This is a genomic window from Nitrincola nitratireducens (genome assembly GCF_000585235.1).
Taxonomy (GTDB): Bacteria; Pseudomonadota; Gammaproteobacteria; order Pseudomonadales; family Balneatricaceae; genus Nitrincola; species Nitrincola alkalisediminis.
In genome coordinates, this window is record NZ_AONB01000013.1 from 57672 (window position 1) to 113729 (window position 56058).

General features: G+C 48.3%; 58 protein-coding genes, 1 other RNA gene and 3 pseudogenes (2 of these 62 running past the window's edge). 34 read left to right on the top strand and 28 right to left on the bottom strand.

Annotation, left to right across the window (positions count from 1 at the left end):
• The 3 genes and pseudogenes from D791_RS11680 to D791_RS11685 form a co-directional block, all read left to right on the top strand.
• Positions 1-35: pseudogene (locus D791_RS11680) on the top strand (TIGR02444 family protein); it begins 459 nt to the left of the window's first position.
• Between the two features lie 84 nt (positions 36-119).
• A complete protein-coding gene (locus D791_RS20995; RefSeq protein ID WP_237748623.1) occupies positions 120-329 on the top strand; it encodes an FKBP-type peptidyl-prolyl cis-trans isomerase N-terminal domain-containing protein in 210 nt (69 codons plus the stop codon).
• Positions 329-811, top strand: a complete 483-nt coding sequence (locus tag D791_RS11685; protein WP_237748624.1) for an FKBP-type peptidyl-prolyl cis-trans isomerase — start codon at positions 329-331, stop codon at positions 809-811. The genes D791_RS20995 and D791_RS11685 overlap by 1 nt, the downstream gene beginning before the upstream one ends.
• A gap of 44 nt (positions 812-855) precedes the next feature.
• Here the strand turns inward: D791_RS11685 and D791_RS11690 are convergent, their stop codons facing one another.
• A complete protein-coding gene (locus D791_RS11690) occupies positions 856-1833 on the bottom strand; it encodes a WD40 repeat domain-containing protein (protein ID WP_036511828.1) in 978 nt (325 codons plus the stop codon).
• A complete protein-coding gene (locus D791_RS11695) occupies positions 1830-2303 on the bottom strand; it encodes an Rsd/AlgQ family anti-sigma factor (RefSeq protein WP_036511830.1) in 474 nt (157 codons plus the stop codon). Before D791_RS11695 ends, D791_RS11690 begins: the two co-directional genes overlap by 4 nt.
• A 184-nt stretch (positions 2304-2487) precedes the next feature.
• Here D791_RS11695 and D791_RS11700 point away from each other — a divergent pair, with 184 nt between their 5' ends.
• On the top strand, positions 2488-2874 hold the full coding sequence (locus D791_RS11700) for a flagellar basal body-associated FliL family protein (RefSeq protein ID WP_036511832.1): 387 nt from the start codon (positions 2488-2490) through the stop codon (positions 2872-2874).
• Between the two features lie 31 nt (positions 2875-2905).
• Here the strand turns inward: D791_RS11700 and gshA are convergent, their stop codons facing one another.
• From gshA to D791_RS21010, 4 genes are all read right to left on the bottom strand, one after another.
• The gene (gene gshA, locus D791_RS11705; protein ID WP_051514471.1) at positions 2906-4474 is read right to left on the bottom strand and encodes a glutamate--cysteine ligase; all 1569 of its coding nucleotides are present in this window, start codon (positions 4472-4474) and stop codon (positions 2906-2908) included.
• 88 nt (positions 4475-4562) lie between these two features.
• Complete coding sequence (locus D791_RS21000) at positions 4563-5000, bottom strand: S1 RNA-binding domain-containing protein (protein WP_237748629.1); 438 nt, start codon at positions 4998-5000, stop codon at positions 4563-4565.
• Positions 5001-5044: 44 nt separating this feature from the next.
• Positions 5045-5908: a helix-hairpin-helix domain-containing protein gene (locus D791_RS21005; protein ID WP_051514473.1), complete on the bottom strand. Its 864-nt coding sequence runs from the start codon at positions 5906-5908 to the stop codon at positions 5045-5047.
• Positions 5909-5913: 5 nt separating this feature from the next.
• A complete protein-coding gene (locus tag D791_RS21010; RefSeq protein WP_051514474.1) occupies positions 5914-6708 on the bottom strand; it encodes a Tex-like N-terminal domain-containing protein in 795 nt (264 codons plus the stop codon).
• A gap of 173 nt (positions 6709-6881) precedes the next feature.
• Between D791_RS21010 and D791_RS11715 the strand changes: the two genes are divergently transcribed.
• Entirely contained in the window at positions 6882-9167 is a 2286-nt protein-coding gene (locus tag D791_RS11715) for an ATP-binding protein (RefSeq protein WP_051514475.1), read from the top strand.
• A 12-nt stretch (positions 9168-9179) separates the two neighbouring features.
• On the top strand, positions 9180-10541 hold the full coding sequence (locus D791_RS11720; protein ID WP_089503632.1) for a sigma-54-dependent transcriptional regulator: 1362 nt from the start codon (positions 9180-9182) through the stop codon (positions 10539-10541).
• A gap of 26 nt (positions 10542-10567) precedes the next feature.
• Here D791_RS11720 and D791_RS11725 read toward each other — a convergent pair whose 3' ends face one another.
• The gene (locus D791_RS11725; RefSeq protein WP_036511834.1) at positions 10568-12163 is read right to left on the bottom strand and encodes a methyl-accepting chemotaxis protein; all 1596 of its coding nucleotides are present in this window, start codon (positions 12161-12163) and stop codon (positions 10568-10570) included.
• 405 nt (positions 12164-12568) lie between these two features.
• On the opposite strand from D791_RS11725, the gene D791_RS20405 reads away from it, so the two are divergent.
• The 4 genes from D791_RS20405 (at position 12569) to D791_RS11745 (ending at position 16316) form a co-directional block, all read left to right on the top strand.
• Positions 12569-13018, top strand: coding sequence for a hypothetical protein (locus D791_RS20405; protein WP_036511836.1), 450 nt, complete (start codon positions 12569-12571; stop codon positions 13016-13018).
• Positions 12994-14775 (top strand): TRAP transporter permease, encoded by a 1782-nt coding sequence (locus D791_RS11735; protein WP_202806866.1) that lies wholly within the window; start codon positions 12994-12996, stop codon positions 14773-14775. Before D791_RS20405 ends, D791_RS11735 begins: the two co-directional genes overlap by 25 nt.
• A gap of 11 nt (positions 14776-14786) precedes the next feature.
• A complete protein-coding gene (locus D791_RS11740) occupies positions 14787-15239 on the top strand; it encodes a universal stress protein (protein ID WP_036511839.1) in 453 nt (150 codons plus the stop codon).
• Between the two features lie 75 nt (positions 15240-15314).
• On the top strand, positions 15315-16316 hold the full coding sequence (locus tag D791_RS11745; RefSeq protein WP_202806867.1) for a TAXI family TRAP transporter solute-binding subunit: 1002 nt from the start codon (positions 15315-15317) through the stop codon (positions 16314-16316).
• Between the two features lie 72 nt (positions 16317-16388).
• Here D791_RS11745 and ilvA read toward each other — a convergent pair whose 3' ends face one another.
• Entirely contained in the window at positions 16389-17906 is a 1518-nt protein-coding gene (ilvA, locus tag D791_RS11750; protein ID WP_036511841.1) for a threonine ammonia-lyase, biosynthetic, read from the bottom strand.
• A gap of 131 nt (positions 17907-18037) precedes the next feature.
• Here ilvA and rpiA point away from each other — a divergent pair, with 131 nt between their 5' ends.
• On the top strand, positions 18038-18715 hold the full coding sequence (rpiA, locus tag D791_RS11755; RefSeq protein WP_036511843.1) for a ribose-5-phosphate isomerase RpiA: 678 nt from the start codon (positions 18038-18040) through the stop codon (positions 18713-18715).
• 34 nt (positions 18716-18749) lie between these two features.
• Here rpiA and D791_RS11760 read toward each other — a convergent pair whose 3' ends face one another.
• From D791_RS11760 to D791_RS11775, 4 genes are all read right to left on the bottom strand, one after another.
• Positions 18750-19169, bottom strand: coding sequence for an FtsX-like permease family protein (locus D791_RS11760; RefSeq protein WP_036511845.1), 420 nt, complete (start codon positions 19167-19169; stop codon positions 18750-18752).
• A gap of 232 nt (positions 19170-19401) precedes the next feature.
• Positions 19402-20757 carry an ABC transporter permease gene (locus tag D791_RS11765; protein WP_036511847.1) on the bottom strand — a complete coding sequence of 452 codons (1356 nt, stop codon included), beginning with the start codon at positions 20755-20757 and terminating at the stop codon, positions 19402-19404.
• On the bottom strand, positions 20721-21215 hold the full coding sequence (locus D791_RS11770) for a hypothetical protein (protein WP_036511849.1): 495 nt from the start codon (positions 21213-21215) through the stop codon (positions 20721-20723). The genes D791_RS11765 and D791_RS11770 overlap by 37 nt, the downstream gene beginning before the upstream one ends.
• A complete protein-coding gene (locus tag D791_RS11775) occupies positions 21212-21907 on the bottom strand; it encodes an ABC transporter ATP-binding protein (RefSeq protein ID WP_036511851.1) in 696 nt (231 codons plus the stop codon). The genes D791_RS11770 and D791_RS11775 overlap by 4 nt, the downstream gene beginning before the upstream one ends.
• On the opposite strand from D791_RS11775, the gene D791_RS11780 reads away from it, so the two are divergent.
• On the top strand, positions 21906-22511 hold the full coding sequence (locus tag D791_RS11780) for an arylesterase (RefSeq protein ID WP_036511853.1): 606 nt from the start codon (positions 21906-21908) through the stop codon (positions 22509-22511). The genes D791_RS11775 and D791_RS11780 overlap by 2 nt on opposite strands.
• Before the next feature lie 27 nt (positions 22512-22538).
• Positions 22539-23063, top strand: a complete 525-nt coding sequence (locus tag D791_RS11785) for a hypothetical protein (protein WP_036511855.1) — start codon at positions 22539-22541, stop codon at positions 23061-23063.
• 116 nt (positions 23064-23179) lie between these two features.
• Here the strand turns inward: D791_RS11785 and D791_RS11790 are convergent.
• Positions 23180-23760, bottom strand: a pseudogene (locus D791_RS11790) (Fe-Mn family superoxide dismutase).
• Between the two features lie 203 nt (positions 23761-23963).
• Complete coding sequence (gene cysQ, locus D791_RS11795; RefSeq protein ID WP_036511857.1) at positions 23964-24785, bottom strand: 3'(2'),5'-bisphosphate nucleotidase CysQ; 822 nt, start codon at positions 24783-24785, stop codon at positions 23964-23966.
• A gap of 26 nt (positions 24786-24811) precedes the next feature.
• Here cysQ and D791_RS11800 point away from each other — a divergent pair, with 26 nt between their 5' ends.
• From D791_RS11800 to hslR, 3 genes are read left to right on the top strand one after another with little or no spacing between them, the layout of a single operon-like run.
• On the top strand, positions 24812-25390 hold the full coding sequence (locus D791_RS11800; protein WP_337588640.1) for an HAD family hydrolase: 579 nt from the start codon (positions 24812-24814) through the stop codon (positions 25388-25390).
• Positions 25387-25554 (top strand): HAD family hydrolase, encoded by a 168-nt coding sequence (locus D791_RS21790; protein WP_337588641.1) that lies wholly within the window; start codon positions 25387-25389, stop codon positions 25552-25554. The genes D791_RS11800 and D791_RS21790 overlap by 4 nt, the downstream gene beginning before the upstream one ends.
• A complete protein-coding gene (gene hslR / locus D791_RS11805) occupies positions 25538-25936 on the top strand; it encodes a ribosome-associated heat shock protein Hsp15 (RefSeq protein WP_036511859.1) in 399 nt (132 codons plus the stop codon). The genes D791_RS21790 and hslR overlap by 17 nt, the downstream gene beginning before the upstream one ends.
• Here hslR and D791_RS11810 read toward each other — a convergent pair.
• On the bottom strand, positions 25933-26733 hold the full coding sequence (locus D791_RS11810) for a phosphatase PAP2 family protein (protein ID WP_157682346.1): 801 nt from the start codon (positions 26731-26733) through the stop codon (positions 25933-25935). The genes hslR and D791_RS11810 overlap by 4 nt on opposite strands.
• Positions 26734-26833: 100 nt before the next feature.
• On the opposite strand from D791_RS11810, the gene hslO reads away from it, so the two are divergent.
• Both hslO and D791_RS11820 read left to right on the top strand, forming a co-directional pair.
• Entirely contained in the window at positions 26834-27718 is an 885-nt protein-coding gene (gene hslO, locus D791_RS11815) for an Hsp33 family molecular chaperone HslO (RefSeq protein WP_036511863.1), read from the top strand.
• Between the two features lie 244 nt (positions 27719-27962).
• Positions 27963-29510, top strand: coding sequence for a phosphoenolpyruvate carboxykinase (locus tag D791_RS11820; protein ID WP_036511865.1), 1548 nt, complete (start codon positions 27963-27965; stop codon positions 29508-29510).
• Between the two features lie 113 nt (positions 29511-29623).
• On the opposite strand, the gene D791_RS21795 is transcribed toward D791_RS11820, so the two are convergent.
• Both D791_RS21795 and ppx read right to left on the bottom strand, forming a co-directional pair.
• Positions 29624-30163 (bottom strand): hypothetical protein, encoded by a 540-nt coding sequence (locus D791_RS21795; protein WP_337588642.1) that lies wholly within the window; start codon positions 30161-30163, stop codon positions 29624-29626.
• A complete protein-coding gene (ppx, locus tag D791_RS11825) occupies positions 30144-31142 on the bottom strand; it encodes an exopolyphosphatase (protein ID WP_337588643.1) in 999 nt (332 codons plus the stop codon). The genes D791_RS21795 and ppx overlap by 20 nt, the downstream gene beginning before the upstream one ends.
• Before the next feature lie 202 nt (positions 31143-31344).
• Between ppx and trxA the strand changes: the two genes are divergently transcribed.
• The 4 genes from trxA to D791_RS11845 all read left to right on the top strand — a co-directional run bounded on the left by trxA (position 31345) and on the right by D791_RS11845 (position 35481).
• Entirely contained in the window at positions 31345-31671 is a 327-nt protein-coding gene (trxA, locus tag D791_RS11830; RefSeq protein WP_036511867.1) for a thioredoxin TrxA, read from the top strand.
• A gap of 229 nt (positions 31672-31900) precedes the next feature.
• Complete coding sequence (rho, locus tag D791_RS11835) at positions 31901-33160, top strand: transcription termination factor Rho (RefSeq protein WP_036511869.1); 1260 nt, start codon at positions 31901-31903, stop codon at positions 33158-33160.
• A 93-nt stretch (positions 33161-33253) separates the two neighbouring features.
• The gene (ubiD, locus tag D791_RS11840; RefSeq protein WP_036511872.1) at positions 33254-34744 is read left to right on the top strand and encodes a 4-hydroxy-3-polyprenylbenzoate decarboxylase; all 1491 of its coding nucleotides are present in this window, start codon (positions 33254-33256) and stop codon (positions 34742-34744) included.
• The gene (locus D791_RS11845) at positions 34741-35481 is read left to right on the top strand and encodes an NAD(P)H-flavin reductase (RefSeq protein WP_036511874.1); all 741 of its coding nucleotides are present in this window, start codon (positions 34741-34743) and stop codon (positions 35479-35481) included. Before ubiD ends, D791_RS11845 begins: the two co-directional genes overlap by 4 nt.
• 69 nt (positions 35482-35550) lie before the next feature.
• Here D791_RS11845 and D791_RS11850 read toward each other — a convergent pair whose 3' ends face one another.
• The 4 genes from D791_RS11850 to hemC are packed head-to-tail and all read right to left on the bottom strand — an operon-like array spanning position 35551 to position 39812.
• On the bottom strand, positions 35551-36798 hold the full coding sequence (locus D791_RS11850) for a heme biosynthesis HemY N-terminal domain-containing protein (protein WP_036511876.1): 1248 nt from the start codon (positions 36796-36798) through the stop codon (positions 35551-35553).
• Positions 36798-38084: a uroporphyrinogen-III C-methyltransferase gene (locus tag D791_RS11855; RefSeq protein ID WP_036511877.1), complete on the bottom strand. Its 1287-nt coding sequence runs from the start codon at positions 38082-38084 to the stop codon at positions 36798-36800. Before D791_RS11855 ends, D791_RS11850 begins: the two co-directional genes overlap by 1 nt.
• A complete protein-coding gene (locus D791_RS11860) occupies positions 38081-38896 on the bottom strand; it encodes a uroporphyrinogen-III synthase (protein ID WP_051514480.1) in 816 nt (271 codons plus the stop codon). Before D791_RS11860 ends, D791_RS11855 begins: the two co-directional genes overlap by 4 nt.
• The gene (gene hemC, locus D791_RS11865; RefSeq protein WP_202806869.1) at positions 38880-39812 is read right to left on the bottom strand and encodes a hydroxymethylbilane synthase; all 933 of its coding nucleotides are present in this window, start codon (positions 39810-39812) and stop codon (positions 38880-38882) included. The genes D791_RS11860 and hemC overlap by 17 nt, the downstream gene beginning before the upstream one ends.
• A 147-nt stretch (positions 39813-39959) precedes the next feature.
• On the opposite strand from hemC, the gene argH reads away from it, so the two are divergent.
• Both argH and D791_RS11875 read left to right on the top strand, forming a co-directional pair.
• Positions 39960-41360 (top strand): argininosuccinate lyase, encoded by a 1401-nt coding sequence (gene argH / locus D791_RS11870; RefSeq protein ID WP_036511879.1) that lies wholly within the window; start codon positions 39960-39962, stop codon positions 41358-41360.
• A 62-nt stretch (positions 41361-41422) separates the two neighbouring features.
• Positions 41423-42331: an AEC family transporter gene (locus D791_RS11875; RefSeq protein WP_036511882.1), complete on the top strand. Its 909-nt coding sequence runs from the start codon at positions 41423-41425 to the stop codon at positions 42329-42331.
• 334 nt (positions 42332-42665) lie between these two features.
• On the opposite strand, the pseudogene D791_RS11880 reads toward D791_RS11875, so the two are convergent.
• The 4 genes and pseudogenes from D791_RS11880 to D791_RS11890 all read right to left on the bottom strand — a co-directional run bounded on the left by D791_RS11880 (position 42666) and on the right by D791_RS11890 (position 43987).
• A pseudogene (locus D791_RS11880) lies at positions 42666-43260 on the bottom strand (5-formyltetrahydrofolate cyclo-ligase).
• Between the two features lie 10 nt (positions 43261-43270).
• Positions 43271-43451: non-coding RNA, 6S RNA (gene ssrS, locus D791_RS19725), on the bottom strand.
• 36 nt (positions 43452-43487) lie between these two features.
• Positions 43488-43781, bottom strand: a complete 294-nt coding sequence (locus D791_RS11885; RefSeq protein WP_036511884.1) for a cell division protein ZapA — start codon at positions 43779-43781, stop codon at positions 43488-43490.
• Complete coding sequence (locus D791_RS11890) at positions 43778-43987, bottom strand: TIGR02449 family protein (RefSeq protein ID WP_036511886.1); 210 nt, start codon at positions 43985-43987, stop codon at positions 43778-43780. Before D791_RS11890 ends, D791_RS11885 begins: the two co-directional genes overlap by 4 nt.
• A gap of 137 nt (positions 43988-44124) precedes the next feature.
• Here D791_RS11890 and D791_RS11895 point away from each other — a divergent pair, with 137 nt between their 5' ends.
• Genes D791_RS11895 through D791_RS21475 form a run of 5 tightly spaced genes read left to right on the top strand, consistent with a single transcriptional unit; the run spans position 44125 to position 48566 of the window.
• Complete coding sequence (locus D791_RS11895) at positions 44125-44712, top strand: UPF0149 family protein (protein ID WP_036511888.1); 588 nt, start codon at positions 44125-44127, stop codon at positions 44710-44712.
• Positions 44713-44723: 11 nt separating this feature from the next.
• Positions 44724-46022 (top strand): Xaa-Pro aminopeptidase, encoded by a 1299-nt coding sequence (gene pepP, locus D791_RS11900; RefSeq protein WP_337588644.1) that lies wholly within the window; start codon positions 44724-44726, stop codon positions 46020-46022.
• A gap of 29 nt (positions 46023-46051) precedes the next feature.
• Positions 46052-47293: a 2-octaprenyl-6-methoxyphenyl hydroxylase gene (ubiH, locus tag D791_RS11905; protein WP_036511890.1), complete on the top strand. Its 1242-nt coding sequence runs from the start codon at positions 46052-46054 to the stop codon at positions 47291-47293.
• A gap of 11 nt (positions 47294-47304) precedes the next feature.
• Positions 47305-48201: an FAD-dependent monooxygenase gene (locus tag D791_RS11910; protein ID WP_272944839.1), complete on the top strand. Its 897-nt coding sequence runs from the start codon at positions 47305-47307 to the stop codon at positions 48199-48201.
• A gap of 29 nt (positions 48202-48230) precedes the next feature.
• Entirely contained in the window at positions 48231-48566 is a 336-nt protein-coding gene (locus tag D791_RS21475) for a Rossmann-fold NAD(P)-binding domain-containing protein (protein ID WP_272944840.1), read from the top strand.
• A gap of 149 nt (positions 48567-48715) precedes the next feature.
• Here the strand turns inward: D791_RS21475 and D791_RS11915 are convergent, their stop codons facing one another.
• Both D791_RS11915 and D791_RS11920 read right to left on the bottom strand, forming a co-directional pair.
• Entirely contained in the window at positions 48716-50005 is a 1290-nt protein-coding gene (locus D791_RS11915) for a type II toxin-antitoxin system HipA family toxin (RefSeq protein WP_036511892.1), read from the bottom strand.
• Complete coding sequence (locus D791_RS11920; protein WP_036511894.1) at positions 49995-50285, bottom strand: helix-turn-helix domain-containing protein; 291 nt, start codon at positions 50283-50285, stop codon at positions 49995-49997. The genes D791_RS11915 and D791_RS11920 overlap by 11 nt, the downstream gene beginning before the upstream one ends.
• Before the next feature lie 259 nt (positions 50286-50544).
• Here D791_RS11920 and gcvT point away from each other — a divergent pair, with 259 nt between their 5' ends.
• The 3 genes from gcvT (at position 50545) to D791_RS11935 (ending at position 53322) form a co-directional block, all read left to right on the top strand.
• The gene (gcvT, locus tag D791_RS11925; protein WP_036511896.1) at positions 50545-51648 is read left to right on the top strand and encodes a glycine cleavage system aminomethyltransferase GcvT; all 1104 of its coding nucleotides are present in this window, start codon (positions 50545-50547) and stop codon (positions 51646-51648) included.
• Positions 51649-51665: 17 nt separating this feature from the next.
• Positions 51666-52058, top strand: a complete 393-nt coding sequence (gene gcvH / locus D791_RS11930; protein WP_036511898.1) for a glycine cleavage system protein GcvH — start codon at positions 51666-51668, stop codon at positions 52056-52058.
• A 67-nt stretch (positions 52059-52125) separates the two neighbouring features.
• Positions 52126-53322 carry a class I SAM-dependent rRNA methyltransferase gene (locus tag D791_RS11935; RefSeq protein ID WP_036511900.1) on the top strand — a complete coding sequence of 399 codons (1197 nt, stop codon included), beginning with the start codon at positions 52126-52128 and terminating at the stop codon, positions 53320-53322.
• On the opposite strand, the gene D791_RS11940 is transcribed toward D791_RS11935, so the two are convergent.
• Entirely contained in the window at positions 53319-53972 is a 654-nt protein-coding gene (locus D791_RS11940; RefSeq protein WP_036511902.1) for a histidinol-phosphatase, read from the bottom strand. The two genes, D791_RS11935 and D791_RS11940, sit on opposite strands and share 4 nt — an antisense overlap.
• 258 nt (positions 53973-54230) lie before the next feature.
• Between D791_RS11940 and D791_RS11945 the strand changes: the two genes are divergently transcribed.
• Together D791_RS11945 and ptsP are read left to right on the top strand one after the other, a co-directional pair.
• Complete coding sequence (locus D791_RS11945; RefSeq protein WP_036511904.1) at positions 54231-54719, top strand: RNA pyrophosphohydrolase; 489 nt, start codon at positions 54231-54233, stop codon at positions 54717-54719.
• A gap of 23 nt (positions 54720-54742) precedes the next feature.
• Positions 54743-56058, top strand: the 5' portion of a protein-coding gene (ptsP, locus tag D791_RS11950; protein ID WP_237748627.1) for a phosphoenolpyruvate--protein phosphotransferase. Its footprint extends 970 nt past the window's final position; the window shows 1316 of its 2286 coding nt (coding positions 1-1316); the start codon lies at positions 54743-54745; the stop codon falls past the right edge of the window.

The following is a 56058-nucleotide window of genomic DNA, read 5'->3' on the forward strand; positions in this document are numbered from 1 at the left end:
TCAGGGAGGCTATAAAAAATAAGCCTGATGATTGAGTATCGAGTGAACTTTGTGGTTGTAAAGTTCACTAACTGGGTACGAATTGATTAATAAAGATGGAATCATCTAAGGAACGTTTCATGAAAACGCTTACACTGGCCGTTGCACTTACGGGCACTCTCTTGTCAGCCGCTGTCGTTCAAGCTCAGACACTGACATCTGAAAATGAAAAATTAAGCTATGGCCTAGGATTAATTCTAGGTGAGAATTTGCTTCAGGACTTCGATCAGTTGGATGTAGATGCCTTTCGTCGGGGCGTAGAAACCGTGTATAGCAAGGTGAGCCCTTAATGACGCCTCAGGAAGTTGGAGAGGTGATGCAGGCTTACCAAGAGCGACGTATGGAAGAACAACGTGCTATGTTTAATCGTTTGTCTGAAGAAAACCTGAAAAAAGGCGAAGAGTACTTGGCTGAAAATGGCAAGCGTTCGGGTGTAGTGACCACCGACTCTGGTTTGCAATACGAAGCCATAGAGGCCGGAAAAGGTGCGTCTCCAAGTGCAACGGACACGGTCAAAGTGCATTATCGTGGTGAGTTGATCAATGGTGCAGAGTTCGATAGCTCGTACGCACGTGGTGAGCCTGTATCCTTCCCTCTAAATGGTGTGATTCCAGGTTGGACAGAAGGCTTGCAGCTAATGCAGCCAGGTGGAAAAGCGCGCTTGGTGATTCCGGCTAAGTTGGCGTACGGTCCAGGTGGAATGGGCAACGCAATTGGCCCGAATGAAACACTGATTTTTGAAGTTGAGCTGCTTGAAGTCAATCCTGAGTAACAGATGATCATGCCAGCGCAGTTGCCATTCAGCAGCTGTGCTGGTTATCTTAAAATGTTGATGATCCCATTGCTGCCAACTGCAATGTAGGTTGAGTCAGCATCAAAGGCAACATCGTATATACCTGTGCTTACCGGGCCATAAACGTCGCGCTTCTGAATTTGCCAATGCCTTAGTTGTCTGCCATCCCTCGTATCCCATAAAAAGACGCTGCCAGAGGCTGTCCCCGTTAATAAGCGATCACCATTGTCTGAGAAACGCGCAGCAAGGTGCGTCAACCGCCGTTTAAAAAAGGTCTCATTGCCACTGATAGAGCCGATTAAGCTACCATTGCGCGTATCCCAGAGAACGGCTTGGCTGAGTGCGCCTGAGCTGAAGGCAAGTTGTGCATTGGGGGATAGGGCGACACTGTCGACGATATTGTCGAGTAAAATCTCAGATACGAGGTCCCCTGTTTCCAGATCCCAGAATCGAGCTCTATAGTCATCGGCACCAGTGAGTGCAAAACGACCATCGGCACTGAGTGCAACACTGCGCACTCGAGCGGGGTGTCGGAGTGTTTGCCGAATACCGCCTTGTTTGACATCAAAGAAAACGGCTTGATGATTTGCAAGGCCTAAGAGTGCAAAGTCACCATTAGGTGACACCGCTAAATCAAGAATTTCGCCAGGAGCACTCCAAAACCAGATGGGTTCCCCTGTTGACACCTGCCATAAGACAAGATCCATGGTGGTTGCGGTCACGGCATACTCACCTTCAGGTGAAAAGCCTGCGGCGATAAGGTCACTAAAACCCCCGGCCTGATGGTTCCAGTCGTATAGTCGTTCAGCCTGACGAATATCCCAAAGGCTTCCACCGTGATCAGATGAGCCAACGATGGCATAGCGCCCAGAATTAGAGAGACTGGCACTCATCGCTCCCTGAGCGGTGGCATCAAACCAACGCTCGGGTCCCGTTGTGCTATCGCATGCACTTAGCGTACATACGAAGCTGGCGGCCAATAGCAGTCGACTCAGCCTCATGCTTCGGCTGCTTGCTCTTTGTGAGACGTGTGAAGCACCGCGATCATTTGATCTTCAATTTCAAACCGCTCTTCTAACGCCTCACCGAGGGTCGAAAGTGAATTGAGAAACTCACGTAGCTCGCTGAGTGTGGGCTCTGTGAAGCCGTTGTTTTGATCATTGAAGTCAAGCGCCATATCCGTTGAGCGCTGAATTAGGCAGAGAAGTTTTTGGCCTTTTTCAACACTGCCATCATGAAACTCATCACCTTCACGCAGAAGCTGTTCATAGACTTCAAAGTGGCCTGATGACAAGTAGTCAATTAACTGGGAGCAGAAAAGACTGATGTAGTTATTGAGGGGCTCACCTACAGGTTGGTCAGGGAGTTTGATAAACGTGCTGATCAGCGCTTGTCTTTGTTCCAGCCAGTGGTCAATAATTCGGCTAACACCGCCCCAGCGCTCCTTGGCATTGCGACATTTTTCAAGCATTTTAGTGATCTCCTGCTGACAAGAAGGTGTACTGGGTTTATTTACGTTATTATGATTCACATAATACACCTTTAAGTGAATTATCATAATACTACTGCCAGAGATTGGAAGCGACAACTGGTCAGCGAATCATAGAGCAGGCAAGATGCTTGGCGTACATGAATAGAGCGAGGAAAAGAATCGTATGAAATTAAGACTATTATTAGGTTTAGCGCTTATTCTTTGCGTAGGGCAGGCGCAAGCGCAAGAGTATCCTGGCTATGTTGAGCTTAAGCCGTTTACAACGAATTTTGGCCAGGTTCAGTCAGGTCCGCTGAGATTCGTGAAAGCAGAGGTCACTTTGCAAGTCGCTGAAAATGGTTCACGTTTAGATGTTGATAAACATCTTCCGCATATTCGCAATGAGTTGGTCTTCCTGTTTTTGGAGCAGGGCGAACGAGATTTGTCGACGATTGAATCTCAGTCATTGTTAGCGCAGAAAGCACTGAACAGCGTGCAGCGCCTTTTGATTGAAGAAACAGGTGCCCCACAAATCAGTGACCTGTTTTTCACCAGCCTAGTGGCTCAGTAGAGCGCACTAGGCGAGCGAATGAAGCAGTGAGCTAGTTGCGGGCGTGGTAATCCGCCAAGAAAGTGTCGAAATCCACTGCTGTATTGGCTTCAATAGAGGCCTGTTCTTGCAACGAGGTTATGGCTTCATTGTCGAGTCGGGATTGAATAACGGCATCAAGGGGTGTTTGGCTTAATGTTGCTTTGTGCTTGAGACTGAGTTGAAACATCCAGTCGTGGTAGCTGAGCTTTGAGGCAGATAACTGCTCTAACACCTGTGCAGAGGGCGTCAAGCTCGGATCTTGGACAGAGCGTCGCTGCTGTTCAACAGCATGGCTGTGATAGCTAAACCCATTGGCTTCATCCATAACAGCGGCGGTCTTTGCAATTTTGTCCAGTAGTCTATCGGCCAAGGCTTCCCGCGGCACTTCCACGCCATCACTGAGTAAGGTCAAACCCGGTGCGCGGCCTTGTGTTACGATGCGCTGGTGGTTTTGAGCAATGCTTTCGCATTCGTCGGATGATAGCTCATCATTTTCACTGAGTAAGCAGGTCACGAGAAATGCATCCAAAAAGTAGGCTTGCTCTGTGCTGATGCCCATAGGAATGAGCGGATTGATGTCGGTGTTGCGCACTTCAATGTATTGAACGCCTTTTGTCATCAGAGCGTGTATCGGCTTTTCGCCAGACTCAGCAACACGCTTAGGGCGAATGTCGCTATAATATTCATTTTCGATTTGCAAAATGTTGGCATTAAGCTGTCGATACTGTCCATCAACTTTTACACCAATGGCCTCATAGGGTGCATGAGGGGTTCGAATCGCTTCGCGCAAGGAGTCGGTGTAGCTTTGCAGGTGGTTAAAGCAGATATTCAAGCTCGACTGGGCTTTGTTCGTATAGCCCAGATCACTCATGCGTAACGAGGTGGCATAGGGTAAATAGAGTGTGTCCTGTGTTAGCGTTTCCAGCTGGTGAGCTTTGCCCTTCAAAAAGCTTTGACTAAGGGCAGGTGATGCACCGAATAAATACAATAATAGCCAGCTGTGACGACGGAAATTACGAATGAGTTTAAAGTAGCTGGCCGAGCGAAAATCACTCATGCTGCCATCAAACTGACACATTTTTTGGTAGACGGGCCACAATTGCTCAGGAAGAGAGACGTTGTAATGAATCCCCGCAATGGTTTGCATCATTTTCCCGTAGCGATGCTGTAAGCCCAGCCGATAGATGTGTTTCATCTTACCGATGTTGGAATGACCATACTCGGCAACAGGAATCGAATCTTCAGAAGGAATGTAGCAAGGCATACTGCCACCCCAGATCACTTCATCGGCTAAAACACCGTAGCTGAAGCGGTGTAAATCCTCAAGATGACGAATCATCTCCTCAGGGTTGTGGAAGACGGGCGTGATAAACTCAAGCAGCGCTTCTGAGTAGTCCGTCGTAATCTCGCTGTGGGTCAGCGCAGAGCCAAGTCCTTTGGGATGAGGGGTCTGTGAAAGATGCCCATGCCCATCAAGACGCAGGCCCTCTTTCTCGATGCCATGTTGTAACTGTGTCAGAAGGTTGCCATGTCCGTTACTGACAAGCTGGTGCAGATGTTGCTCAAAGGTTGCAGACAAAACTCAGCTTCCTATTCAGTCAAAAATGAGGACTGCATTATAAACCAGTCATGCTGAAATGCAGTCCTGAAATCGACCTATGTGATATTTAATTTATACTTTTCATCGACAAAGCAATACGCTTTCTGTGGGTATCCACCTCTAAAACGCGCACTTGAACAATTTGCCCTGTTTGTACAACGCTATGTGGATCGCTTACAAAGCGGTCGGCCAATTGTGAAATATGCACCAGTCCATCTTGATGCACGCCAATATCGACGAACGCGCCAAAGGGGGTTACATTGGTAATGACCCCCTCCAGTCGCATCCCTTCTTGCAGGTCCTGAAGTGTTTGAACCCGTTGATCGTATCGGACGGACTGAAACTCGGGTCGTGGATCTCGGCCGGGCTTTTCGAGTTCTTTTAAAATGTCCGTCAGCGTAAACCGCGCAGTCGAGAGCTGATCAATTTGACGTTGAGTCAAGGTTTTTAGAACAGCCGGTTGATTTAACAGTTCAGGAACCGTCATGCCGACACAGCGCGCAATGTCTGCAACAAGGTCATAGGATTCGGGGTGAACGGCCGAATTGTCTAGAGCTCAGCGCCGTTACGAATGCGTAAGAATCCAGCGCACTGTTCAAAGGCCTTTGGTCCCAGCCTTGGCACTTTTAACAGTTGTTTTCGTTGCTCAAAGCGACCGGATGCATTTCGCCATGCCACGATATTGCTGGCTAGGGTCGAATTGAGACCTGCAACACGGCTAAGTAAGGCCTCAGAGGCCATGTTTAAATCGACACCGACATAGTTCACACAGTCTTCGACCACATCATCAAGTTTGCTGGCAAGGGCCTTCTGGTCGATGTCGTGTTGATACTGACCCACCCCAATCGACTGAGGGTCAATCTTAACCAATTCGGCAAGCGGGTCTTGCAAGCGCCGAGCAATGGAGACGGCACCGCGGATGCTCACGTCTAGGTCGGGAAACTCGGCGGCGGCCAAGGCAGATGCCGAGTAGACGGATGCACCTGCTTCGCTGACCAACACAGCGGTAGGTGCCGATTGTCCGATAAGTGTTTGCAGTTGGCTCACTAGGGTTTGCGTTTCTCGTGAGGCCGTTCCATTTCCGATCGCAATCAGTTCAACATCATGTTTCTTGATCAAGCGAGTCAGCGTGTCGAGCGCTTGTGCTTCCTTATGATGCGGGGCGTGGGGATAAATGGTGTCATACGCTAGGAGTTGGCCAGTGGCACTAACGACTGCGAGTTTTGTTCCTGTGCGAAGGCCTGGGTCTAAACCCAGTGTGGCTTTCGCGCCAGCGGGGGCTGCCAATAATAAATCTTTCAGGTTTTTGGCAAACACATCAATGGCAACGGCATCCGCACTTTCACGCATCTGCTTCACCAGCTCTGTTTCAAGTTGCGGTCTTAAGCGTTTACTCCATGCCTCTTCAATCACTTTCTTTAACCAAGGGTGACTATTTGCATACTGAACCTTGACGCTTGAGCCAAGGTGAAAAAGGGCGTGTCTAGCATGCCTTCAGGTAAATTAAGGGCGTATTTCAACACGCCTTCGTTATGGCCTCTAAGGATAGCCAAGGCCCGATGTGATGGGATTTTCGCAATGGCTTCTTCATACTCAAAGTAATCACGATATTTGCTATCGTCTTGCGCTTTCCCCTTAACGACTTGAACCTTAAGGATCCCCTTCTTCCAGAGCTGGAGTCTTAGGTGACCTAGGGCATCTGCTTGTTCTGTGAGCGTTTCCAATAGGATATGCTTGGTGCCCTCTAATACTCCATCAAGTGTATCGAAGGGGGGAACCTTCGTGATGAAGGAAGGCGCAACGCCTTTTGGATCGTCTTGATAATGCTGCAGAATGGTTTGGCTTAGAGGGGCTAAACCGGCTTCACGGGCTTCTTGTGCTTTGTTGCGCCGTTTTGGGCGAAAGGGAAGGTATAGATCTTCAAGTCTCGATTTGGTATCGGCGCTGAGCAGAGCGTCTTTGAGTTCGCGGGTCAGTAAGCCTTGTTCGCTGATCTGCTCGATAATAACCGTGCGCCGCTGATCCAAGTCACGTAAGTACAACAGGCGTTGGTGTAAGTCTCTCAGTTGGGTGTCATCGAGGCCGCCAGTCGCTTCTTTACGATAGCGGGCAATAAAGGGAATCGTGGCCCCTTGATCCAAAAGTGCGAGGGTGGCTGAGACTTGATGCTGTCCAATGTCTAGCTCTTTGGCCAATTTGAGTTCAATGTGCATGGGTATCCTTAGGTTGACGCAGACCTGTTCGTGACGTGTGATGGACGAAAAAGGCACTTTAAATTATGGGTAAATGTAAAGTGAAAGTTAGTGTTAAAGTATATAGACTAAAGTTGTGCTATTTTAAACGAACCATTAAAGCCATATACCCTTCGCTAATCAGGGCATGACACATGAATTCATCCTATCTAGCTGATAGTACCTCACAACGACTTGGACGTCGCTCCGTGATTGTGGTCGTTCTATTGGTTGTGTTTGCGCTGCTGATGGTTCAAACAGCGCACATCAGTCGCAGCCAAACGCTGGCCGAACTGGAGCGAAAAACGGAAGCGGATCTTAACCGCTATCTTTTGAGTGTCCAACAAAAGTTCGATCGATACAAGGATTTACCCAAGCTTCTGTCTGGCTACTCGGAGCTGGCCTCAATTCTTCCGCTTCCTATGAATGAGCAAGATAGATTGCGCATCAATTTTTATTTACAAGATGTGAATGCAACCATTGGGGCATCCGATACTTATTTAATGAATGCAGAGGGTGAAACGGTTGCATCGAGTAACTGGGCTTTAGACCGTTCATTCGTGGGGGGGAATTTCAGTTTTAGACCTTATTTTATCGATGCAATGAAAGGGCAGTCTGGCCGTTATTTTGCATTAGGCACGACGTCTCAACAGCGGGGGTATTTTTTTAGTTATCCGGTTTACGAGGCTGGACAAATTCAAGGTGTGGTCGTTGTGAAGATTGACCTAAATGATGTTGAGGATCATTGGAATGATCCCATGCAGGACATTTTGGTAACGGACAATGATGATGTGATTTTCATTTCGACACGCCCTGAATGGAAGTTTAGAACGCTGCGCCCCTTAGCGGCACATGAGCGTCGTCGTGTGGTTGAAAGCCTAAGATACGGCGCGCATGATTTGGACCCTTTGGACATTGTTCAAAGAGATACGCTGCCATCGGGCTCTCAGTTAATTACCCTGACGGATATTTTGGACAAAAATCGAGACGATCAAGAGGTTTTGACGTCGCGACAATACTTAAAAATGTCACGCTCCATGCCGGATGCGGATTTAAATGTCACAATTTTAGCGAGTTTAAAGCCGGTCGAGCAGCGCATGATCAGTGCCTTGACGCATGTGGCGTTTATTTATGTTGCGACAGTGTTGCTCGTTATGGTGCTCTTGGCGCGTTATCGTATTGTTCAGCAACGGGAAGATTTCCAGCTACGGGAGCACCGGGCACTAGAGGCCTCAGAAGCTAGAATCCGCGCGATTATCGACAACACCCATGCAGGTTTGATCACCTTAGATGAACAAGGGTTGATGCGGTATCTCAACCCCACGGCTGAGAAACTCTTTGGTATTAAAGCGGATGAAATCCGAGAGCACTATTTTAGCCAGCTGTTATCAGAGGCCGATCGATCCGTGTGTTGGCGACATATCATGAATGATGCACCCGACGCACCGGATGAGCTCACGATCGAAGCACAGGCCTATCATAAAGGCCGTGGTTGGTTCCCAATTGAGTTAACAATCGGTCGCATGGAAGTGGCGGGTGAGCGTCAATTTATGTTAACCATTCATGACATTACGGAGCGTAAGCTATATGAGCAACGTTTGCAGCAGGCCCGCGACGCCTTAGAATCTCGTGTTGAAGAGCGAACCTCGGATTTGCGTCAGATTAACATGCGATTACTGGATGAGATGTCTCAGCATCGTCATACCCAGAATGAATTAATTCAGACGGCAAAATTGGCGGTGCTTGGGCAAATGGCTGCAGGAATTAATCATGAGCTTAACCAACCTCTTACGGCTATTCGTCATTATGCTGACAATGCCAAGGCTTTTCTGGAGCGGGGCCGATTTGAAGTGGTATCCAGTAATCTGTCTGAGATTAGTGGCCTGACGGAGCGTATGGCAAAAATTATACATCCTTTAAAAGAGTTTTCACGCAAAAGCACGGGACAGAGTGAGGTTGTGTGTCTAAAAGCGGTTCGTGATGGGGCAATGTCCGTCATGTATGGGCAGCTCGAAAAAGAGGGGATCGAGGTAAGCTGGCCTTCAGGTCTTGAGGAGGTCTATGTAACGGCCGATAGTTTGAGGCTCGAGCAGGTGTTTGTAAACTTGTTAGCGAATGCTATTCAAGCGATGGAAGGTTATGAAAATCCGCGTATTGATGTTAGTTTAACCTCGTCTCAGTCCATGATAGATATAAGTTTTAGAGATTATGGGCCGGGTATCAACGATCCACAGCGGATCTTTGAGCCCTTTTATACAACAAAAACAGCTGGCCAAGGGCTGGGGTTAGGCTTATCCATTTCCCAACGTATTACTGAGTCCTTACAAGGAAGCCTGATAGCCAAAAATCATGCAGATGGAGGAGCTGTCTTCGTGATTAGTCTACCGATGGCCTCCATTCCGGGTCATATAGAGTGCCCCTCACCGTCAGAACGCGTATAGAGAAAATAACCTATGCAACCAATGAACAGCCCTGTATTACTGGTGGATGATGAAAAGCACGTTCGCCTTGCCGCGGGTCAGACTCTAGAACTGGAGGGCTATGATGTCTCTGCCTTAAGCCGAGGTGAGGACGCCTTAGCCCTGGTGGATGACAACTGGCCAGGCGTGATTATTACCGATATTAATATGCCGGGCATGGATGGTTTGGAGTTGATGCGTAAAGTTCATGCGAAAGACCCAACCTTACCCGTGATCTTGATTACCGGACATGGGGACATATCCATGGCCGTCAAAGCCATTCGAGAAGGCGCCTACGATTTTATTGAAAAGCCCTTTGCTTCTGAGTTGCTGCTGGATGTGGTCCGCAGGGCCTTGGATAAGCGGCATCTGACCCTTGAAAACCGTCATTTAAAAATGGAGCTGGAGGCGCAAAGTGCGCCAGGTCCAAGGGTGATTGGTAAGTCAGAAAAAATGCAACAGTTGCGACGTTTAGTGTCTGCAATCGCGGACACTTCAGCCGACATTCTAATTATGGCTGAAACGGGTTGTGGTAAAGACTTATTGGCTCGTTACATCCATGAGCACAGCTCACGTCAAGAAAAGAACTTAGTGGCGATTAACTGCGGAGCTGTGCCCGAAGCGCTCATAGAAAGTGAGTTGTTTGGGCATGAGGCAGGCGCATTCACCGATGCTCGATCTAGGCGTATTGGTAAGCTGGAGCATGCCAATGGTGGAACGCTTTTTCTGGATGAAATTGAAAGCATGCCGCTCTCTTTGCAAATCAAATTGCTGAGAGTGTTGGAGGATCGACAAATTGAGCGTTTAGGTTCGAATCAGGTGATTGATTTGGATTTGCGTGTTATTGCTGCCAGCAAGGCGGAATTGCGCCAATTGTGCGAACAAGGGCAATTTCGAGAAGATCTGTATTATCGATTAAATGTGCTGCGTGTCGATATTCCCCCCTTACGAGAGCGGCGAGAGGACATTCCTTTGCTCTTCCATCATTTCTCGCTGATTGCGTCAGCTCAGTACGGTCGAGAGGTGTTGCCCTTGTCTGCCGAGCGTATGCGCAGTTTGATGTTGCATGATTGGCCTGGCAATGTACGTGAGTTGCGAAATCTCGCTGAACGTTACGTGCTCTTGGGTGAAAGTTGTACATTTGATTTTGATAACCGGCCGATCACTGGAGCGCCCGTAGGACGAGCCATGACCTTACCGGAACAGGTGGAGTATTTCGAGAAAACCTTGATTCACACTGAGCTGTCACGCCATGCAGGCTCAATCAAAGATACGCTGGATAGCTTGGGATTGCCGCGCAAAACCCTGTACGACAAAATGCGTAAGTACGACCTAGACAAAAAAGATTACAAATAGCCTTCTTGTCTAGGTCGATGAGTCTCTTACAGCTTGAAGCGCGATAGCATCTGCTCCAGCTGTGTCGCAAGATCGGTCAGTTCACGTGAAACATCGTTTAGGAAGCGAGCATGCTCCGAGGTTTCGTCTGTACTGTGGTTTATGGCTTGAATGCTAGTATCAATTTGATTGGCAACGTCTGAGTTGGCATGAATAGCCTGAGCGACTTGATGGTTCATACTGTTTATGCGCTCAATTTCGGTGGCGATGGTGGCAAATGCACGGGTTGAGTTTTCAACCTGTGTGACACCCGAGTCTGCACTTTTTAGAGAGCTTTCCATCGCTTGAACGGCTTCTCTCGCGCCAGCTTGAAGCGTGGAGATGATAGTGTTGATTTCCTCCGTTGATGAGTGCGTCCGACTGGCCAGTGTTCGTACTTCATCTGCCACTACGGCAAACCCTCTGCCTTGCTCGCCCGCTCTAGCTGCTTCAATCGCCGCATTGAGCGCAAGCAGGTTGGTTTGCTCAGCAATTTTGCGAATCACTTCAAGGACGGTATCAACATTTTGACTTTGTTGGTCCAATTGGTGAATAACACGAGTGGCTTGTTCAATGTTCTGGCGTAAATGGGTAATAGAGTCGATCGCATCATCGGTAATGCGTCGACCGGACTCGCTTTCTTGTCTGGCAAGTTCGGAGGCCGCAACGGTTTCCTCTGCGCTTGACGCGACGCTCTCAGTCGAGTGGCTCATCTGAGTAATCGCGGCCATGACCGAGGATGTTTGCTCTTGTTGATGCATCACGGAGCCGCTGGTGCGCTGAGCGATATGATTAATTCGACTGCTAGAGCTTGAGAGTTTTGAGACGGTGTCACTCACATGTTGCAAACTGGCTTGAATATTGGAGAGGAGTGCGTTAGCTGCCATGGACATACGCCCAATCTCATCTTTTCCATCGACTGGAACTCGTAGGCTAAAATCATTATGTTCTTCAATCTGATGCAGTGTCTTCGCGAAACGATTGAGCGGTGAAATCACCACGCGGTTTAAGACATAGCTGATCATCAATATGCCTGCAATAAATAATGCAAGTTCAATCAGTGCAACATTAATCATGTTGCTTCGAATGGCTTGGTTCATTTGATCCAAGGAATAGGTTACACGAACCGCTCCCAAAACCGTATTTTCTGGATGCTGATGGCAGAGCATACAGTTGGTGCCTTTGTAATCCGGGATGGCTTTCATGGGGAGAATAACGGTTAAGCGGTGGCCGTTACCATCACGTGTTTCTTCAATAATTCGCTCGCCTTGCATGGCGCGCCGATCCAAGTCGTCCCGAACCACAGAGTCGCTAGAACCGGGGCCATAGATGCTGTTTAAGGCATCACTGCGAAGAATCCGAGCTTCAGTAATGGACTCATTGCTGAGTATTTTGTCTTGTAAGGCTTTACGATTGCCCATTGCGCCGCTGAGCATCAGAATATTGATGCTATCGAAGTAAGAGTCGGCCGTATCAATGGTGGTGGTTGTGGCAACTTGACTGACCAGCGACGATTCGCTGCGATAAATAACAGTGAGTGATGTGATGAGCACTATAAAAAATACGGCTAGGAGTGATAGGTTAACTCTTGTTTTAATAGACATCTTCAACCTCAGTGCTCAACAATAAAAAGAGTACAGTCTTGTTTTAATCAGAAAGCAAGTATAACAGGCATTTACAATAACGCACCTATTGTAAGTGTACTGATTCATAACGAAATAAATGTGTGGAAATCCGCCAATTTAATTTTTTATATGGATGGTTAGTCGCCAAACTCATTGAGTGTATGGACATGTATAATTTATACGGTGCATGTAAGTTTATGATATGTATTGATAAGTCTGATAAATGTTTGAGTTGGCATATATCCTGCTTATAGATTGCTCATGGTACATCGCGCAGTTATAAGCTTGGTAAACAGTAAATCTGGACTAAAGTTAATTACAACTGTGTCACCACAATAAACATAAGTTTTGACCGTGTTAACTCAACCCCAGAGGTTAAGAAAAATGTCTGATACTGATAAGTCGCTTGATGCACTCAGCCCAGAAGAGCGAGCCAAGCTAAAAGAGCTCATGGAGAAAGACGCCAAAACAGAGCGTCACCTAGGTGGGGTCTGGAAGTGGTTAGTCGCGGCGTTAGGCGCCATAATGGTTTTGATCTATTTCTATGGTGCGGGTTTCAAAGCCTTAAGCACACAATACCACTTAGGTGTGTATGTCCTGATTACCTTTGCGTTGGTGTTTTTGCTTTACCCCGCCGGATCACGCAGAATGGCTATCTCCTTATCGATTTTGACGGGTTTTCTCATATCGATATTAATTAACTCCTTCTTTGTATTTGAATCACCTTACGCACTGTATCAGCAAGTCATGATGTTTAAAGAGACTGCCGGATATGATGGATTGGGCGTTGCTATGCAGAAGAGTTTGGTTTGTTGGGCTGGATATTCTTATTAACCTTGCCTTTTGCGGCTTTATTGGTGCCACTGGATCAGTGGATGGCGAAGCGTTTTACCAGCACTCCAACGGCCAGCGATATTCTTCTCTGCTTAATGGTAACGGCGTCAGTCATGTACTGGATCAGCCAATTTGAGCAATTAAACTACCGTGCAGGTGCCGAACATGAGTTGGATTATCTCATCAGTATAGTGGGTTTGATTTTATCGCTTGAAGTTTGTAGACGCGTGTTAGGCTGGTCCATTACCTTAATCGGTATTGGTATGATTGCGTTTGGCTTATATGGCCCGTATTTGCCTGAGTTGTTTGCTCACCGTGGTTTTAGTATTGAACGTTTAGCAACCTCTTTGTTCTTGACGACCAACGGCGTGTTTGGTGTGATGGCGAGTGTTCTGGCGACCTACGTTATTCTATTTATTTTCTTTGGCGCGTTTTTGCAAAAATCAGGTGCTGGAAAGTTCTTTATTGAATTGCCTTTGGCCTTGGCGGGTCGTTCTGCGGGGGGGCCTGCAAAAGTAGCTGTTATGTCCTCAGCCTTATTTGGCTCAGTGTCCGGTAGTGCTATTGCGAATACCGTGTCCTCAGGAGCATTCACCATTCCAATGATGAAACGTGCAGGGTTTAAACCACATGTTGCCGGTGCAATTGAGCCTGCTGCGTCTATTGGAGGAATGTTCTTGCCTCCGATCATGGGTGCGGGTGGCTTCTTAATGGCGGAATTGACGGGGACGCCGTATTCCACCATCATGATTCTATCCATAGGGCCTGCGTTCATTTACTTCTTATCTATCTTTATGATGGTTCACTTTGAAGCTAAAAAACACAATTTGATTGGTACTCCGGGTGAAGTGTTACCGCACTGGAAGGAGGTTTTGAAGTCGGGATGGTACTTTGCACTGCCACTCGTGATCATTACCGTTCTACTGTTAAGTGGACGTTCTGCAGGCAATGCGGCATTCTGGGCGACCTTGTCCTGTATCGCTGTTAGCTGGATCAAAAAAGAGACGCGCATGGGCCCACGTGAGATTTGGGATGCTATCCAAATTGGTGCGCGCAATACGCTGATTGTAGGGGCTACTATGGGGGTTATTGGTGTGATCGTGGGTACGATCTCCTTGACCGGTATGGGCCTTAAATTCTCAGATCTCATCATTTCAATGGCTGGCGGTAATTTATTGTTGGCTCTAGTGCTAGTGGCGATTGCCTCCCTGGTCTTGGGCATGGGTGTGCCAGTGACGGCGGCATACTTGATCGTTGCTGTCCTTGCCGTACCGGCTTTGGGTGATTTGGGTGTAACTGTCATTGCGGCACATATGATTGTGTACTGGCTCTCACAAGACTCCAACATAACACCACCTGTGTGTGTGGCGGCATATGCTGGGGCGGCGATTGCGGGTTCAGATCCATGGAAAACCGGTTGGACCGCATTCAAGTTCGCAAAAATGCTGTACATCATGCCGCTGCTGTTTGCCTTCGTACCCGCAATGCTGCTAGATGGCTCGACCACTGACATTTTGATTGCGTACACATCGGCGGTGATGGGAACCATTGCGTTCTGTTCATTTGCCATCGGCTACGCGCGTCGTAAAACGACATTACTTGAGTGGATTATACTTGGAGTTGCAACCGTTGCACTCTACTGGCCAACGCTGATCTCTGATGCAATCGGTTTGGCCTTAGTTGCGGTCGTGTATTGGATGCAGCGTGATGTGACCAAACAAAGTGGCGTTGAAGCGCTTACCACTAAGCCTGAATAAAGGACACGATTATGGCGTTGTATACAAAAATACTGTTCGCGACCGATTTTTCTGAAGGCTCGTATAAGGCATGCCAACATGCGTTGGAGATTGCACACCTTTCGGGTGCTCAGCTCTATGTTTTGCATGTCATCACTGAGTTGACGGATAAGCGTCGCCGACGTTTACCTGCTGAAGTGGTCGAAATCTTTGCACGCGAGGTCGAGACACATGCGATTGCAGATATGAAAGACTTTTGTAAACAATACCTTTCATCTGAAAAGCTAAAAGGTATTGAGCTAGTTACCGATGTTGTCATCGGACGCAGTGAAGAAGAGATTTTACGTGTTGCAAATACCCAGTCAGTGGACCTCATTGTACTGGGCACAGCTGGGCGGACGGGTATCGAAAAAGTACTCGTTGGTTCAACGGCTGAGCGAGTGATACGTGAAGCGAAGGTTCCGGTGCTTACCGTTCGAATCTGAGCAAGATGAATTGTTTTGTGAAAGCAAAACGTGATACACCCATAAAAAATGATAAATACAAAAGAGGAAATCTTTATGTCAGCCATGTTTAATTTCAAAAAAACGGCTTCACTAGCGGCAGCAGCAGTTGCGGCTGTGTCCCTTACCTTTGCATCTATGGCCAGTGCTCAATCGGTTCAGCGTTTGGCGTTTTCCGGTGGTCCAGATGGCGGTACCTTCCAGTTTTTCTCTAATGGCATTTCAACACGTTTATCACGTGCAATTGACGGCGTTGACGTGTCGAATATGGCATCAGCGGGTTCCGTTGAGAACTTAAGACGTGTTAACTCACGTGACGCGGACTTTGGTATTGTCTACTCAGGCGATCTTTACTTAGGTTCAGAAGGTCAGCTGACGAACGATACCCGTCGTTACCGTAACGTTCAGGCGATCTCTTACATGTTTGGTGCGCCCGCGCACTTGATTGTACTGGATAGCGCTGGCATCACCGATGTAAGTCAGCTGGCTGGGAAAAATGTCGCAGTAGGACCTGCGGGTTCTGGAGCGGCAGCATCTGCACAGCGTTTCTTTGAAGGTGTTGGTCTGTGGGACAAAATCAGCCCTCAGTACATAGGTTACAACCAAGGTGCTTCTGCGTTGGGTGACCGTCAAATTGATGCGCTGTGGGTGTTTGCAGGCTTCCCGAATGCATCTGTTATCCAAGCGGCTACCAGCAATCGTGTAAAACTGTTGCAAGTGTATGAAGCGGCTGAGAAAGGAACATTGTTCAATGATCATCCTTACTATGCTCAGGTAACCATCCCAGCGGGAACTTACCCGAACGTAGACTACGATGTAGTGACCATTCAAGACTCAGCCTTGTGGGTTACTGGACGTCACATGTCTGAAGAGATGATTTACAACATGGTGTCTGAAGTTTACTCAGACAGCGGCCTGGAGTTCATGCGTTCTGTGTCTAGCGCTGCCTCTGCAATGACGGTTGAAAGTGCTCTAGACGGTATCGTCAACACTGTTCACCCTGGTGCAGCCAAGTTCTGGGAAGAAAAAGGTCATACCTTGAACGACGCTCAGAAGTAAGTTTTGTTTTAAGGTCTCATTTATTTAATCAGGCCTGTAAAAAACCCTCGCTTGCGAGGGTTTTTTTATGGTCTAGCCTAGAAAAAGTGTATAGGCGTCGTTGTCGGTTTCTTCCCAATAGGTGTAGCCAATTTCAGAAAGATAAGTGGCAACTAGGCTACGTTCTTCAGGAGGCACTTGCATGCCTGCAAGGACACGCCCGTAGGCCGCACCATGATTACGATAGTGAAACATTGAAATATTCCAACGCCCACCGAGTTTATTCAAAAATAGCATTAATGCACCGGGGCGCTCAGGAAACTCAAATCGGTAAATCACTTCGTTGGTCACACTCGCAGGTGCGTGGCCACCGACCATGTAACGAATATGAATTTTCGCCATTTCGTTATCCGTCAGGTCTGTCACTTCTAAATCATGCGCTTTGAGGGTATCGAGAAGCTCTTTGCGGCCATCATTGTCTGGCTTGATCTGAACACCCGCAAAAATGATGGCTTGATTATCATCACTGTAGCGGTAATTAAACTCGGTAATATTGCGCTTGCCGAGGGCTGTGCAAAACTGCTTGAAGCTGCCTGGGCGCTCAGGGATTTTTGCCGCGATAATCGCTTCACGTTTTTCACCCAACTCCGAGCGTTCAGCAATGTGTCGCAAACGATCAAAGTTAACATTCGCGCCCGAATCAATAGCGATCAGGGTTTGGCCGGAATTTTTTTCACGTTCAACGTATTTTTTGACGCCCGCAACGCCAAGCGCACCTGCAGGTTCGCATACAGAGCGAGTGTCATCGAATATATCTTTAACGGCGGCGCAGATTTCATCCGTTGTTACTGTGATGACTTCATCGACAAACTGCTTTGCTAATTCGAAGGTGTGCTCGCCAATTTGTGCGACCGCCACTCCGTCTGCAAAGAGACCGACTTGCGGTAGGATCACTCGCTCACCCGCTTCGAGCGCGGCTTTAAGGCAGGCCGCATCTTCGGGTTCGACGCCAATTACTTTAATGTCTGGGCGCAGGTATTTGATGTACACAGCGATACCCGCGATGAGGCCACCACCACCGACGGGCACAAATACGGCTTCGATAGGGCCGCTTTCCTGACGAAGGATCTCCATCGCAATTGTGCCTTGTCCGGCAATCACATCTGGGTCGTCGAAAGGTGGAATATAGGTGTAGCCTTTTTCACTGACAAGCCGTTTGGCGTGCGCTTGCGCTTCATCAAAGGTGTCTCCATGCAGGACAACACGCCCACCTCGAGCTTTTACACTGCTGACTTTTATCTCGGGTGTGGTTTTTGGCATGACAATGGTGGCTTTTACGCCCATTGCCTTTGCCGACATAGCTAGACCTTGTGCATGGTTTCCGGCTGAGGCCGTAATGACGCCTACCGCCTTTTCACTTTCGGTCAGCTGAGCCATACGGTTGTAGGCACCTCTGAGCTTGAAGGAAAACACGGGTTGCATGTCTTCACGCTTCAATAAAATTCGGTTGCCCAATCGGCTGGAAAGAGAGGGAGCGAGGTGGAGAGGGGTCTCGACTGCGACATCGTAAACCCGAGCTTCAAGAATTTTTTTGATATACCGGTGAGCCATAACGAACCAAGTTTGCCAAAGTGAATAAGAAAAGAGAACTGATGTTATCGGCTATAACCTCTAGCGTCTACAAGCATGGTAAGGTGTTGCGTATAATTAGCGATTATTCTGCCAACAATAGGTGAAAAGTGATGACACAGGATGAAATGAAAAAGGCTGTCGGCCAGGCGGCGGTTGACATGATTCGACCTCGTCTCGAAAAAGACATGATTATCGGTGTCGGTACGGGTTCAACGGCCAATTGTTTTATTGAGGCGTTGGCATCCTGTCGTGATCAGTTTGCAGGAGCGGTTGCTAGCTCGGAGGCAACCGCAGAGCGTTTACGTCAAGTTGGCATCGAGGTGTTTGATCTTAACAGTGCGGGATCCTTAGCGTTTTACATTGATGGCGCTGATGAGTTTGATGGTGCGCTCAACCTGATCAAAGGGGGAGGTGCTGCACTGACGCGTGAGAAGATAGTGGCGGCCGCTTCAAAAGAGTTTATTTGCATTGTCGATCAAAGTAAGCAAGTGGATGTGCTTGGGCGCTTTCCTTTACCGATAGAGGTCATTCCAATGGCGCGGTCTTATGTGGCACGTCAGTTGGCTGCACTGGATGGGCAGCCTGTGTATCGAGAAGGGTGTATCACCGATAATGGCAACATCATTTTAGATGTCCATCATTTGGAAATACTCGACCCTAAAGCCTTTGAGCGTTTCTTAAATAACATAGTAGGGGTGGTGACGAATGGCTTGTTTGCGAACCGTCCTGCTGATGTGGTGCTCATGTCGACACCCGCTGGTGTTGAAGAGCTGCGCGCACGTTCGTAATGTAAAAAGAGCCCCTGATGGGGCTCTCTCTACTCTAGTGGGCTCTTAATAAGCGGTAACATTGGTCAAGCGTGAGCCGTTTTCGCAGTAACGCGCCGCTTACGGTGAAAAATGCAAAGCTTGCCAAGGGTAATGTTAGCCAAAGGCCGAGATGCAATTGCGGTGCAATGTCCAGCAAATGAATGTAGAGCAAGGCAATAATGCCTTCGGCGATGATGGCCGCCATGAATCCACACAGTCCTCCGAGTAACATTAGCTCTAATAGGTCAAGCTGTTGGGTTTGCTTCGCATTTGCTCCAAGCGTCTGCAGTAAAGCGCCCTCATAGCGACGTTGCTCTAAGGCTTGCTGCAGGGTTAGCAACATGAGCATGGCGCCGCAAACGAGACTCAGCGCAAGAATCAGTGCCGAACTATCCCCTAAGCGCGTCAACCATTGATTGAGTTGCAGCAGCATTTGATCGATATCAATTAGGGTTAAGGATGGAAATGCTCGTACGAGTTGATTTGCCAGCTCTTGTTGCTCTTGCCCTAAACGAAAGCTCGTAATATAGGTCGCAGGAAATTGATTCAGAGTTGCTTCGTCAAAAATGACATAAAAATTAGGCTGGAAGGATGTCCACTCGACGCTTCGTAGGTTCGCAATTTGAGCTTCTACTTCTAATCCTGCTAAATCAAACCCTAAGACATCACCGAGCTTCAGCTAAAATTTGTGCCATTTCCTCCTCAACTGAGATCAGCGGGCCGGATGTCTCGCCTTGCCACCATTCTCCTTCGGTCATGATGTTGTGTGCAGGTGCCTGATTGCTCCAGCTCAAGTTCAACTCACGATTTAGCGTATTATGCTCAAGTTGTTCGGGCGTCATTTGGGCATGAATGGGTGCTCCGTTCAGGGTGGTGATGCGACCTCTGACCATCGGAAAAAACACGGCATTCACATTGGCGTCATCAAGAAAGCTCTGTAGCCCTTCGGTTTGCCAAGGCTGGATATTGACGACAAAGTAGTTGGGTGTGTCGTCAGGGATTTGCGCCTGCCAATCTTTTAGCAGGTCTGTACGGCTCACCCACACCACGCTCAGCAGTGTTAAAAGCAAAATCGCAACCGCAGACTGTAAACGGTGCCACTGACGTTGTTGGCGTAGGCGCATGACCAATAAACGCCCCAGCAACAGCCGTTTGGCCAGAGGTGTGGCAAGATGTTTCAAGCAGAATTGGGCGATGGTGCCCAGTACGGCTCCACCCAAGAGCAAGAAGGCCAATAAAATGAATGCCGCCATAGGTGCTTCTAGGAAGCTCAATAACACAACGAGCAGAAGCAGGGCACACATTACTTGTAATGCCAACCCGCGCCGTTCGGTTTTGATATCTTCATCTCTAAAGAGCGCACTGACTGAAACCTTTGATAGGCCCAAAATGGGCGGCAGTCCCAGTAGAACCAAGAGCGCTAGGCCAACACCCGCACCGGTAAAATAGCGCCAAAGAGCGGGAGCGGGCAGGGATTGAGGGAGGAGCTCATCTAGCCAGCGTGAAACCATGTGCTCCAGCGCGATCCCTGTAAACGAGCCCATAAGAGCAAGTACGGCCCAAGCCAATACCAGCTGCATCAAGTACAATACAACCATTGAGCGCTGTGTCATGCCGAGACTTAACAGCAAAGCGCAGCGAAGGTGCTGGCTTTGGCTAAAGCGCTTAAGGCTTAAGAATATGGTTAATGCCGACAGTAAAAGTGCAATCAATGACGTGAGTTTCAGATAGCTCAATGCGCTAGCCAAGGCATTGCCGCCTAAGGGTTGTTCATCCTGAAGTGAAAAAAGCCGCTCTTCATCACCGAGATTTTCCTTCAAAAACTGCGCAAAGGCAGTCACCTGTTCGCTTGATCCCGACAATAAAAGCCTGAATTCGGCTCGACTACCGGGTGCAAGAATCCCACTGGCTTCAAGATCCGCCTCATTGACCAGTATTTGAGGACTAAAGCTTCTGAATCCGCTGCCCCTGTCGGGAGAGCTGATCAGTTCAGCTTTGACGATGAGTTCGGTGTACCCCAATTCAATCCTGTCACCGAGCTAAGGCCCAGCTGTGACATCACTCTGGCTTCGACCCAGGCATGCCCTGGCTCAGGGATGTCGGTTACTTGGGAGGGGCGAGTTTGAATTTGGCCTCGTAAGGGATAGGGGGATTGCACGATCCGCACCGAACTCAGCATCATCTCGTCACCTGCACTGATCATGCTTGGAAACTGAATGACCGATGTGCTGGTTAGGCCTGCATCTGTGGCTTGCTGTAAGCGGAGAGTTTGAATGGGGCGTTGGCTGCTTAACACCATGTCTGCACCAAGGACGGACGCGCTCTCACGGAGTAAGCCGCGTTCGAGTCTGTCACCGAGGAGCGATAAAAGGGTTGTTAGGGTAATCGCGATCCACGTGGCAATGAGTAAGGCCCGCCACTCCGTTGTGCGCAGCTGGCCTTGCATCTGGCGTCTGAGTATGCGAACAGAAGCGCTCATAGCGACCTCTCAGTTAAGTGCCCATTATTAAGCGTGACGCAACGTTGGCAGCGTGAAGCAAGATCTGGATCGTGCGTAATCAGAATGAGCGTTGTTTGCTGTTCCGCGTTTAGTCTAAACAGTTGTTCAATGATTTGTTGGCCTGTTTCATCATCCAGGTTTCCGGTAGGTTCATCGGCAAAGAGTAATTGCGGCGATGTAACAAAGGCCCGGGCAATGGCAACGCGTTGTTGTTCACCGCCTGATAACTGAGCGGGGTAATGGTGAACGCGCTTTTCAAGACCGACTTCTTTTAACCACTGGAGTGCGTGTTGCTCGGCCTGTTTGTCTCCACGTATTTCCAGCGGCAGGCGTACATTGTCCAGCGCGCTTAATTCGGGTAGTAGATGGAAGGATTGAAAAATGAAGCTGATATATTGCGAGCGAAAGGCCGCTCTCTGTGCGTCATCCATCAAGGACAAATCGCGTCCTGCCAGTTTAATGTGTCCTGAGCTGGGTTGGTCAAGGCCTGCCAGTAAACTCAATAGCGTGGACTTACCGGCGCCGGATCGACCGATAATGGCTAAACTCTCACCGGGTTTGACTTGAAGCGAGAGTGCGGAGAAGAGTTCGAGCCGTTGCTCTTGTGCTGGAAAGGATTTTGCGACATTCTGAGCTTCAAGAATGAATCCATCAGGGGTAAGGAGTGTCATGCGTTATCTCATATCCATATTGCTATTAATCGGTTTGGTTAACACCGTACAGGCGAAAACCCTATTGGTCTTAGGTGACAGCTTGTCAGCTGCCTATGGTATTTCGCCGTCTGAAGGCTGGGTATCTCTTATGGCTGATCGATTGTCTCAAGAATCAGCCGACTATCAAGTTGTCAATGCGAGTGTGAGTGGCGAAACGACCAGTGGTGGCTTGAATCGTCTGCCATCTTTGCTCGCCACTCATACACCTCAGTGGGTGTTGATTGAGCTGGGTGCGAATGACGCATTAAGAGGAACCCCCATCTCTGTTATCCGTGAAAACTTATCCACTTTGATTGAGCTATCCTTAGCTGCCGATGCTCAAGTTCTGTTAATTGGTATACGCATCCCTTCTAACTATGGAGCGCGTTACGGCGACGCTTTTTTTGAGTTATTCACAGAAGTAGCAGACCATTATGAGGTTGATAGAGTTCCCTTTTTACTTGAAAATGTTGCACTTAATTGGGATCTCATGCAGTCTGATGGTCTTCATCCGAATGCACAGGCACAACCCGTGATACTCGACAATGTTTGGCCGTTTGTTGAGCGCCTGTTAGAAGATTAACGTAAAGTACCAATAGGATACACACCTATGAGATTAACGGCAGGGCTAGTTTGCCTGACGCTATTGTTTAGTTTGTCTGGTTGCACTGAGATTGCGAGACCTTCCACTGGCTCTTCGGCCGTTGTAGGTGAGTCGAGCAACATCGATTTTGGCGCTCAACAGCGGCTCTCTTCGCCAGAAATAACGGCACTCAATTGGTTTCCAAATTACCAGCAGCCTATTCTCCAATTCGAAATTTTGCTGGCGCGACAAACGCAATCGCAAGATCCAGAGCGGTTACAGACCCTTTTAAATCTAGCCTACTTATATGATGCGCAATTGTATGTGCTGTTTCATGAGCTCTTGGATTACTTGCCTGAACTGGCGCGCTCGCGTGAAATTAAAGAGCAGAATGAGTGGTTAGATCTGCGTGAAACACAAATGAGTGATGCTTTTGTGAAAAACCAAGGTGGGGATCTAGGCTCAATTCAAGCTTCGCAGGCGTTTATTGCCGATACGAGAAAGCGTATCGCGGTCATTGAGGAACGATTGTCGATTGTTAAAATTCGTTGATCCATCGCTCACCAGGAGGATGGCTTGCGTGATACATAAAAAAGACCGCTGAATGCGGTCTTTTCTGTAAAGTACGCGCGCTGAGGCGCAGAGCTTTTATACCCTGGTTGTGGATATTAAGCCGCTAGGTTCTGGTTTACAAATTCCCAGTTTACAAGTGCCCAGAAGCTTTTCAGGTAGTCAGGGCGTACATTGCGGTAATCGATGTAGTACGCATGCTCCCAAAGGTCGACCGTCAACAACGCTGTTTGGCCATTGGTCATCGGAGTGCCAGCATTGCTGGTGTTAACGATTTCTAAAGAGCCGTCAGCGTTCTTAACTAACCAAGTCCAGCTAGAGGCAAAGTTATTGACGGCTTTGTCATTGAACTCTTCTTGGAACTTCTCGAAAGAACCCCACTTGGCATTAATAGCATCGGCAATAGCACCTGTCGGAGCACCGCCAGCATTAGGTGCAAGGCAATGCCAGTAGAAAGTGTGGTTCCAAACTTGAGCGGCGTTGTTGAAAACAGGACCAGATGACGTTTTGATGATGTCTTCTAGCTCTTGCCTTCAAACTCAGTACCCGGGATCAGGCCATTCAGCTTAACAACGTAGGTGTTGTGGTGCTTACCGTGATGGTAATCCAAGGTTTCTGCAGAAATATGGGGTTCAAGTGCATTTTTCTCGTAAGGCAGTGCTGGCAGTTCAAAACTCATTATAATCACCTTTAATTTGACAGGAGTTGGTGTTTAACGTTACGAAAAGAATTACGCCTTCACGCAATCTGTACCATCATATCACCGAATTGACATTCTATAACGGCACAAAAAATGTGACTTTTTGTCTTTAATAGGAGTCAGCCCCTTCGATTAAACACGTATCAATCACTATATTGCGGCGCTTGCTTGAAAAACAAGGTTCAGTGGTTGAAAGATTCAGAATTAAGACGTTTTTCAAGGTTGAGAGATGTATCGCCCAATGCAATAAAGGCAGGGTTTTCCAGCGAGTCCTTGGTGTTGTAGCGCAAAGGCTCCAGTGTATTGGCATTGAGCAATACTCCACCTGCCTCAACCAAAATCGCCTGTGCTGCCGCTGTGTCCCACTCGCTAGTCGGTGTCATTCGGGGATATAAATCAGCCATCCCTGAGGCAATCAAGCAAAGTTTGAGAGAGCTCCCCATCGCGCTGGTGTTGACGTCGAAATCTTTTAATACTTGAGCGACGGCTTCAGCTTCTTTACGCCCATGGCGGCGGCTGGTGAGTAAATGAACGGTGTGTTCAATTGCACGAGTTTGAATGGGACTTGGCAATCCATTTTCTAAACACCAAGCTCCTAACTGGGTGCCTCCCCAGTAAAACGCTGATTTTGCAGGGGCATACACAATGCCTAAGATGGGGGTTTGTTGATCAATCAGCGCAAGGTTAACGGTAAACTCACCATTTCGTTGTAGAAACTCACGCGTACCGTCTAGTGGGTCAATCAACCAGTAGCGAGCCCAGCCTTGGCGTTCTGACCAATCAGGTATCTGTGCTTCTTCGCTCAAAATGGGAATGTCAGGGGTCAGCACACTCAGGCCTTGGGCCAGAATCCGCTCAGCGGCTAAGTCTGCGGCGGTCACAGGAGATTGATCCGCTTTTAACTGTGTGTCCCATTCATCTTGATGATACACCTCCATGATTGCGTCACCGGCGTTGCGAACCAATTCAAGTAATGACTCAATGGGCGGCAGGTTAGTGTGCATATGTGGCTCCTTTGGCGAATAGCTCGATGAGCTTCAAAAATCAAATTGATCAGTTCATACTGGAGATAGGTTTAATCAATAGGGTAAGTGTTTCACTGATGATATTGGATTGGCAAGCGATAGACACAGTTTTGTTGGATATGGACGGTACTTTGTTGGATCTCCATTTTGACTCCTATTTTTGGTTGGAGTTTTTGCCTACGCGCTATGCGCAAGTGCATGCGCTTGAGCCAAGTGAAGCAAAGCAATGGCTGCATGAGCGCATAAAGCAGGAGCAGGGGCGTCTCAGTTGGTATTGTTTGGATTATTGGACAGAAGAGTTGGGCTTGCCTGTTGCGGCGCTAAAGCATGAAGTGGCCGAAAAGATTGGCTTTCGTCCGAATGTGCCGAGTTTTTTAAAGGCGTTAAAAACATCACACAAACGCAGTGTGATTGTCACCAACGCGCACCCTGATAGCTTAAATTTAAAGTTAGAACGAACGGGGTTGGCCAGTATGGTCGATGCGGTGATTTCATCTCACGAGTTTAAGGTGCCGAAAGAAGATCAAGCATTTTGGCATGCGTTACAGGAGAGAGAGCCCTTCTCGCTTCGCGAACCCTGTTGATTGATGATAGTCTCCCTGTCCTTAACTCCGCTGCTCGCTATGGTGTCGGCTACTTGCTGAGTATCGCTCAACCCGATAGTCAACTGCCTGCGCGCAGTGTTGATCGCTTTAATGCAATTCATGATTTTGAAGAGGTGATGCCAACGAATGACCCAACATTATGATTCTAGCCAATCAAAAGTGCGATTAGATAAGTGGCTCTGGGCCGCTCGATTTTATAAAACGCGTGCATTGGCCAAGCAAATGATTGAAGGCGGTAAAGTGCATTATGATGGACAGCGTGCAAAAAGTAGCAAAATGGTTGAGATAGGCGCAGAGCTGACCCTCCGATTAGGTTTTGATGAAAAAACCATAGTTGTCGTGAGTCTTGCCGACCAGAGGAGAGGAGCCGAGGAGGCTCAGCGCTTGTATCGTGAAACTCAAGAAAGTATTGAAAAACGAGAGATTGCAGCAGAGCAACGCAAAACCTACGGCAGCGCTCCCGAGCATCGACCGGATAAAAAAAGTCGTCGGGAGTTGCTGCGTATTAAGGGGAGCTGGGATTAGTCCCGGCCTCGACTGGCATCAAAAAAAGCCAGTTTTCCGACTAGTGGAATTCGGCTGACTAGGTGAAACAAAGGTTGAAGGTGCTTGGCAAGGCTGTTCGTACACTTGTGAAGCAGGGGGGTGTAGAAGCCCCAAGCAAGGATAGGCAGTGCGATGACTAAGCCGCCAACGAGAATGTCACTGAGCCAGTGCGCGCCTCCGACCAGTCTTGGAAAAATCATCAGTGTTGCAATTATAGCCGCCACATACGCCATCAAGTGACGAGCGCTCATGAGTAGGTAACCGGCCCAGAGTAACAAAATGGTTGCGTGGTCTCCGGGGAAACTGCGAGATGAGGCATCTTTAGCGGGGATGCCGGGGAATAGCTCAGTCAGTAAATAGGCAGGCTCTAGTACTCTAGAGGGGCTAGGTCCTGTTAGATCCATCGCTTTCGCAAATTCGTAGAAAAAATAGCGTAATGGAAGCAGTAAGAAGAGCAATACCACAAAGCCGATAAAGGCTTTTTGGAGCTCTGCACGAGGAATGCCCAGTTTAGGGAAAATGAGAAAGCACAGCATCACGACCGCCAATGCGAGGTCTTTGTAGCGTGTGTTTGCCCAAGCCCAGAGCCAAGCCCAAGTTCCGCCGCTCTCAAGGGATGAATTTAATGCAAAGAAAACCTGCTCATCCGCGGCTCTCCAGGCAAAAAAGCCCGCTGGCCACACAAAACTGAGCAGGAGCGCTAACGCAATTGCATGAAAGATAATCAGTGGGCGTAGCTGCCATTGATCTGAAAAAAAAGGTTTTGAGCTTGTCATACGAATGAATAGACCCATTATGTTAAAATATTTCTTTATGGTAACAGCGCAAGTGCGCCGGCTCCACTCTTAGAGTTAGCCGTTAAGGTGGAAATTGTGAATGAGCTCACCGGATAAAATTCAACGAATACTGTTTGACGATTTAGATGTGCGAGGTGTGGTGACAGGGCTGCAGGAAAGCTATCAGTCGGTATTGAGTCGTAACAGCTACCCAGCAAGCATCCAAACACTGTTAGGCGAAATGATGGCGGCCGTTACGCTATTAAGCTCGACGTTAAAGTTTGAGGGACGACTGATTTTGCAAGCGCAAGGCACGGGTGCCGTGCGTATGTTAATGGCGGAATGCACACACCATCAGCAGGTAAGAGCTGTTGCCAGAATTGATGGCGATGTTCCAGATGTTACCAGTCTTGCACAGCTGCTAGAGGATGGGCGTTTGGCTCTAACGCTAGAGCCTGCGGGTGGACAGCGTTATCAAGGCGTGGTGGGTTTGGAAGGTGAAACGCTCGCTAAATGCCTAGAGATTTACTTTAAGCAGTCTGAGCAATTGGCGACACGTATCTACTTGCAAGCCGATGGGCAGCAAGCCTCGGGTCTTTTGTTGCAGATGCTACCCAGCGCGAAGGCGAGTGTCGACGACTGGGAGCGAATTACGTTTTTAGCGGGAACCTTGTCAGCAGACGAGTTGCTCTCATTGGACAATGAGACACTGCTTTATCGTTTATTTCACGAAGAGGCGTGTCGGCTCTTTGAAGCGCAAACGCTTGCGTTTTATTGCGACTGCTCCCGGGAACGAAGTGAGAACGCACTCAAGCTCTTAGCTGAATCTGACCTGCTAGACGCCGCCGCTGAAGAGAGCGATGGTGTGTTAAAGGTTGATTGCCAATTCTGTAATGAGCGCTATTTGTTTACTCAAACGGACATTAAATCCCTTTTTGCTGAGTCGTCCCAAGAGGGTGGCGCGGGAGATTCCGTATTGCACTAACTGCAAAGATACGTTAAACCTTAGTCTAGCTAGGCAAATTTGTGAATGAGAAGAGTTTCTGCATTGTCCCAATGCGCGCTTTTTTATGTCATAATAGTTGGCCTTTAGAGTGTGAAAAAGTATTAGTATTTAGGCTCGGACATCTGTGTAACCTAAGCGATTAGCGGGTACTCACCGAGGCTTCTTGGCAGGGGTCTTTAAGGCTCTTCAGTAATTTTTTGGCATAGCGCCAAGGGAATTAGTAATGACTACAGAAACCGTCAAAATTGCACATCAGAACCTTAGCCCAGCTGAGTTAGTTGAGCGCGCCTTACAGCGTCAAGAAGGTGTGCTGGCTGATAATGGTGCACTGGTTGTCACAACCGGTAAGCGTACCGGGCGTTCACCGATGGATCGTTTTATCGTTAAGGATGCGACCACTGCCGATACCGTGGATTGGGGAAAGGTGAATCGACCGTTTGATCCTGAAAAATTCAATGCCTTATGGGATCGTGTGGCCAATTGGTTGAATGATGAAGAGCGCTTTGTATCCTATGTGCATGTTGGCTCGGATGACAATCATTACCTTCCAGTTAAAATGACAACGCAAACCGCGTGGCAAAATCTGTTTGGTTTAAATCTCTTTATTCGTCCCTCCGTGTATAACCCTAATTCAAAAGATGAGTGGGAAATTATCAATGCCGCTGGCTTCGTCTGTGAGCCAGAGCGTGATGGTACAAACAGTGATGGTTGCGTCATTCTAAATTTCACCGAGCGTAAAGTCCTAATTGCGGGCATGCGCTACGCTGGCGAAATGAAAAAAGCCATGTTCTCTGTGCAAAACTTCTTGTTGCCTGAGTTCGATGTGTTACCTATGCATTGTTCAGCCAATATTGGCGAAGACGGCTCTACAACCCTGTTCTTCGGATTGTCGGGTACAGGTAAAACGACCTTGTCTGCAGACCCTGAGCGCTTCTTGATCGGGGATGATGAGCATGGTTGGGGAACAGGCGTTGTCTTCAATATTGAAGGTGGTTGCTATGCTAAAACCATTAACCTGAGCCAGAAGAATGAACCCATTATTTGGGATGCGATTCGATTTGGTGCAATTGTTGAAAACGTTACGTTGGATGAAAAACGCGTCGCAGATTACAACGACACGTCGCTGACCGAAAACGGTCGCTGTGCGTATCCACTTGAGCACGTTGAAAAGCGCTCGTCTGACAACAAGGGTGCAGAACCTGAAGCCATCGTCTTCTTGACCTGTGACTTAACGGGTGTTTTGCCACCTGTTTCTGTATTAACCAAAGAAGCAGCAGCGTATCACTTCTTGTCTGGATATACAGCCTTGGTCGGCTCAACTGAAATGGGTTCAGGTGGTGGCATTAAGTCAACCTTCTCTACTTGCTTTGGTGCACCTTTCTTCCCACGCCCAGCGCATGTTTATGCTGACTTATTGATGAAGCGTATCAACGCCTTTGGTTCACGCGTGTACCTTGTGAACACAGGTTGGACTGGTGGCTCTTACGGAACGGGTCAGCGCTTCAGCATTCCGACGACGCGCGGTATCATTAGTGCGATTCAAAGTGGTGCGCTAAAAGATTGTGAGCTGGTTCATTTGCCAGGTATCAATCTTGCCGTTCCGACTCAGGTGCCAGGGGTTGATTCTTCTTTGTTGAATCCGCGCGAAACTTGGGCGAATCCGGCCGACTATGACGCCGCTGCAAAAGACTTGATTCAACAGTTTGTTGATAACTTCCAGAAATTCTCTGGTGTCTCTGAAGAGATCATTAAAGCAGGTCCACAGTTGTAAGCGTCTAACACACATATAAAAAAGCCCTTGATCGCGGTCAGCGTCAAGGGCTTTTTTGTAGCCTTCATTTGTAGCGTTCAATCCATCGTTCACGTGGAGTGGCTTTTTACATGTCAGTCGACTTTAAGCTTATAGTCCATGCTTTTTAGAAATTCAGATTCATTTTCAAGATCTGCACATGTCAGTGGATGATGGTCAAGCCATCCTGACGGGAAGCTTAGGTGTAGCTTATTACCATCGACTTGCAAGCTGAAGGCCGGTAAGCGTGCTTTGCTACGGCTACGATGAAAGATGACGGCCAAGCGAAGCAAAAGACACAAACGCAGATACGCATCGCGTTTTTCGTCCGGTAGCGTTTTGTATTCGTCTTTAGGGAGTTTGCGACGATGCCCTTTTGCTAAAAAGGCCAGCATTTGCTGCTCTAAATGACTGAATCCTGCCAAGTCACAGTGTTGCAGTAAATAGGCACTGTGGCGATGATAACGGTTGTGCGAAATGGTTAATCCGATTTCGTGTGTACGAGCTGACCAGCAGAGCATGTCATGGAATTCTGGATCATTCAGCTGCCATGCGTCTTTGACTTGTGCGAGCAGAATCAGTGCAGTAGCTTCAATGCGATAGGCGTGCTTGCTGTCAATGTGGTAACGTTGCATCAAGCATTGATTGTCCGTTCACGCACGTCTTCATGCGTAAACGCCCAGCCATATCGTAAAGTACACCTTCGCGAAGCGCACCATCCGAAAATGCCATGCTGTCAATATCCAGCGACTCAAAGGCGGCATCGAGAATGGCGACCCCTGCAGGTAATACGGCTTTGCGCTCGGGTTTAATCGTCGAAAGCATCAGTTGGTCCGAATGTCCGACCTGAAGTAAGTGAGCTTTAAGTTTGTTTAAAGCTTCGCGTGTAATCATACCATTCGAAAGGCCGAGTTCTGTGCAGGCTTGCAAGGTGGCTTTTATCGTGCCAGAAGAACCCACGCAGCTGCTCCAGCCTAAGCGCTTATAGTTGCGTCTGATGGATAAAAGCTCCTGTTGTGCAGCCATTTTGGCCTTGTAAAAGCCAGACTCAGTAATTTTTCCATCTAAGAAAAACTCTTCATGGAAGCTTACGCATCCCATTTGTAGGCTTTCGAGCAGTTGGGGTTCAAAGCGTTCGCCGATAATAAACTCGGTACTGCCGCCGCCAATGTCAATCACTAAGCGTTTGCCTGAGTCGTCTGCAAGGCTATGAGAAACACCTAAATAGATAAGACGTGCTTCTTCATGTCCAGCAATGATTTGAATCGGTAGGCCCAAGATTTGAGCTGCTTTCTGTGCGAATTCATCGCCATTAACGGCTTCTCGTAGCGCGTTGGTTGCAACCGCACGTATTGATCGGCGAGGTAGCTCCGTTAAACGTTGAGCAAATCGGCTCAGACAATCGAGCCCTCTTTGCTGTGCTTCAGGTGTTAAAAGCCCTTCGTCGTCCATACCGGATGCAAGCTGTACTTTTTCCGACATGATATCAATGGGTTTTAATTCACCCTCAACATAGCGTGCGACGACCATGTGAAAACTATTCGATCCAATGTCGATGGCCGCCATCAATGCGCCGGGTTTATTGGGATCAATTGTGGCTGATTGTTCGTACATTGATTCTAATCTCTAATTTACTTTTAACAGAGAGTACTGGCTAAATGCCTATTCTGCCAGACCCTTTCGTGCTTAAGAAGCTTTTCACTATCTAGGTGATAGGGTATACCTATGAATATTCAGTTCACAATCAGTAAAAACTGGTGTTATTATCCATGTATAATCGATTACAAAGCACCAAGTGCAATGGAGAGAGAAGTTCATGAGCGATATTATTGTTAACGTCACCGACGCAAGCTTTGAAGATGAGGTGGTGAAGTCTGATAGCCCCGTCTTGGTCGATTATTGGGCGGAGTGGTGTGGCCCATGCAAGATGATCGCCCCTGTCCTTGAGGAAATCGCTAAGGAATACGAAGGGCAGCTCAAGGTGTGCAAGCTGAACATTGATGAAAACAACGAAACGCCGCCAAAGTTCGGTATTCGCGGAATCCCAACGTTAATGCTGTTCAAGGGGGGGAACGTTGAAGCGACTAAGGTAGGTGCATTGTCGAAGTCACAGTTGTCAGCTTTTATTGATGCAAATCTGTAATTGCTGAAACGGATGCGCGATTTACGTCGGTATATCGCGCATTTTGTTATCAGAAAACTAGACACCAGCTCATAAAATCTTTATATTTCCCTTATCTTTTACGTGTCGTTAGATGTTACTAGGTACAATAATCGTTACCTTTAGTTTCGATTGCTGTAATTAATCTTTCCAATCAATCCTCCGGCTACCATTCAATATCAGCCCACTCTTGGCTGCATCCAAAGAAACTATGAATCTTACCGAATTAAAATTAAAAAGTGTTCCTGATCTTCTAGAGATCGCAAATACCATGGGCCTACATAATATGGCTCGGTCTCGCAAACAAGATGTTATTTTTGCAATCTTGAAAAAACATGCCGTCAGTGGAGAAGACATCTACGGCGATGGTGTTTTGGAGATACTGCAAGATGGCTTCGGGTTTTTGCGTTCAGCAGACTCTTCGTACCTGGCAGGTCCCGACGACATTTATGTGTCACCTAGCCAAATACGACGCTTTAATCTACGAACGGGCGATACCATTGCAGGTAAAATTCGCCCACCAAAGGACGGTGAGCGTTATTTTGCACTGCTTAAAGTCAGTGAAATCAACTTCGACCGTCCTGAAAATGCCAAGAACAAAATCCTTTTTGAAAACCTCACCCCTTTATTTGCTCAGTCCCGCATTCGGATGGAAGTGGGAAATGGCAGTACCGAAGATATTACGGCACGCGTCATTGACTTGGTTTCACCTATGGGTAAAGGTCAGCGTGCGCTGATTGTGTCTCCGCCAAAAGCGGGTAAAACCTTAATGCTGCAAAATATCGCCAACAGCATTACGCGTAACAGCCCAGATTGCTACTTGATTGTCCTCTTGATAGATGAACGTCCTGAAGAAGTGACCGACATGCAGCGTACGGTCAGAGGTGAAGTTGTAGCTTCAACCTTTGATGAGCCGCCATCACGTCACGTTCAAGTGGCTGAAATGGTGTTGGAAAAGGCAAAACGCTTAACCGAGCATAAAAAGGACGTTGTTATCCTTCTTGATTCGATTACACGTTTGGCGCGTGCCTACAACACAGTTATTCCATCCTCCGGTAAGGTATTAACGGGTGGTGTTGATGCGCATGCCTTAGAACGCCCCAAGCGCTTCTTTGGTGCCGCTCGAAATATTGAAGAAGGTGGAAGCCTTACCATTATTGCCACGGCGCTGGTCGATACGGGCTCTAAAATGGACGAAGTCATTTACGAAGAGTTCAAGGGAACGGGTAATGCTGAGGTTCACCTTGATCGTAAAGTGGCCGAGAAACGAGTGTTCCCAGCGATTAATATTCGTCGTTCCGGTACGCGCAGAGAAGACCTGCTGACCACGGAAGATGAGTTGCAACGTATGTGGATTCTCAGAAAGTTACTTGATCCAATGGAAGACGCAGCGGCGACAGAGTTTGTTATTGATAAGCTAAAAGATTTCAAAACAAATGATGAGTTCTTCTTGTCGATGAAGCGTAAGTAACGATCTATTTCGATGTTGCTGACGTAAGGCTAACATCTTCAAACAGGTAGCGACCGCTTTGGCGTCGCTACCGCTCTCAAAAAAGTTATTGCCATGTCTACACCAAAATACAAAGATCTCCGAGATTTTATCCGAATGCTGGAGCAGCGCGGTGAACTGAAGCGCATCAAACAGCCTATCAATCCTGTTTTGGAAATGACTGAAATCTGTGATAGAACGCTGCGAGCCGGCGGGCCTGCGCTATTGTTTGAAAACCCTGTTGGCTTTAAATACCCTGTCCTTGCTAACCTGTTTGGAACCCCTGAGCGTGTTGCGTTAGGCATGGGTGAAGAGTCTGTTTCGGCGTTGCGAGATGTGGGTAAGTTGCTGGCACAGCTGAAAGAGCCTGAACCGCCTAAGGGTTTTAAAGACGCTTGGGAAAAACTGCCAGTGTTTAAGCACGTCTTGAATATGGGGCCTAAGTTGGTACGTTCGGCACCTTGTCAGGAATATGTCATTGAGGGTGATGATGTTGACTTGTATCAGCTGCCAATTCAGACCTGCTGGCCGGGAGATGCTGGACCTTTAGTGACTTGGCCACTGGTCATCACGCGTGGGCCGAATAAACCGCGTCAAAACCTAGGTATTTACCGTCAGCAGCTCATTGGCCGCAATAAGCTGATTATGAGATGGTTGGCCCATCGTGGGGGAGCACTAGACTTCCGTGAATGGCAACAGGCAAATCCTGGGCAGCCGTTTCCCGTTGCCGTGGCATTGGGAGCTGATCCCGCGACTATTTTAGGTGCCGTGACTCCGGTTCCTGATACGCTGTCGGAGTATGCATTCGCAGGTTTATTGCGCGGTGGCAAAACGGAATTGGTTAAGTGTATTGGCAATGATTTGCAGGTGCCTGCAAGCGCTGAGTTTGTTCTCGAAGGGTATATTTACCCAGATGAGATGGCGGATGAAGGGCCGTTTGGGGATCATACGGGCTACTACAATGAAGTGGATCGTTTTCCGGTCTTTACGGTTGAGCGAGTTACGCACCGTAAAGACCCGATTTATCACAGCACCTACACGGGGCGGCCACCGGACGAGCCGGCCATTTTAGGGGTTGCTCTGAATGAAGTTTTCGTGCCGATATTGCAAAAGCAGTTCCCCGAGATCATTGATTTTTATTTACCACCCGAGGGCTGTTCTTATCGGATTGCGGTTGTGACGATTAAAAAACAGTATCCTGGTCATGCAAAACGTGTCATGTTGGGTGTTTGGTCATTTTTGCGCCAATTTATGTACACTAAGTTTGTTGTTGTTTGTGATGATGATGTCAACGCTCGCGATTGGAAAGACGTGATTTGGGCGATTACCACACGAATGGACCCTTCTCGAGATACCGTCATGATTGAAAATACGCCGATTGATTATCTTGACTTTGCATCTCCTGTTTCTGGCTTAGGCTCCAAAATGGGGATGGATGCGACCAACAAATGGCCTGGAGAAACTCAGCGTGAGTGGGGAGAGCCCATTGCGATGAGTGATGACATCAAGCAGCGAGTGGATGAGTTGTGGGATAGTCTAGATATCCTTGGAGGAGCACAGAATTGAAAAGTTACACGACAGATATCGTCAATGTCAGTTTATTGAACCATGATGTGTATCGAGTCCGTTTACGTTTGGCAGACGCTCAGCAACGGTTGGAATTTATTGCGGGCCAATATTTAGATTTAGAATTGCCTGATGGGCGCAAAGCATCTTTCTCGATTGCGTCTGCACCTGATCAAAGCAGCGATTTGGAACTGCATATCCGTGCGATGCCCGAGAGCCTTTTAAATACAGCAATCTTGACGCATCTGCAGACCCAGCCACAGGTGCGTGTCACCTTGGGTATGGGGACCTGTTGCCTAGATGTACACAGATTGAAGCCTGAGCAGCACTTAATCTTTGTGGCCGCAAGCACAGGATTTGCTCAAATCAAAAGTATGGTTGAGCATTTGCTCGCCAATCAAGTGATGAATCCCATCGATATTTATTGGGGGGCTCGTCAGCGTGAAGATATGTATTTAGTGGATTTGCCGCATCAGTGGTCCAAAGAGCATAAAAATGTGCACTTTGTGCCAGTCTTGAGCGAGGAGGATGCTGAATGGATGGGGCGTAAAGGAATGTTGCCCAGCGCAATTCAAGAAGACCTGCCGAGTGATCTGACTCAGTTAAGGGTTTACATTAGTGGGTCACCTGCCATGGTATACGCATTAGTGGATGTGTTGGAAGACAAAGGCGTGCAGGAAGATCAGATCTTTGCGGATGCGTTTGCCTATGCGCCAAGGCCTGTGCGACAGGTTTAAGTTGGTGTGTATTGCTGTAAAAAAAGGGTCATAACAGACCCTTTTTTTATGCATCCTGTAGTGCAGTGTTTAGGTTGCTTTGAGTGCCGGGGGTGGCAAGGGTAAATCAGGGAGTTGGCTGCTCAGAAGCTCAATACTCCGATTCAGTTGCTCGCTGGCCTCAAGAGGTTTGCCGAGATGCTTCAAAAGTCTTGCGTATTCTGCGAGATGTTCAGGTGTCTCCTGAGACGCCAGAGTCATTTGATAATACTCAGCGGCTTCTTCCCACTCTTGATTGAGAAGGGAGAGGCGAGCAAGGGCTAATCTTAGCCCGTGGCTCTCAGGGTGTGCGGAAAGCCATGCCTTCGCTTGATCAAGAAGCTTTCGTGGCTTGGCGATCTGTACTTGTCCATACAGCTCAATCAGTTTTTCACTCCAACTGTTGTTGAGCGTCTCGCGCAGTAAGGTTTCGGCTGCTGCAAACCCCTTGTGTTCGATGAGTTGCTGGGCGTATTCAGCCACCACGTCATTTTGTTTCGCAACTGTTTTGGGTAAGGTCACCCAAAGGCTTTGCAAATGCTTGACGGCATTCTCGTCGGTGAGGGTGTTTTGCTGTTTGAACTGCTTAAGAAGACCCAAACAAGCGTCTTTTTCAATGCGCTGCAACTGCGAGTTGGTCAGTGCTTCGTATTTTTTTAGGTCTGGAAGGAGGTCAACGAGACCTTGCCAGTCATCGAGCCCCACATAGACTTCTTTAAGCAGAACTAGAATTTGTTTGTTTCGCGGTTCTGTCCGACGAAGGTTTAACAGAAGCGTGAGTGCGGCTTCCACTTGTCCACGGTTGACCTTGAATTGAGCTTCAGTGATTTTAATGGTTACGTCGGCCTCAGGGGCTGCTTTTAAGGCCTTTTTTAGCAACAAATCAGCGTTCTGGTGGTCACCACCTTCATTGGCGGCACGTGCGGCTGCAAGGTAGTTAATCAGCGGAACGCCGGACTTTTCAGCTGATTGGCTGAGCAAGTTCTGTGCCTTCAAACAGTCGCCTTGTGACAGTTGTAAAAAGCCTTTAAGGGTTTCTTTGTTTGCTGCTTTTTGCTGTCTTTTTTCACGCCAGTTACGGAATTTCTCCCAAGGCAGGTGAGTGTTAAAAAACAGATTCACAAGGCCATGAGCAATGAAAAAGGCGATAAGGCCCGCAATTAAGAATACCCAAAGAGTGGTTTCAATCGTCGTTTGCTTGAAAGCCACTAATACATATCCAGTGTCTTGCATCATGAGCTGACCAGCCCATGCACCAGCGACTAAGACGATGAGCACCAGTAGAAAGAAACGTTTCATTAATTGCCTCCTTCTCTTTGTAAGCGTCTGACTTCAGCCATGTGATCCTTGAGTGCGTTGAGAGACGTGGCAATTGAAGGCAGCTCTGGCGCGACTTGGAAGGATTTAAGTTCTTCTATGGCACGCAGCAATGAAATAGCATTGGCTTCTGTTGTGTCAAAGTAGTCTCCGATCCAGGTTGATGCCTTCGATAAGCTCTCTTCGTATGCGCCTTGGCGACGTTGTAAAAGGGCGGTCTGCGCCTGCTCAAACATTAAGTGGAGATTCTGCTGTAAATAGTAGATTTGATCCGGGGCCAATAAGGGAGCAATCGGTGCATCTCTGTGTTGAATAACAATCAGTTGATCCAGCTTGTCCATGGCTTTGTTGAGTGCCGCTTTGGCGCCTGCTCCCCAGCTCTCTTTTAAAGAGTCCGGTGTCACATCATCCAATAAATTGGGTAGTTGGCGTTGATCAGAGGGGTGAGACATGCGCAGTTGTGCCGTTTGTTGGCTCATTGCGCTTAAGCGTAAGAAAATGCCCTCCACGTCCAGTCTTGGCACGCCTTCCAAAGCACTGATGTCTGCCGCTAAGCTTTGACGAATTGGGTATAGCGAAACATCGTCAGCTTCTTGTAACACCTTATCGGCGGATCTGAGCAGAGCCAAGGCGCCTGATGCCGAATTTTCCATTAAGACGCGCTGGTTGGCCAGACGCAGTAAGTACTCAGCTTCTGCCAGTAACCAGTCTTTATCGGCAACCTGCTGTTGTGCATTCATTTGTTGTACGGCTTGCGTTAAGCGGCCATGCAGCGTTTCGATGCTTTGTTCCGTTTGTGTGCTCAATGAGCGCAGTTGTTCAGTGCGCTCTTGAACTTGGCCTAACTGTTGACTAAGGCCGCTGATGCGCTCGCTGCTGTCCGCTTTAGCACTGGCTAGTGCGCTGTCTAGGTTTGCAGAGAGAAGTTGCAGTTGAGTGCGAGATTGCTCGCTGGACCAATACATATAGCCACTTAGACCCAGCGCCGCCACTGACAACACTAAAGCGACCTTCCCTGACCAGCTCGATGAGTTGGGTTGGGTCACAGGCGCCACTTCAGGCTTGGTGGGTGTTTCTGTAGACGCTATTTTGGGCTCGGCACTAGGTTCCGCTGCGGATGCACTTGGGTCGCTTGCGCTTGCTTCGTTAGTGTCAGGGCTGGAAGGCGTTGGCTCATCTGCACGATTGCTATCGGTTGCAGGGGCCGTTTGTTCAGGTTGAGTTTTCTTGGTCGTGCTATCGTTCTTCTTCTCTGGTGTGTCTTTCATGCCGGTTGTTCCAATTCGTTGGCAGGAAGTATTGCCTGAACCATTGATTCATCATCTGGTCCAGACGCAACCCTGACCCGGGTGAATCCCAAACCTTGTGCTAATTCAGCAATTCTTTGGCTGGGAACGATTAACAAGCTTAAAAAAATTGATTGGCGCTGCTCTGTGGAAAGCTGGCCTACGATGGACAATAGGTTGGTCAGCACCTCGCCACTGGTTGCTAGAATGGCAGCAGGTGGGTGAGCGATCACAGCGTCATAAATAACCTGTTCAGAATAGCGGGGGCAGCGACGATAGTAAACTGTTCTATAATCGACTTTAGCACCACGTTGGGTGAGTGTGTCGTAAATAAGACGTCGGCCGTCTTGTCCGCGAAGGATGAGGACGCGTTGCCCTGCAACCCTTTGAAGACGCGCGTCCGCCAGTAAACTTTCGGAGTCGAAGCCCGTTTCAACAGACCAAGCCGGAATGTCTACACTTTGCAGGCGTTTGCAGGTCTGTTGGCCAATGCCGATCCACTCGACGCCGATGGGCAATTGAGGCCAATAGGTATCGATCCAGTCATACGCACATTCAGCTGCATTAGGGCTTACAAAAATAACGAATTGGTAGGTATCGATATTTTGAATGCTGTCTTTTAATGGCCAGTAGTCCGCTGTATTTATCTCGGTAACAGGCTCGATTTCCAATGCCGGGAGTGCGACGGCCTGTGCCCCTAGCTGCGCCAAGCGTTCACATTGGGCAGCGTTTTGATGCGCTGCCCGCAATACCAAGACATGACGGCCTTCTAAGGGTTTATCCATTTGATGCATAAACACTTTTTAACACCTCATCAGCACCCGCTGCCAATAAACGCTCGGCAAGGGTGATGCCCAAGGATTCGGCTTGATCTCTAGGGCCGCGAATGTCATCTCGCAAAACAAGGGTGCCATCTGGGCGTCCGACCAGTCCTCGTAACCAAAGCTGATCCCCCTCTAGCAGAGCGTAGCATCCAATGGGTACTTGGCATCCACCTTCAAGACGGCGGTTCATGGCGCGCTCGGCCAAGACTCGGTCAGCGGTGTCAAGATCATGCAGGGGTTGGAGCAGCGCGATGAGTTCATGATCGTCTAGTCGACACTCAATCCCAACCGCGCCTTGGCCGCCGGCTGGCAGGCTCTCTTCAGCGGGGATTTCCTGACGGATGCGCGTTTCAAGTTGCAGGCGAATCAAACCTGCGGTCGCAAGGATGATGGCATCAAACTCTCCCGCATCCAGTTTACCAAGGCGTGTTTGCACATTGCCGCGTAAGCTTGAAACAATTAGGTCGGGGCGACGTTCACGGATTTGGACTTCTCGGCGTAACGATGAGGTGCCAACGCGTGCGCCCAGTGGTAAATCATCCAGAGAATTGAAATGATTGCTGACAAAGGCATCTGTCGGCTTTTCGCGAGGGCAGATCACCGCAAGGCCTAATCCTTCAGGGAACTCCATAGGCACGTCTTTCATAGAGTGGACGGCGATGTCTGCTCGATGTTCGAGCATGGCGGTTTCCAGTTCTTTGACGAATAGCCCTTTGCCTCCGATTTTGGCCAAGGGCGTGTCGAGAATTTTGTCGCCTTGGGTGACCATTGTGACCAACTCGATCGTTAATTCGGGGTGGTGACGTTCCAATTCGGATTTCACGTATTCTGCTTGCCAAAGAGCAAGCAGGCTACGACGCGTAGCAATTCGTATGGTTCTGCTCATAATGTGGGCCCTGTCACCGCGATTAATCATCTTAAAATACATGGGATTGTACCAGAAGACAGTGTTTCAGGCGAAATCCTACGTCCATTATGATGATAACATTGGTATAATTGCGTTTATTTTTTAGCCCTTCACGGAGATCTCAACATGAGTGAAAAAACCAATCAACAGTGGGGCGGACGTTTCTCGGAGCCTACCGATGCGTTCGTTGCTCGTTTTACCGCTTCAGTCATGTTTGATCAGCGTCTATTTAGACAGGATATTCAGGGATCAATTGCGCATGCGCGTATGTTGGCAAAGGTTGGCGTCTTAAGTGATGTGGAGCGTGATGACATTATTCGCGGGTTAAGCGAAATCCGTGTGGAAATCGAGCGAGGTGAGTTTGAGTGGTCGATTGAACTCGAAGATGTGCACATGAACATCGAAGCCGCCTTAACACGTAAAATTGGCATTACGGGTAAGAAGTTACACACAGGCCGTTCACGTAATGATCAAGTCGCTACGGATATCCGTTTGTATATGCGTGATGAAACGGATTTGATTTTAGACGAAATCAGTCGTTTACAAAGTGGGCTGTTAGATCTGGCTGAGCGTGAGGCCGATACAATCATGCCGGGCTTTACCCATTTACAAACGGCGCAGCCCGTCACGTTCGGTCATCATTTAATGGCTTGGTTTGAAATGCTCAGCCGTGATTACGAGCGCTTTGTGGATTGCCGGAAACGGATTAATGTTCTGCCGTTAGGTGCTGCCGCATTGGCGGGTACAACCTATCCGATTGATCGTTTTTATACCGCAGAGCTGCTTCAATTTTCGGCACCAACTAATAACTCGTTGGATGCCGTCTCAGATCGTGATTTTGCCATCGAGTTTTGTGCAGCATCCAGTTTGTTGCTGATGCACATGACACGTATGTCTGAAGAGTTGGTGTTGTGGACATCCTCACAGTTTAATTTCATTAACTTGCCGGATCGTTTCTGTACGGGCTCTTCAATTATGCCGCAAAAGAAAAATCCAGATGTGCCTGAATTGGTTCGCGGTAAAAGTGGACGCGTGTACGGTCATTTGGTGTCGTTGCTGACATTGATGAAGTCTCAACCGCTGGCGTACAACAAAGATAATCAAGAAGATAAAGAGCCGCTGTTCGATACGGTCGATACCGTTAAAGGCTGCCTGAGAGCCTTTGCAGATATGATCCCTGCGCTTGAAGCTCGTAAAGACGTCATGAGAGAAGCCGCACTGAGAGGCTTTTCAACCGCAACGGATTTGGCTGATTATTTGGTTCGCAAAGGTGTTGCCTTCCGTGATGCGCACGAAATCGTTGGATTGTCTGTCGCCTATGGTGTTCGCACACAGAAAGACCTAGGTGAAATGTCACTTGACGAGTTGCAACAGTTTTCAACAATCATAGAGGCCGATGTGTTTGATGTGTTGTCGCTGGATGGATCCGTCGCCGCTCGGAATCATATTGGTGGCACCGCACCTGATCAAGTGAGATGGGCTGTGCAACAGGGGCGTCAAATGCTCCAAGCGCGTTCAGTCGACTGATTCAGCAGAGGCATCTGGTGTTCTCTAGATGCCTTCATTCACCGAAGGTTTGAGGAAGGGCGATGCTACAGATCATCTCTGCGTTAGTGCCTATTTTTGCGTTGCTGATGATAGGTTTTCTGGCTCGCCGCCACGGATTTCCGGGTGAGGGATTTTGGGCGCCCGCTGAGCGTTTTACCTACTACCTGCTGTTTCCAGCCTTATTGGTGAATAGTTTGAGTCAGGCCAGTCTTTCAGGAGGAGAGTCTGTACGAATTGTATTGGCTGTTTTGGTTCTGTTGGCCATTGTCAGTGGTATTTGCGTGTTGCTCAAGAAACGCTTAGAGGTTGAATTTGCAACCTACACGTCGTTTTATCAAGGCAGTATGCGTTTTAATACCTTCGTTGCCTTGGCCACCACTTCGGCACTCTTGTCATCAGCGGGCTTAGTGGTGGCTGCCATTATTGCCGCGGTGATGATTCCTGTTCTTAATATACTCTGCGTTCTGGTGTTCTCCAGTGAAAAGGGTATTGGCTCCAATCTATTGCCCACGCTTAAGGCGCTCGTGACTAATCCACTGATTCTTGCCTGTTTTGCTGGGGTTCTTGTCAATCAACTGGGTGGGTTGCCATCGACGATATCTGCTACTCTCGGGTTGTTAGGGCAAATGGCATTACCCTTAGGATTACTGTCCGTGGGGGCTGCGCTAAACCTGAATGCACTGAGATCGTCCGGGCGGGTGCTGTATGTCTCGTCGGCAATCAAACTTCTGTTGTTCCCTGTTATTGCGTGGGGGGTTGCCTATGGGTTTCAGTTGTCCGAGTTGGCCTCTCAAGTGCTGATCATTTTTGCCGCTATGCCTACAGCCACGTCTGCCTATATTCTTGCTCGTCAGCTTGGGGGCGATGCGCCATTGATGGCCGCGATCATCACGGCACAAACGCTCTTTGCGATGGTGACCTTACCCTTGGTTTTGTCATTTGTCGGGTAAATTCAGCGCTTTTTTACGACTTTCGTGGTAAAGCGAATTAATGCTTGATTTTATTTCTGGATGTGAAAAACTATTGCGTCGATAGTTTTAAATTATAGAATGCTACGTTCGTTTGCACGCCAAGCATCTAGCACCTATTTCGCACGACGAGTTTGTCACTAACCTATTACAATTGTGAGATACGAGTGAATGAAAAGGAGTCCTGACCTTATTCTGGTTGTAGTATTGTTCTTTATTGTGGGCACGGTTATGACTGGTGTCTCACAAAGTGCCCCCGAGATAGCCTCATTAGTTCAGCAGGTTTTCAACAGTTAGTCCTAGCGTTATTCGGTGCTTAACAAGGATAGTAGTGTTTATCCGTAGCAATGCCCTGCAGGGGGATGTCCCACGACTCGGTGGGTAAATTCTCTGTTTTCTGCAGATCGTGTGCCAAGCCAATAAGCTTTGTTGAATTCATACCTTTAGACAGATGCTTGAAGCTAAACGTCCGGTCATAGTAGCCCCCCCATTCCTAATCTGCCTCCGTTTTGATCAAATGCAACCAATGGAAACATGACCAAACTTAAAGCCCAAGCCGGTCTTGGTTTGAGTCCCTGAATCACAGGTTCAGGAATTCGGTAGCAATTCAGGCGCATTTTGCTCTTTGCGGTGTAGGCCACAAAAATAAGTCGATGCTTGGCTGTGGGGTGCAGCTTAGGTAGGTATACTTTTTTTCCCGATGCCCAGCAGTACTGGATGAGAAGGCTTGGGTCTATTTCACCATCATTGGGTAAATAGAGGGCGATAGATTTGGCCTGTTGAAACCAGAGCTGAGACGTAACTGTTCGGCATAAGAGACGGGCGTTTTGGCGTTGCTGGTGTGGGGATAGAGCTCGGCGAGCGCTTCGCATCTGTTGGCGAAGTGTTTGTTTTTTGATGGCGGTCGACATGGTGTGTACAGGATCTCCCAGAATGCCGATATTGATTGTGGCCCTGAACCGTGAGGTTCAGAGTGGAGGCATTATCTGGCGTATTAGGCTTTCCGAAAGTTCGGACATGCACACAACACCAAAGTAACACCGCCAAGTAGGAATTTATAGGCTCGAGGGACTTAACCAACTCTCGAACATCCTAGGAGACAACCCTATTATAACAAATTTAAGACAATTGTCAGGTGTTATCCTTTTTTATCGTTCAGCGCTCGATCAATTTTATTACTGATACGTCGTAAGTTCATTTCAACAACGTGCCGTTGTTCTTCTTTGTTCTTCATCAACTCATGCGACATATTTAATGCCGCCATCACCGCAATGCGCTCCAGCCCGACGATTTTCCCTGTATTGCGTATATCACGCATTTTTTCATTGAGGTAATCGGCCGACGCCAGCAACTCGGCTTCGGCTCCGTCTGGACAGCTAATGGTGTACTCTTTATCGAGAAGTTTGACGGTCACGCTGCGAGATGCGCTCATGAGCGTTGCTCCAATGATTTGAGTCGGGCAATCATTGCCTCAACTTTGCTTTGAGTCTGGTTGTTAAGGGTTAGCAATTGATTGCGCTCATCTCTTAGACGAACTTCTTGTTCTTTAAGACGCACATTTTCATGCTCTAATTCTTCAAGGCGCGTAATTAATCGATCAATTTTATGTTCGAGCGCATCAAAATAGTGTTCACTCATGACGTACAGGTTCCTCTCAGCGTTAGCGTCAATATAAACAGCGCACGCTACGGGGTCAATCGGTGCTTTTGTTCATACTCTCTTCAGTAAATGCTAGCATATCAACATTCATTCATCATTGAGTAATGCGATGCGCTATGTCTAAAGATATATTCCCTACAGAACTGCCTGATTTTGATACGCTTGCGAATGCACTGATAGAAGAAGGCATTCTCACCCTTTCGCCCTCAGAACTGCATGGGGTGATTGCAGGTCATGTGGCGGCAGGAGCACGATTTGACCCTGATACATTACTCCGAATGCTTGCGGACCTGACCGACGTCAGTGCTTTTAAGCAAGAAGCCTCTAAACTAGGGTTGCTGAGCGTTTACCAAGCAACGCTTGTGCAACTCCAATCGGACTCTTTGGCCGTAGAATTATTATTGCCTGACGATGATCAAGCGCTCGGTGATCGAGTTGATGCGCTGGGGAGTTGGTGCAGTGGTTTTCTTGCTGGCTTTGGGATGCAGGTGGCAACGAAGCATTTGTCGGAACAAGTGAATGAGGCGATTCAAGACTTGGCTCAAATTGCGCAGATAGAAGCGGACTCAGAGGAAGAGCCTGGTGACGAGGCAAATTTCATGGAAGTGGCTGAGTATGTGCGCATGGCCTTGGTTTTGGTGTTTCTTGAGTATAATCAGCCCGATGTGGACGACTCATCGGACAAACCGGCAGTCTTGCATTAAGGGGTATTTGAATGTTGATGACATTAGATCAATCTGTTTTCGCCAGACGACGCGCACAGCTTATGTCAAAAATGCCTGACGGTAGCGTTGCACTGATCGCGGCGAACCGTTTGGTAACTCGAAATAGAGATGCGGAGTATGCTTTCCGACAAGACAGTAGTTTTTACTATCTGACGGGTTTTAATGAGCCGGATGCACTGTTGGTTTTGTTGCCGGGTCGGGATCAAGGTCGCAGCATTCTATTTTGTCAGCCCCGTGATCCAGCGATGGAAATCTGGACAGGTTTTAGAGCAGGTCCAGAAGGCTGCGTCAGTCAATATGGGATGGATCAAGCCTTTACCCTGTGCGATATAGACAAGCAACTGCCCGATTTGTTGGACGGTACACAGGCACTTTATTATGCCTGGGGCCAGAGCGCTGAGTTTGATGCGAAGGTTATGAATTGGTTAAAAGGATTACGTGAGGCGTCACGCCAAGGCCGTCATGCCCCTAGTCAGCTTGGATTGATTGATGATTTGCTACACGAAATGCGCCTGTTTAAAGATGACGCTGAAATTGCGCTCATGCAGCGCGCTGCCGATATTTCTGCACACGCGCATATTCGTGCGATGCAGGTGTGTCGTCCGGGTGTGATGGAGTATCAGTTAGAAGCTGAAATCCAGCATTATTGCGCAATGCAAGGCGCTCGTTTTCAAGCCTATACGCCCATTGTTGGAGGCGGTCAGAATGCCTGTATTCTCCATTACATAGAGAATAGCGCTGAGCTGAAGGATGGCGATTTGGTTTTGATTGATGCGGGGTGCGAACTGGATTGCTATGCAAGTGATATTACCCGCACTTTCCCGGTCAATGGGCGTTTTTCACCAGAGCAAAAAGCCTTGTACGGGCTCGTACTTGACGTGCAAAAGCAATGCATCGAGGCCATTAAGCCGGGAACGCCTTGGAATGCGATTCATGATTTGTCTGTAAGGCTGTTAACCGAAGGTTTGCTTGAGCTAGGTTTGTTGAAAGGTGAGGTCGATCAATTGATTGAAGCCGGTGCCTACAAGCCTTTTTATATGCACAGAATAGGGCACTGGCTGGGTATGGATGTTCATGACGTGGGTGCGTACAAGCAAAAAGGGGATTGGCGGCCTCTGGAAGAGGGAATGGTCATGACTGTAGAGCCTGGTCTGTATATAGCGGCGGATAATCAGGACGTTGATCCGCGTTGGCGAGGCATCGGAATACGAATTGAAGACGACGTGCTGGTAACAGCAACAGGTCATCATGTGTTGACGCTTCAGTGCCCAAAGAAATCGATGAAATAGAAGCCTTGATGGCGCGTTAGGAGTCTGTAATGGCACCCACATACGATCTATTGATTATTGGTGGTGGAATGGTCGGCGCCAGTTTAGCGACGGCGCTTCTACCCGTTGCTGACTCCTTAGGACTGTCCATTGCTGTCATTGAAGCACAGGCAATGCCGAGTCCTGGTGAACCCTATCAGCCGAGCTACGATGCTCGAACAACGGCACTATCCTTTGGAGCACGAAGCTTTTATGAACGCACGGGTGTGTGGCAGCGTCTGGCAGAGCACTTGACCCCGATTGAGCATATTCATGTTTCGGATAAAGGGCATTTTGGTGCGGCGCGTTTGCATGCTAAAGAGGAAGGCGTTCCAGCGCTGGGGTATGTGGTCGAGAATCATTGGTTAGGTCGTGTGCTGCTGGATCACCTTAGGGACAAGGGCCAGGGGGCTGTTGATTTAATCTGTCCAGCAGAGGTGATGTCTTTAACGCATCAGGCTGGGGGGTATAAAGTTGAGGTGCAATCGGGCGGTGACCGCTATGAGTGTCAGGCGCAATTAGTGGTGATGGCGGATGGTGGGCGCTCCGAGTTACGAAACACACTGGGTATTCCATATAGCCAAGAGAGTTATCAACAGTATGCATTGGTCAGCAATGTCAGCATTGATCGTCCACATGGGGGTGTCGCCTATGAGCGCTTTACGGCCACAGGCCCCATGGCCTTGTTACCCAGTGAGCCTCAAGGCTATGAGCAGCGTTGTGGGTTAATCTGGACATTGCCTGAGGCATCCATTGATCGGGTATTGAATCTATCGGACAGGGCATTTCTTCAGGAATTACAAGAGACATTTGGTTATCGAGCTGGACGTTTTATACGAGTGGGTGAGCGTTATCACTATCCTTTAAAGCTGACCGTGGCTCAAGAACAGGTCCGAACAGGGCTGGTCATGCTCGGCAATGCGGCGCACTCGCTGCATCCCATTGCCGGGCAGGGGTATAACCTTGCCTTGCGCGGAGTGACAGACTTAGCCGAAACAATCCTGGCCAGCTGTCGTCAACAACGCGCATTGGGCGATCTTGAAGCCTTGCAAGCCTTTGAGCAAAAGCGCCGCCAAGATCAGTTCAGAACCATTGCGTTTAGCGATAAAACGATGAAGTTGTTTTCCAACTCGAATAGCATTTCAGCACTGGGGCGCGATTTAGGCCTGCAGTTATTGGATGTGAGCCCACTGCTTAAAACCTTGCTAGCACGCTCGGCAATGGGCTTGGATTATCCGGCACTAAGGATCTAAGAGGAAAGATGATGTCTGAGACAGCAATGCGTTTTGATCTGGTAATCTCGGGTGCCGGTATGGTTGGCTTGGCGTTAGCCGCCGCCTTAGCGCCGACGGGGTTGCGTATTCTACTGCTTGAGCAGCAGGCTCTTGAGCAGAGTGGTGCATTAGATGCGCTGCCAAGTGATCGTTTTGATGTGCGCGTGAGCGCTTTGACAAAGGCATCGTCTCAGCTATTAGACTCTTTGGGTGCTTGGTCAATTATTGAGGGCTTGCGTGCGGCCGCTTATACCGATATGCATGTTTGGGACGGTATGGGGCGTGGCGAAATTCATTTCAGCGCGGATGAGTTGCATGAACCCTGTTTAGGTCATATCGTCGAAAACCGTATTATACATGCGGCGTTGCTCAAGGTTGTTCAGCAATATGCGCAGATCGAAATCATGCAAGGTGTTGGCCTGTCAGCGTTGAGCGCACCCGATGCAGCCGGTGGACGTCAGATCACCTTGACCAACAGTGACATTATTCATACACCGCTGTTGATTGGGGCCGATGGCGCGTTGTCAAAAACTAGGCAGCTCTCGGGTATTGGTGCAACGGAGTGGGATTACGGTCATCATGCGTTGGTGACCACCTTGATCAGTGAGCAGAGTCATCAACATACCTGTTGGCAGGTTTTTACCGAGGATGGCCCTTTGGCACTATTGCCTCTAGCATCTACTTCCCCACACTATTTATCATTGGTTTGGTCCACCTCTCCTGCACATGCGCGGTCCTTACAAGCGCTCTCAGACGAGGCACTAGGACAAGCGATTACTCATGCGGTGGGGGGGCGGCTAGGTGACATACGAGTGGCTGATCGAGTGATGGCATTAAATTTACGCCAAAGGCATGCGCATCAGTACGTTGATACAGGCTTAGCTTAATAGGTGATGCAGCGCATACGATTCATCCTCTGGCGGGGCAGGGCGTCAATCTTGGCTTTTTGGATGTCGCCTCACTGGCAGATGTGTTAACGCAAGCGCATCAGGCAGGAGAGTCTTTGTCATCACTGGCGGTACTGCGTCGGTTTCAGAGGCAAAGACGAGCCGAAAATATCAAAATGGCCGCGACCATGGAAGTGTTTCGCCGTCTGTTTGGACACAGGCCTGCGCCCATTCGTTTGTTGCGAAGCTTGGGCATGAAGGGTCTTGACCAACTGGCTCCGGTGAAAAATCATTTGGTAGCCATGGCGATGGGCACTAAAGGGGATTTGCCGCCTCTGTGTCGAGCACCCATTAGGGTGTTTTGAGGGAGAGTGTATTGCAACACTGTTGCAGACTCAGAAGAGTGTTTAGATACGCAAGTCGCCTTGTAGCTGTTGGCAAGTTTAGCTGGACTTTATCGTTAGCTACCACCCACTTTAAAGTCCTTTTTTGCTCAGCAGTAGGCTGCCATAGCTTAACCAAGCGTTCTATTTATAGCGTTTGTGGAGTTTCTTATCTGTTCGGCGATTAAACAGGCGGTCTGGCGTGTGACCCCTAATGTGGTTGCAACCTTATTGAAATCGGATACAACCTCAATAAGTTCCTTAATCACTTGTGCCGCGATTGGCCAGCGAGCAAAACCAGCGGCATCTGCCAGTTTTTGCAGTGCTTTAAGCGGGGGGTGTTTGCCAAAACCAGCAAAGGAGGTCGCGTGCTCACCGAAAGGGTGTGGGCTATAGGTGACATCGTAAAAGGGTGCAGGTTGCCATTCACCCTTATCACTTTGCAAAAATGCCCAGTTTTTACTGTGATCGTCTTGATTGCAGACCAATAGGTTAAAAATAGCCCTTTTGAATTGTAGTTGGCCTGCGGCGGGTGATTTACACAGCATCCTAGTGGCTTTAATAAGATCCTCGTAATCCAAGCTCGGTGAACGAAAATCAGCATCCAGTAAGCCGCACGCACTATGCAAATGGAGTCTACCAGACGATCCATCTGGGTTATTTACATAATCAAAGCGTCTGAGTGCTAGCCATTTTTCAGCCCCTGAACGCTGAGGTGCATTCAGCAATTTCCATATGGGTGGCTTTAGCCCTGCCTGCTCTGCCAATGTTAAATGGGCCGCCTCGCACACGCTTTCTTCATGGCCCAGCGCCAAATTGGCAGATGTAAATTTGACTAACCAAGCTTCATCATTTGGCTTGGGCGTAGTCCGGCATAGGTTAGGGTTATCGTCATCAAAATAGACTTGGGCTTTAGGTCTTGCACCGCCAGAGCTACCCGCGGCAATGAGTTCAGCCAAAACAACTTCAGTTTGACCATCAAATATTGCCTGTGCATTTAGCCCTAGCTTATCCAAGCTTATTTCTTCGTTTGACTTTTCCACATATTCTGATGTTGGGCTAAACGATAAGGCTCCCATTGCGGAGTTTCCTACAAATGCCAGGCGATCCATTGCGGTAATACTGGCTGGTAATAGGTCATGCTGACGAAAAACACGATCTTGCAGTAACAACCCCCAACCATCAGGTAATGCGTCGGCAAATACGCCATGTAATCCCCCATGGGGAGTCTTAGGTGCTTGTTGCAACGACGCATCAAAATGGATAGCAAATGGCGAGAGATTTTCAAAACGACTTAGATACGCTTGATCATACTGAAAGAAAACGCCATGGCGATTTTGCGCGAGCACACCAACAACAACCTTCTTACCAGATGAAAGTGTGCGCGACACAACGAGTTTTTGAACTGGCTTAAAGGCCATCTTTCAGCACCTCTTCAATTGATGTTGGCACTTTGAAGCGTTCAGCCTCCAACTGCGTTAATGCATAAAGACGTTTTAAGTCGTCGAGGGTTTGCCAGAGTAAAAGAAGCTGACGAAATGAGATCTGCCCTGTTAGCTCGAATTTTTTGATCGTTGCAGCAGGCACGGTACTTCGCTCTGCTAACTCTTCGCGGGAAAGCTTGGCTTGTTCTCGCTGCTTGCGCAGGTGGTTTGCAAATGCTTTTTGTACGTCATTTTCAGCTATTAATAAATGCTTCACCTGGTCATCCTAGATACAGTTTTATCCATTATAGGCCAAATTTAAACATTATGGATATAATCGTATCTATTCATGCATGTGCAGAGAGTAGTATCACTCATGGAAGATCTGTTATCGCCAGTGAAAAAAACTTACAGTAGACGTGCCTCATAATTGAATTAGAGTTGCTTTGTCGCTACATTAATATCCCTTTTTTGCACGACCTAGCAGAGCAGTGTGAGATTGTTCGCTTGAGAATGCCGTACAGATGAGTAACTTCATGGGAAATAAAACCGCACTTCACGCTATGCATCTTGCTATGGGAGCCAAACTGGTGGACTTTGGTGGATGGGATATGCCACTGAACTATGGTTCCCAAGTAGAGGAGCATCATCAGGTTCGTACAGACGCAGGCATGTTTGATGTATCACACATGACGGTTGTTGATGTAACAGGCCCAGATGCTCGGGAATATCTTCGTTTGTTGCTTGCGAACGACGTCGCTCGTTTGAAGCAAAAAGGCAAAGCTTTGTACTCCGCCATGCTGAATGAGCAGGGGGGTGTTATCGATGACCTGATTGTCTATTTAATGACGGACTCAGAGGTCGTCGGTGAAGGCTATCGACTCGTAGTCAATTGCGCTACGCGTGAAAAAGATTTGCGTTGGATGTCTGAGCGTGCCGCTAAAATGGATGTCGCCTTAACCGAGCAGCCTGAGCTTGCCATGATAGCCATTCAGGGGCCTAAGGCCATCGAAAAAACCAAATCCGTTTTGAGTTCCTACCGCCAAGCCTTAATAGATGAACTGGATGTATTTCAAGGTCATGAGTCCGAAGGCTGGTTTATTGCGCGCACAGGGTATACGGGTGAAGACGGTTTAGAAATCATGCTACCTGAAGATGAAGCCGCAGGCTTTTGGCAGCAACTGGCTGATGCTGGAGTAAAGCCTTGTGGTTTGGGAGCCAGAGACACCTTACGGTTAGAAGCAGGAATGAACCTCTATGGCCAAGACATGGATGAAAACGTCACACCTTTGGTCTCTAATATGGCCTGGACGGTTGCTTGGGAACCACAAGATCGCGCGTTCGTTGGACGCACGGCGTTAGAAGCTGAAAAAGCTCAGGGGCCAGCCTATAAGCTGGTTGGATTGGTGATGGAGTCACGCGGTGTGTTGCGCGCCCATCAACGAGTGATTACGGCAGAAGGGCAAGACGGTGAGATTACCAGTGGTAGCTTTTCACCGACATTGGGCTATTCTGTTGCATTAGCAAGACTGCCAATCACTCAGTCAGATACGGCTGAAGTGGATATGCGAGGCAAGCAAGTTTGTGTCAAGATAGTAAGGCCACCGTTTGTTCGAAACGGTAAACAAGTATATTCCTGAAACAGGTAGGATTAAGTATGAGTAGCATTCCCGCTGAATTAAAGTATGTCGCTAGTCACGAGTGGATTCGTGATGAAGGTGATGGAACCTTCACGATTGGTGTCACGGACCATGCGCAAGATCTGCTGGGTGATGTCGTGTTTGTTGAGCTGCCAGAGGTGGGCGACGAGCTGGCAGCGGGTGATGATGCAGGTGTCGTTGAGTCTGTTAAGGCGGCTTCTGATATCTATGCTCCACTTACAGGTGAAGTGATTGCGATTAACGAAGATTTAGAAGATGCACCAGAACTGGTGAACTCAGATCCTTATGGTGACGGTTGGTTCTTCCGTATTCGTATAAGCGATCCTGCGGAGTTAGACGATTTGCTGGATGCCGATGGTTACGCAGAGCATTGCGAATCAGAAAGCTGATAACTCTGTGATTTTTACACAAACAACCTACGAATGAATCGTAGGTTGCTTCTCTAAAGCGATATATATGAACTTTCAACCGCTTATTCTAAACGCAGGTGCTGAGAAGCGTTTGCGTGCTGGCCATGTTTGGATTTACAGCAACGAAATTAACACACAGCTTTCGCCACTCAAGCAGTTCGAGGCAGGTGAGCAGGTGTGTGTACAAGATGCGCGAGGAAAGGTGCTAGGGTTAGCCTACGTCAATCCTAACAATCTTATTTGTGGTCGCTTAATCAGTCGCGATATTAAATACCCTTTGGATCGTTCGTTGCTGGTTCACCGATTGAATATAGCGCTTGCTTTGCGTGAACGCTGTTTCTCCGAAAACTGCTACCGTTTGGTCTACGGTGAGTCAGACGGTCTACCAGGTTTGGTGATCGATCGCTTTTACGATATTTTCGTTGTCCAGATTTCCACCGCAGGGATGGAGCGCGTCAAGGCCGATATTGTGGATGCCTTGAACAAGGTATTCACACCGCAAGCGATTCTTTTGCGTAACGATGGGAAAATGCGTGCCCTCGAAGGGCTTGATAGTTATGTCGAAGTCGTTCAGGGTGAAGTGCCAGAGTTAGCTCCGCTGAGTGAAAATGGCGTGTCGTTGGTGGCACCCGTTCTGGATGGCCAAAAGACGGGCTGGTTCTATGACCATCGGGAAAATCGTGCCCGAATGATGTCCTTGGTCAAAGGAAAGCGTGTGCTGGATTTATTCAGTTATGTCGGAGGCTGGGGTGCGCAAGCGCTTGCAGCTGGAGCCTCTGAAGTCATTTGTGTCGATGCATCGCAAACAGCCTTAGACGTTGCTGCAGAGAATGCGCGCCTCAATCAAGGTGAAACACGCTTTAAGGGATTGAAAGGCGATGCATTTGATATTTGCAAAGCCTTAACCGCTGAGGGCGAACGCTTTGATGTGGTTGTGGTTGACCCGCCTGCGTTTATTCAGCGTCGCAAAGATATTCGCAATGGTGAAAGGGCCTATTCTCGGATCAATAACTTCGCCATGCGTTTGTTAAGTCGTGACGGTGTGTTGGTATCAGGCTCTTGCTCAATGCATTTAAGCCAAGAAAGCCTGATTGATATTCTACGCGGAAATAGCCGAGAGCTTGATCGAAGCGCGCAAGTCTTTGCGTTAGGTCATCAGGGTGCAGATCACCCCATGCATCCGGCTATCCCCGAAACGAATTATCTTAAAGCCTGCTTCATGCGTGTGTTGCCAGGCTACTAGCGTAAATCGATAATTGGCCAAGCGCGCTCGTTAGCAACCTTGGTCAAAATCTCGTCGGGATTTACGGCAACAGGGTTGTCCACTTTTTCGAGCAGCGGTAAGTCGTTGCAAGAATCGCTGTAAAAATAGCTGCCGCTTAACGAATGCCCAGTCTTTTCAAGCCACTCGTGCAAGCGTGTCACTTTTCCATCTTGAAAGCAAGGGCGGCCAATAAAGCGGCCCGTGTATTGGTTGTTCAAGAATTCGGGCTCGGTCGCTAAAATATCGTCCACGCCAAAGCGCTCGGCAATAGGGCGAGTGATAAAGCCATTCGTGGCGGTGATGATAAGAAGATAGTCCCCTTGGTCTCGGTGCTGTTTGAGCAACGCAAGTGCCTTGGGGAGGATGATGGGTTCGATTTTTGTTTGCATAAACTCTTGATGCCAGGCTTGTAAATCAGCGATAGGGTGCTGAGTAAGCGGCTTTAAAGCGAAACTTAGGAATTCAACAATATCCAATGACCCGTTTTGGTATTGTTTGTAGAAGTAATCGTTGGCATCTTGATAGACCTGTGGATCCACAATTCCTTTTTCGCATAAAAACGCTCCCCATGCGTGGTCACTGTCACCACCAAGCAGAGTGTTATCAAGATCAAAAATAGCCAGCCTCACGGTACGATACTCCAAGTCCTGTTTTAAAATGACGCAATCATATGCTCTAATGCATTGTATAAACAAAGGTCTACGGGGTTTAATGCAGAGATTTCTCAGAAATACAATGAAACTAGGCGCATTGAGTGATAATAGAAAGAATAGCTTAGACTGAAGCATGGGTGATATGCAATCCAATCGGATAAGATGGCTATTTGCGTGAACCCGTAGATGTGGAACAATAAACAGACTATAAAGAAATACTCAGGTAAAAATATTGTGATTGATTCAGAGGGCTTCCGACCGAATGTCGGCATCATCCTGGTGAACTCGCTGGGTCAGGTACTGTGGGCAAGGCGAGTCGGCCAGGATGCGTGGCAGTTTCCTCAGGGTGGGATTCAAGACCATGAATCACCTGAAGAGGCAATGTATCGGGAATTGCAAGAAGAAATAGGCTTGTCGGCAAACGACGTCGAAATTCTTGCAGTGACTCGGGGATGGTTACGCTATCGTTTGCCCAAACGCATGGTGAGACGACACAGTCATCCTGTTTGTATTGGGCAAAAGCAAAAATGGTTTTTGTTGCAGATGCTAAGTAAGGATACGGCCGTGAAGATCGATCTTACGGACTCTCCAGAGTTTGATGGCTGGCAGTGGGTGAGTTACTGGTATCCGCTGGGTCAGGTTGTGTCGTTCAAGCGTGAAGTGTATCGGAAAGCCATGAAGGAGTTGTCTCCTAAGCTGATTCGACTGCATACGAACATCTAATAATAACGCTGGGGAGTGGCAACATGAGCATCTTAAATGTGTTACGCAAAATAGTTCAGGAAGTGGGTATCGCGCCTGATCTAAATGCAGTGTTGTCGATCATTGTTAGCCGTGTTCAAAAAGCCATGAAAACGGAAGTCTGTTCCGTTTTCTTGTTGGATAAAACGGTGCAACGTTATGTATTAATGGCAACGCATGGCTTAAATCAAGAAGCCGTGGGTCATGTTAGCTTAGGCCTAAATGAAGGCATTGTGGGGGTGGTCGCACAGCGCGCCGAGCCGATTAATCTTCAAGATGCCTTTACCCACCCCTCCTTTCATTATTTGCAAATTACCGGAGAGGAGCGCTTCCACGCCTTTTTAGGGGTTCCTATTATTCACCAACGTGAAGTCTTGGGTGTCTTGGTTGTGCAGCAGCACGAAAAAAGGCGTTTTGATGAGAGTGAAGAGGCATTTTTGGTCACGCTGTCTGCACAATTGGCGGGCATTATTGCGCACTCTCATGCCACCGGAAATCATTACGCCTTAGGAGCATCCCTGAACGGCAAACTGGATGTACGTTATGAAGGGGTATCCGGCGCGCCGGGTGTCGCGATTGGTCGAGTGATCGTTGTATCCTTGCCTGCCGATCTGGACACAGTGCCGGATAAAACCACGGATGATCCCGAAGCGGAGTTGCAAGCCTTTAATCAAGCGCTCGAAGCCGTCCGAGATGAGATACGTCAGGTTGCGGCTAATTTATCTGAACGCTTAAGCGTTGATGAGCGTGCCTTATTTGATGTGTATTTACGCATGCTTGATGACAATGCGCTGGCATTGGAAGTGTCGGATCGTATTCGTGCAGGTTCGTGGGCTCAGGGTGCCTTAAAAGAGGTCATCAGTGAGCATGTACGCGCCTTTTCCGCCATGGACGACAGTTATCTCAGTGAGCGTGCAACCGATATTAAAGACTTGGGTCGAAGAATATTGCGACACCTTCAAGACGAGGTGCACAATGACGTTACCTACCCTGAAAATGCTATTCTATTGGCCGATGAGTTAACGCCGGCTATGTTGGGTATGGTGCCTGAAGGAAAGTTGTCGGGGCTTGTGTCCATCAGTGGTTCCGGTAACTCCCATGCTGCAATTTTGGCGAGATCTATGGGTATTCCTACAGTGATGGGTGTGGCCAATATTCCGTATTTGCGCTTGAATGCGTGTGAAATTGTCGTCGATGGTTACAGCGGACGTGTTTATCTCAATCCTTCGGAAGAGTTGCTACAAGCCTATGGCCGTATTCTGAGTGATGAGCGAGCTGTTCTGGATCAGCTTAATGCGCTAAAAGAGTTGCCCGCCATTAC

Coding starts and splice junctions, on each gene's coding strand:
- D791_RS11875 (WP_036511882.1), top strand. CDS start 41,423: ATGCTACAGATCATCTCTGCGTTAGTGCCTATTTTTGCGTTGCTGATG.
- D791_RS11685 (WP_237748624.1), top strand. CDS start 329: ATGACGCCTCAGGAAGTTGGAGAGGTGATGCAGGCTTACCAAGAGCGA.
- D791_RS20995 (WP_237748623.1), top strand. CDS start 120: ATGAAAACGCTTACACTGGCCGTTGCACTTACGGGCACTCTCTTGTCA.
- D791_RS11850 (WP_036511876.1), bottom strand. CDS start 36,798: ATGAAACGTTTCTTTCTACTGGTGCTCATCGTCTTAGTCGCTGGTGCA.
- D791_RS11855 (WP_036511877.1), bottom strand. CDS start 38,084: ATGAAAGACACACCAGAGAAGAAGAACGATAGCACGACCAAGAAAACT.
- D791_RS11725 (WP_036511834.1), bottom strand. CDS start 12,163: ATGTCTATTAAAACAAGAGTTAACCTATCACTCCTAGCCGTATTTTTT.
- D791_RS21010 (WP_051514474.1), bottom strand. CDS start 6,708: ATGCACATTGAACTCAAATTGGCCAAAGAGCTAGACATTGGACAGCAT.
- D791_RS11695 (WP_036511830.1), bottom strand. CDS start 2,303: ATGCTTGAAAAATGTCGCAATGCCAAGGAGCGCTGGGGCGGTGTTAGC.
- gcvT (WP_036511896.1), top strand. CDS start 50,545: ATGGGAAATAAAACCGCACTTCACGCTATGCATCTTGCTATGGGAGCC.
- D791_RS11890 (WP_036511886.1), bottom strand. CDS start 43,987: ATGAGTGAACACTATTTTGATGCGCTCGAACATAAAATTGATCGATTA.
- cysQ (WP_036511857.1), bottom strand. CDS start 24,785: ATGCACACTAACCTGCCGCCCATTGAGTCATTACTTGAATTGGTTCGC.
- gcvH (WP_036511898.1), top strand. CDS start 51,666: ATGAGTAGCATTCCCGCTGAATTAAAGTATGTCGCTAGTCACGAGTGG.
- D791_RS11785 (WP_036511855.1), top strand. CDS start 22,539: ATGAGATTAACGGCAGGGCTAGTTTGCCTGACGCTATTGTTTAGTTTG.
- argH (WP_036511879.1), top strand. CDS start 39,960: ATGAGTGAAAAAACCAATCAACAGTGGGGCGGACGTTTCTCGGAGCCT.
- D791_RS11885 (WP_036511884.1), bottom strand. CDS start 43,781: ATGAGCGCATCTCGCAGCGTGACCGTCAAACTTCTCGATAAAGAGTAC.
- hemC (WP_202806869.1), bottom strand. CDS start 39,812: ATGAGCAGAACCATACGAATTGCTACGCGTCGTAGCCTGCTTGCTCTT.
- ilvA (WP_036511841.1), bottom strand. CDS start 17,906: ATGGCTCACCGGTATATCAAAAAAATTCTTGAAGCTCGGGTTTACGAT.
- ubiH (WP_036511890.1), top strand. CDS start 46,052: ATGGCACCCACATACGATCTATTGATTATTGGTGGTGGAATGGTCGGC.
- D791_RS20405 (WP_036511836.1), top strand. CDS start 12,569: ATGTCTGATACTGATAAGTCGCTTGATGCACTCAGCCCAGAAGAGCGA.
- D791_RS11915 (WP_036511892.1), bottom strand. CDS start 50,005: ATGGCCTTTAAGCCAGTTCAAAAACTCGTTGTGTCGCGCACACTTTCA.
- D791_RS11820 (WP_036511865.1), top strand. CDS start 27,963: ATGACTACAGAAACCGTCAAAATTGCACATCAGAACCTTAGCCCAGCT.
- rho (WP_036511869.1), top strand. CDS start 31,901: ATGAATCTTACCGAATTAAAATTAAAAAGTGTTCCTGATCTTCTAGAG.
- D791_RS11910 (WP_272944839.1), top strand. CDS start 47,305: ATGTCTGAGACAGCAATGCGTTTTGATCTGGTAATCTCGGGTGCCGGT.
- D791_RS11780 (WP_036511853.1), top strand. CDS start 21,906: ATGCGTTATCTCATATCCATATTGCTATTAATCGGTTTGGTTAACACC.
- D791_RS11740 (WP_036511839.1), top strand. CDS start 14,787: ATGGCGTTGTATACAAAAATACTGTTCGCGACCGATTTTTCTGAAGGC.
- D791_RS11720 (WP_089503632.1), top strand. CDS start 9,180: ATGCAACCAATGAACAGCCCTGTATTACTGGTGGATGATGAAAAGCAC.
- D791_RS11895 (WP_036511888.1), top strand. CDS start 44,125: ATGTCTAAAGATATATTCCCTACAGAACTGCCTGATTTTGATACGCTT.
- ppx (WP_337588643.1), bottom strand. CDS start 31,142: ATGTACGAACAATCAGCCACAATTGATCCCAATAAACCCGGCGCATTG.
- D791_RS11770 (WP_036511849.1), bottom strand. CDS start 21,215: ATGAGCGCTTCTGTTCGCATACTCAGACGCCAGATGCAAGGCCAGCTG.
- D791_RS11715 (WP_051514475.1), top strand. CDS start 6,882: ATGAATTCATCCTATCTAGCTGATAGTACCTCACAACGACTTGGACGT.
- D791_RS11935 (WP_036511900.1), top strand. CDS start 52,126: ATGAACTTTCAACCGCTTATTCTAAACGCAGGTGCTGAGAAGCGTTTG.
- trxA (WP_036511867.1), top strand. CDS start 31,345: ATGAGCGATATTATTGTTAACGTCACCGACGCAAGCTTTGAAGATGAG.
- D791_RS11700 (WP_036511832.1), top strand. CDS start 2,488: ATGAAATTAAGACTATTATTAGGTTTAGCGCTTATTCTTTGCGTAGGG.
- D791_RS11810 (WP_157682346.1), bottom strand. CDS start 26,733: ATGACAAGCTCAAAACCTTTTTTTTCAGATCAATGGCAGCTACGCCCA.
- hslR (WP_036511859.1), top strand. CDS start 25,538: ATGACCCAACATTATGATTCTAGCCAATCAAAAGTGCGATTAGATAAG.
- D791_RS21795 (WP_337588642.1), bottom strand. CDS start 30,163: ATGCAACGTTACCACATTGACAGCAAGCACGCCTATCGCATTGAAGCT.
- D791_RS11760 (WP_036511845.1), bottom strand. CDS start 19,169: ATGCTGCTGCAACTCAATCAATGGTTGACGCGCTTAGGGGATAGTTCG.
- rpiA (WP_036511843.1), top strand. CDS start 18,038: ATGACACAGGATGAAATGAAAAAGGCTGTCGGCCAGGCGGCGGTTGAC.
- D791_RS11690 (WP_036511828.1), bottom strand. CDS start 1,833: ATGAGGCTGAGTCGACTGCTATTGGCCGCCAGCTTCGTATGTACGCTA.
- hslO (WP_036511863.1), top strand. CDS start 26,834: ATGAGCTCACCGGATAAAATTCAACGAATACTGTTTGACGATTTAGAT.
- D791_RS11860 (WP_051514480.1), bottom strand. CDS start 38,896: ATGCATCAAATGGATAAACCCTTAGAAGGCCGTCATGTCTTGGTATTG.
- pepP (WP_337588644.1), top strand. CDS start 44,724: ATGTTGATGACATTAGATCAATCTGTTTTCGCCAGACGACGCGCACAG.
- D791_RS11800 (WP_337588640.1), top strand. CDS start 24,812: ATGAGCTTCAAAAATCAAATTGATCAGTTCATACTGGAGATAGGTTTA.
- ubiD (WP_036511872.1), top strand. CDS start 33,254: ATGTCTACACCAAAATACAAAGATCTCCGAGATTTTATCCGAATGCTG.
- D791_RS11775 (WP_036511851.1), bottom strand. CDS start 21,907: ATGACACTCCTTACCCCTGATGGATTCATTCTTGAAGCTCAGAATGTC.
- D791_RS11745 (WP_202806867.1), top strand. CDS start 15,315: ATGTCAGCCATGTTTAATTTCAAAAAAACGGCTTCACTAGCGGCAGCA.